The 57,671-nt window shown below is 71.8% G+C and carries 51 protein-coding genes (1 of these 51 running past the window's edge); 28 read left to right on the top strand and 23 right to left on the bottom strand.

Annotated elements, in window-relative coordinates:
• Positions 1-549 carry the 5' portion of an SDR family NAD(P)-dependent oxidoreductase gene (locus ACFZBU_RS07195; protein WP_391582499.1) on the bottom strand. It extends 342 nt beyond the left edge of the window, so only the first 549 of its 891 coding nucleotides appear in the window; it begins with the start codon at positions 547-549; the stop codon falls past the left edge of the window.
• A 99-nt stretch (positions 550-648) separates the two neighbouring features.
• Positions 649-1,443: an acetoacetate decarboxylase family protein gene (locus ACFZBU_RS07190; RefSeq protein ID WP_391582498.1), complete on the bottom strand. Its 795-nt coding sequence runs from the start codon at positions 1,441-1,443 to the stop codon at positions 649-651.
• Between the two features lie 176 nt (positions 1,444-1,619).
• Here ACFZBU_RS07190 and ACFZBU_RS07185 point away from each other — a divergent pair, with 176 nt between their 5' ends.
• The gene (locus tag ACFZBU_RS07185) at positions 1,620-2,225 is read left to right on the top strand and encodes a TetR/AcrR family transcriptional regulator (protein ID WP_391582497.1); all 606 of its coding nucleotides are present in this window, start codon (positions 1,620-1,622) and stop codon (positions 2,223-2,225) included.
• Positions 2,226-2,240: 15 nt separating this feature from the next.
• Here the strand turns inward: ACFZBU_RS07185 and ACFZBU_RS07180 are convergent, their stop codons facing one another.
• Positions 2,241-3,446, bottom strand: coding sequence for a hypothetical protein (locus ACFZBU_RS07180; protein ID WP_391582496.1), 1,206 nt, complete (start codon positions 3,444-3,446; stop codon positions 2,241-2,243).
• Between the two features lie 73 nt (positions 3,447-3,519).
• Between ACFZBU_RS07180 and ACFZBU_RS07175 the strand changes: the two genes are divergently transcribed.
• From ACFZBU_RS07175 to ACFZBU_RS07165, 3 genes are all read left to right on the top strand, one after another.
• A complete protein-coding gene (locus ACFZBU_RS07175; RefSeq protein WP_391582495.1) occupies positions 3,520-3,819 on the top strand; it encodes a DUF6412 domain-containing protein in 300 nt (99 codons plus the stop codon).
• Between the two features lie 265 nt (positions 3,820-4,084).
• Positions 4,085-4,768, top strand: coding sequence for a YidC/Oxa1 family membrane protein insertase (locus ACFZBU_RS07170; protein ID WP_391582494.1), 684 nt, complete (start codon positions 4,085-4,087; stop codon positions 4,766-4,768).
• Positions 4,769-4,834: 66 nt separating this feature from the next.
• Positions 4,835-5,839: an exonuclease domain-containing protein gene (locus tag ACFZBU_RS07165; protein ID WP_391582493.1), complete on the top strand. Its 1,005-nt coding sequence runs from the start codon at positions 4,835-4,837 to the stop codon at positions 5,837-5,839.
• Positions 5,840-6,068: 229 nt separating this feature from the next.
• On the opposite strand, the gene ACFZBU_RS07160 is transcribed toward ACFZBU_RS07165, so the two are convergent.
• Together ACFZBU_RS07160 and ACFZBU_RS07155 are read right to left on the bottom strand one after the other, a co-directional pair.
• Positions 6,069-6,764: an ABC transporter ATP-binding protein gene (locus tag ACFZBU_RS07160; RefSeq protein ID WP_391583057.1), complete on the bottom strand. Its 696-nt coding sequence runs from the start codon at positions 6,762-6,764 to the stop codon at positions 6,069-6,071.
• A gap of 149 nt (positions 6,765-6,913) precedes the next feature.
• Positions 6,914-7,990 (bottom strand): ABC transporter permease, encoded by a 1,077-nt coding sequence (locus ACFZBU_RS07155; protein WP_391582492.1) that lies wholly within the window; start codon positions 7,988-7,990, stop codon positions 6,914-6,916.
• A 194-nt stretch (positions 7,991-8,184) separates the two neighbouring features.
• Here ACFZBU_RS07155 and ACFZBU_RS07150 point away from each other — a divergent pair, with 194 nt between their 5' ends.
• The 3 genes from ACFZBU_RS07150 to ACFZBU_RS07140 all read left to right on the top strand — a co-directional run bounded on the left by ACFZBU_RS07150 (position 8,185) and on the right by ACFZBU_RS07140 (position 11,383).
• Complete coding sequence (locus ACFZBU_RS07150) at positions 8,185-9,483, top strand: sensor histidine kinase (RefSeq protein ID WP_391582491.1); 1,299 nt, start codon at positions 8,185-8,187, stop codon at positions 9,481-9,483.
• Positions 9,480-10,109 carry a response regulator gene (locus ACFZBU_RS07145; RefSeq protein WP_391582490.1) on the top strand — a complete coding sequence of 210 codons (630 nt, stop codon included), beginning with the start codon at positions 9,480-9,482 and terminating at the stop codon, positions 10,107-10,109. Before ACFZBU_RS07150 ends, ACFZBU_RS07145 begins: the two co-directional genes overlap by 4 nt.
• 188 nt (positions 10,110-10,297) lie before the next feature.
• Positions 10,298-11,383 (top strand): amidohydrolase family protein, encoded by a 1,086-nt coding sequence (locus ACFZBU_RS07140; RefSeq protein WP_391582489.1) that lies wholly within the window; start codon positions 10,298-10,300, stop codon positions 11,381-11,383.
• Between the two features lie 222 nt (positions 11,384-11,605).
• On the opposite strand, the gene ACFZBU_RS07135 is transcribed toward ACFZBU_RS07140, so the two are convergent.
• The 5 genes from ACFZBU_RS07135 to ACFZBU_RS07115 all read right to left on the bottom strand — a co-directional run bounded on the left by ACFZBU_RS07135 (position 11,606) and on the right by ACFZBU_RS07115 (position 16,449).
• Complete coding sequence (locus ACFZBU_RS07135) at positions 11,606-12,178, bottom strand: O-methyltransferase (RefSeq protein WP_391582488.1); 573 nt, start codon at positions 12,176-12,178, stop codon at positions 11,606-11,608.
• A gap of 221 nt (positions 12,179-12,399) precedes the next feature.
• A complete protein-coding gene (locus tag ACFZBU_RS07130) occupies positions 12,400-13,080 on the bottom strand; it encodes an ABC transporter ATP-binding protein (RefSeq protein WP_391582487.1) in 681 nt (226 codons plus the stop codon).
• Entirely contained in the window at positions 13,080-13,940 is an 861-nt protein-coding gene (locus ACFZBU_RS07125; RefSeq protein ID WP_391582486.1) for an ABC transporter ATP-binding protein, read from the bottom strand. Before ACFZBU_RS07125 ends, ACFZBU_RS07130 begins: the two co-directional genes overlap by 1 nt.
• On the bottom strand, positions 13,937-15,832 hold the full coding sequence (locus tag ACFZBU_RS07120; RefSeq protein WP_391582485.1) for an ABC transporter permease: 1,896 nt from the start codon (positions 15,830-15,832) through the stop codon (positions 13,937-13,939). The genes ACFZBU_RS07125 and ACFZBU_RS07120 overlap by 4 nt, the downstream gene beginning before the upstream one ends.
• 5 nt (positions 15,833-15,837) lie before the next feature.
• Positions 15,838-16,449: a hypothetical protein gene (locus ACFZBU_RS07115; RefSeq protein WP_391582484.1), complete on the bottom strand. Its 612-nt coding sequence runs from the start codon at positions 16,447-16,449 to the stop codon at positions 15,838-15,840.
• 284 nt (positions 16,450-16,733) lie between these two features.
• On the opposite strand from ACFZBU_RS07115, the gene ACFZBU_RS07110 reads away from it, so the two are divergent.
• Both ACFZBU_RS07110 and ACFZBU_RS07105 read left to right on the top strand, forming a co-directional pair.
• On the top strand, positions 16,734-17,366 hold the full coding sequence (locus ACFZBU_RS07110) for a hypothetical protein (RefSeq protein ID WP_391582483.1): 633 nt from the start codon (positions 16,734-16,736) through the stop codon (positions 17,364-17,366).
• A 55-nt stretch (positions 17,367-17,421) separates the two neighbouring features.
• Complete coding sequence (locus ACFZBU_RS07105; protein WP_391582482.1) at positions 17,422-18,798, top strand: ABC transporter substrate-binding protein; 1,377 nt, start codon at positions 17,422-17,424, stop codon at positions 18,796-18,798.
• A 420-nt stretch (positions 18,799-19,218) separates the two neighbouring features.
• Here the strand turns inward: ACFZBU_RS07105 and ACFZBU_RS07100 are convergent, their stop codons facing one another.
• A complete protein-coding gene (locus ACFZBU_RS07100; RefSeq protein ID WP_391582481.1) occupies positions 19,219-20,172 on the bottom strand; it encodes a D-alanyl-D-alanine carboxypeptidase family protein in 954 nt (317 codons plus the stop codon).
• 214 nt (positions 20,173-20,386) lie between these two features.
• On the opposite strand from ACFZBU_RS07100, the gene moaA reads away from it, so the two are divergent.
• Positions 20,387-21,394 carry a GTP 3',8-cyclase MoaA gene (gene moaA, locus ACFZBU_RS07095; RefSeq protein ID WP_391582480.1) on the top strand — a complete coding sequence of 336 codons (1,008 nt, stop codon included), beginning with the start codon at positions 20,387-20,389 and terminating at the stop codon, positions 21,392-21,394.
• A gap of 287 nt (positions 21,395-21,681) precedes the next feature.
• On the opposite strand, the gene ACFZBU_RS07090 is transcribed toward moaA, so the two are convergent.
• The 5 genes from ACFZBU_RS07090 to ACFZBU_RS07070 form a co-directional block, all read right to left on the bottom strand.
• Entirely contained in the window at positions 21,682-21,948 is a 267-nt protein-coding gene (locus ACFZBU_RS07090; RefSeq protein WP_391582479.1) for a hypothetical protein, read from the bottom strand.
• 297 nt (positions 21,949-22,245) lie between these two features.
• Positions 22,246-22,752 carry a DUF3099 domain-containing protein gene (locus ACFZBU_RS07085; protein ID WP_391582478.1) on the bottom strand — a complete coding sequence of 169 codons (507 nt, stop codon included), beginning with the start codon at positions 22,750-22,752 and terminating at the stop codon, positions 22,246-22,248.
• A gap of 133 nt (positions 22,753-22,885) precedes the next feature.
• Entirely contained in the window at positions 22,886-23,425 is a 540-nt protein-coding gene (locus tag ACFZBU_RS07080) for an RNA 2'-phosphotransferase (RefSeq protein ID WP_391582477.1), read from the bottom strand.
• A gap of 372 nt (positions 23,426-23,797) precedes the next feature.
• Positions 23,798-25,207: a metallopeptidase TldD-related protein gene (locus ACFZBU_RS07075; protein WP_391582476.1), complete on the bottom strand. Its 1,410-nt coding sequence runs from the start codon at positions 25,205-25,207 to the stop codon at positions 23,798-23,800.
• Positions 25,204-26,727 (bottom strand): TldD/PmbA family protein, encoded by a 1,524-nt coding sequence (locus ACFZBU_RS07070; protein WP_391582475.1) that lies wholly within the window; start codon positions 26,725-26,727, stop codon positions 25,204-25,206. Before ACFZBU_RS07070 ends, ACFZBU_RS07075 begins: the two co-directional genes overlap by 4 nt.
• A 358-nt stretch (positions 26,728-27,085) precedes the next feature.
• Here ACFZBU_RS07070 and fabG point away from each other — a divergent pair, with 358 nt between their 5' ends.
• Positions 27,086-27,790, top strand: a complete 705-nt coding sequence (gene fabG / locus ACFZBU_RS07065) for a 3-oxoacyl-[acyl-carrier-protein] reductase (RefSeq protein ID WP_020556165.1) — start codon at positions 27,086-27,088, stop codon at positions 27,788-27,790.
• Positions 27,791-27,794: 4 nt separating this feature from the next.
• Positions 27,795-28,574, top strand: coding sequence for an enoyl-ACP reductase FabI (fabI, locus tag ACFZBU_RS07060; RefSeq protein ID WP_391583056.1), 780 nt, complete (start codon positions 27,795-27,797; stop codon positions 28,572-28,574).
• Positions 28,575-28,784: 210 nt separating this feature from the next.
• Here the strand turns inward: fabI and ACFZBU_RS07055 are convergent, their stop codons facing one another.
• On the bottom strand, positions 28,785-29,081 hold the full coding sequence (locus ACFZBU_RS07055) for a hypothetical protein (RefSeq protein ID WP_391582474.1): 297 nt from the start codon (positions 29,079-29,081) through the stop codon (positions 28,785-28,787).
• 420 nt (positions 29,082-29,501) lie between these two features.
• Here ACFZBU_RS07055 and ACFZBU_RS07050 point away from each other — a divergent pair, with 420 nt between their 5' ends.
• Together ACFZBU_RS07050 and ACFZBU_RS07045 are read left to right on the top strand one after the other, a co-directional pair.
• Positions 29,502-31,853: an MMPL family transporter gene (locus tag ACFZBU_RS07050; RefSeq protein WP_391582473.1), complete on the top strand. Its 2,352-nt coding sequence runs from the start codon at positions 29,502-29,504 to the stop codon at positions 31,851-31,853.
• Positions 31,854-32,062: 209 nt separating this feature from the next.
• Entirely contained in the window at positions 32,063-32,578 is a 516-nt protein-coding gene (locus ACFZBU_RS07045) for a SixA phosphatase family protein (protein WP_391582472.1), read from the top strand.
• A gap of 113 nt (positions 32,579-32,691) precedes the next feature.
• On the opposite strand, the gene serB is transcribed toward ACFZBU_RS07045, so the two are convergent.
• The gene (gene serB / locus ACFZBU_RS07040; protein WP_391582471.1) at positions 32,692-33,945 is read right to left on the bottom strand and encodes a phosphoserine phosphatase SerB; all 1,254 of its coding nucleotides are present in this window, start codon (positions 33,943-33,945) and stop codon (positions 32,692-32,694) included.
• 86 nt (positions 33,946-34,031) lie between these two features.
• Positions 34,032-35,645 (bottom strand): streptophobe family protein, encoded by a 1,614-nt coding sequence (locus tag ACFZBU_RS07035; RefSeq protein WP_391582470.1) that lies wholly within the window; start codon positions 35,643-35,645, stop codon positions 34,032-34,034.
• Between the two features lie 286 nt (positions 35,646-35,931).
• Here ACFZBU_RS07035 and ACFZBU_RS07030 point away from each other — a divergent pair, with 286 nt between their 5' ends.
• The gene (locus ACFZBU_RS07030) at positions 35,932-38,460 is read left to right on the top strand and encodes an FHA domain-containing protein (RefSeq protein ID WP_391582469.1); all 2,529 of its coding nucleotides are present in this window, start codon (positions 35,932-35,934) and stop codon (positions 38,458-38,460) included.
• A 53-nt stretch (positions 38,461-38,513) separates the two neighbouring features.
• Here ACFZBU_RS07030 and ACFZBU_RS07025 read toward each other — a convergent pair whose 3' ends face one another.
• Positions 38,514-39,290 carry a hypothetical protein gene (locus ACFZBU_RS07025; RefSeq protein WP_391582468.1) on the bottom strand — a complete coding sequence of 259 codons (777 nt, stop codon included), beginning with the start codon at positions 39,288-39,290 and terminating at the stop codon, positions 38,514-38,516.
• A gap of 171 nt (positions 39,291-39,461) precedes the next feature.
• On the opposite strand from ACFZBU_RS07025, the gene ACFZBU_RS07020 reads away from it, so the two are divergent.
• From ACFZBU_RS07020 to ACFZBU_RS06975, 10 genes are all read left to right on the top strand, one after another.
• Positions 39,462-40,274: an ABC transporter ATP-binding protein gene (locus ACFZBU_RS07020; protein ID WP_391582467.1), complete on the top strand. Its 813-nt coding sequence runs from the start codon at positions 39,462-39,464 to the stop codon at positions 40,272-40,274.
• Positions 40,275-40,366: 92 nt separating this feature from the next.
• Positions 40,367-40,774: an NfeD family protein gene (locus tag ACFZBU_RS07015; RefSeq protein WP_391583055.1), complete on the top strand. Its 408-nt coding sequence runs from the start codon at positions 40,367-40,369 to the stop codon at positions 40,772-40,774.
• A 117-nt stretch (positions 40,775-40,891) separates the two neighbouring features.
• Positions 40,892-42,022, top strand: coding sequence for an SPFH domain-containing protein (locus ACFZBU_RS07010; protein ID WP_391582466.1), 1,131 nt, complete (start codon positions 40,892-40,894; stop codon positions 42,020-42,022).
• 115 nt (positions 42,023-42,137) lie between these two features.
• Positions 42,138-42,908 (top strand): sulfite exporter TauE/SafE family protein, encoded by a 771-nt coding sequence (locus ACFZBU_RS07005; protein ID WP_391582465.1) that lies wholly within the window; start codon positions 42,138-42,140, stop codon positions 42,906-42,908.
• A 55-nt stretch (positions 42,909-42,963) separates the two neighbouring features.
• The gene (locus ACFZBU_RS07000; protein WP_391582464.1) at positions 42,964-43,143 is read left to right on the top strand and encodes a DUF1272 domain-containing protein; all 180 of its coding nucleotides are present in this window, start codon (positions 42,964-42,966) and stop codon (positions 43,141-43,143) included.
• A 201-nt stretch (positions 43,144-43,344) separates the two neighbouring features.
• On the top strand, positions 43,345-44,319 hold the full coding sequence (locus tag ACFZBU_RS06995; protein WP_391582463.1) for a cobalamin biosynthesis protein: 975 nt from the start codon (positions 43,345-43,347) through the stop codon (positions 44,317-44,319).
• Positions 44,316-45,827: a cobyric acid synthase gene (locus ACFZBU_RS06990; protein WP_391582462.1), complete on the top strand. Its 1,512-nt coding sequence runs from the start codon at positions 44,316-44,318 to the stop codon at positions 45,825-45,827. The genes ACFZBU_RS06995 and ACFZBU_RS06990 overlap by 4 nt, the downstream gene beginning before the upstream one ends.
• Positions 45,828-45,897: 70 nt before the next feature.
• Positions 45,898-46,833, top strand: coding sequence for a metallophosphoesterase (locus ACFZBU_RS06985; protein ID WP_391582461.1), 936 nt, complete (start codon positions 45,898-45,900; stop codon positions 46,831-46,833).
• 1,055 nt (positions 46,834-47,888) lie between these two features.
• Positions 47,889-49,214 (top strand): hypothetical protein, encoded by a 1,326-nt coding sequence (locus ACFZBU_RS06980; RefSeq protein ID WP_391582460.1) that lies wholly within the window; start codon positions 47,889-47,891, stop codon positions 49,212-49,214.
• Positions 49,215-50,696, top strand: a complete 1,482-nt coding sequence (locus tag ACFZBU_RS06975) for a peptidase MA family metallohydrolase (RefSeq protein ID WP_391582459.1) — start codon at positions 49,215-49,217, stop codon at positions 50,694-50,696.
• Positions 50,697-50,824: 128 nt separating this feature from the next.
• Here ACFZBU_RS06975 and ACFZBU_RS06970 read toward each other — a convergent pair whose 3' ends face one another.
• Both ACFZBU_RS06970 and ACFZBU_RS06965 read right to left on the bottom strand, forming a co-directional pair.
• Positions 50,825-51,352, bottom strand: coding sequence for an HNH endonuclease (locus ACFZBU_RS06970; protein WP_020556146.1), 528 nt, complete (start codon positions 51,350-51,352; stop codon positions 50,825-50,827).
• Between the two features lie 254 nt (positions 51,353-51,606).
• A complete protein-coding gene (locus ACFZBU_RS06965) occupies positions 51,607-52,149 on the bottom strand; it encodes a YbhB/YbcL family Raf kinase inhibitor-like protein (protein ID WP_391582458.1) in 543 nt (180 codons plus the stop codon).
• Positions 52,150-52,284: 135 nt separating this feature from the next.
• Between ACFZBU_RS06965 and ACFZBU_RS06960 the strand changes: the two genes are divergently transcribed.
• Positions 52,285-53,799, top strand: a complete 1,515-nt coding sequence (locus tag ACFZBU_RS06960) for a hypothetical protein (RefSeq protein ID WP_391582457.1) — start codon at positions 52,285-52,287, stop codon at positions 53,797-53,799.
• 75 nt (positions 53,800-53,874) lie between these two features.
• Here ACFZBU_RS06960 and ACFZBU_RS06955 read toward each other — a convergent pair whose 3' ends face one another.
• Positions 53,875-54,660 carry a sporulation protein gene (locus ACFZBU_RS06955; protein WP_391582456.1) on the bottom strand — a complete coding sequence of 262 codons (786 nt, stop codon included), beginning with the start codon at positions 54,658-54,660 and terminating at the stop codon, positions 53,875-53,877.
• A gap of 71 nt (positions 54,661-54,731) precedes the next feature.
• On the opposite strand from ACFZBU_RS06955, the gene ACFZBU_RS06950 reads away from it, so the two are divergent.
• Positions 54,732-55,418, top strand: coding sequence for a DNA-3-methyladenine glycosylase (locus tag ACFZBU_RS06950; RefSeq protein ID WP_391582455.1), 687 nt, complete (start codon positions 54,732-54,734; stop codon positions 55,416-55,418).
• Positions 55,419-55,566: 148 nt separating this feature from the next.
• Positions 55,567-56,844 (top strand): tyrosine--tRNA ligase, encoded by a 1,278-nt coding sequence (tyrS, locus tag ACFZBU_RS06945; RefSeq protein ID WP_391582454.1) that lies wholly within the window; start codon positions 55,567-55,569, stop codon positions 56,842-56,844.
• The last annotated feature ends 827 nt before the right edge of the window (positions 56,845-57,671 follow it).

Genomic DNA, 57,671 nt, shown 5'->3' with positions numbered 1-57,671 from the left:
GGCGTGCACCTGGCCCAGTTGCGCGTACAGCGCCTCGGTCATCGTCACGACCGCGGCCTTGGTGGTGGCGTACACCGACGCGTTCGGCAGCGGCGCGATTCCGCCGTCGCCGGAGGAGGTGTTCACGATGTGCCCGGGCGTGTTCTGCGCGAGCATCCGCGGTACAAATGCCTGGATGCCGTTGAAGACGCCGAACACGTTGACGGCGAAGCACCAGTCCCAGTCCTTGGGATCGTGCTCCCACATCTTGCCCTCGGAGCCCGAGCCGATCCCGGCGTTGTTGCACAACACGTCCACCGCGCCGAAGTGCTCGAACGCGGCGTCGGCCAGCCCGAACACCGATTCGCGCACCGACACGTCCACGACGTGCCCGATCGCGTCGCCGCCCGCGTCGGTGATCCGCGCGACGGCCTTGTCCAGCGCGCCCTGCTCGATGTCGCCGAGCACGACCTTCATGCCCTCGGCGCTGAACCGCTCGGCCATCGCGAGCCCGATACCGCTCGCGGCACCGGTGACGACGGCGACTCTGCCGTCGAATTCCTGGAGCATGTGTCCCGATCCCTTGCTGTCGTCGCTGCCGTGCCTGTCCTGCGTGGTGTGCCTGGTGTGCTCGGCGGGCGTGGCGTCCTTGCCCTGCCTGCCGGCGAGCTACTTCGCGGGCGGCGGGTCGTCGGTGATCTGCTGCACGTCGTCGTAGCGCTGGTGGATGTACGGCAACACCAGATCGGCCTTGACGTGCTCGGCGACGAAGCCCTGCTGGTCCGAGGTGCGCTCGCTGAGCGTGATCGAGATCAGCTTGCGCACCGGCAGGTCGGCGACCGGGTCGAAGTCCGAGTCGCGCAGGATCACCTCGCCGTCCAGGCGGTGTGCGCTGCGGGTGCGCTCGTTGCGGGTGACGTGCACCAGCATCGGGTCGGCGTCGAAGCCGTCGCCGTCCACGGCGGGCAGGAACTTGTAGTAGAAGCTCAGCGTCTGTCGCGGTTCCGGCGTGGCCAGTTCCTCGACCACCGTGCCGCGCACCTCGACGTAGGTGACGCCCATCCGGTTCACGGTGGCCACGATCCGGTCGCCGTCCCGCTCGACCTTGACGTCGGCCAGCTTCTTCGGCTCACCGAACACCTCGCGACCGCCGATCACCGCGCGCTCGGTGGTCATCGGCATGGTGAGCGTGTAGTCGCCCTCGATGTCGCCGTGCTTGCAGCGGACCGCTACCGCGCCCGCGCCGAGCGGGTGGCCGTTGATGTCGCAGGCGGAGATGTTCACCCGGACCAGCGGTCGGTCCGCGGGGACCAGCGGCGGCGGCAGGATCGCCGCGATCACCTCGGGGTCGGTCTCCCAGATCGCCATCACGCCGGTGGACCAGATCTCCGGGAGGCTGGACCGTTCCCGGGAGGACTTCCTCAGCGTCTCCGCCGGTCGGGCTCCGTACCGAATGCGTGCCACGTACCTCACCTCTTCCGCTCGTGCGAGGGCTGCGCGCGGACCGATTCCCCGGTCCCGTGCGCGGTGGTGCCGGTTGCTCTGTAACACTGTTACACCGGTGGGTCGGCGAGGTAAAGACCTGCGGCGCGGTTGCCCGTGTATCGGGCGGACCCGTTCGGACGCGAGAATGGGACGTGATGGACAGGATCACGCGAGACACCGTGCTCGACACCGCCATGCGTCTCGTCATGGAATCCGGTATCGAGAACCTCAGCATGCGCAAACTGGCCGCCGAGTTGGGCGTCGCCGTCACCTCGATCTACTGGCACGTGGGCAACCGCGACGTGCTGGTGGACCAGCTGGTGGACCGGGTGATCGCGGACATGGGCGCGATCTCGGTGGACGGGAGCACGCCGGTCGAGCGGGTGGTGTCGATCGCTCGATCGTGTCGGCGGATGATCCTGGACCGACCGCACCTGGTCGGCCTGGTCCGCGAACGCGGCCTGGAATCGCTGATGATGTTGCCCGCCCGCAAGGCGCTGGTGCGCGAGATGACGGCGGCCGGCCTGCGCGGCGCCCGGGCGGGCGAGGCGGTCCAGGCGGTGCAGTACCAGATCGCCGGCTTCGTGATGCTCGAACGCGCCCTGGAGAACAGCGCGGCCGAACCGCCGGCGGTGGATCACTGGCGCGGCGAATTGGCGCTGGAGGATCCGGAACTGGCGGCGAGCCTGAGCAACGTTACCGACGGTGATCGGCTGTTCGTGCTGTCGGTGCGGGCGTTGGTGGAATCCCTGCTGGGCTGAAGTCTCGGCGTTCGATCAGGGCACGCGTGGTGGTGCGCCGGCGAGGATGCGGCGCCAGGCGGCGGGGGACAGGGCGTCCCGGGCCTGTCGCGCGTCGATCCGGGCCAGGACGCGGGCGGGGGCGGCCAGCAGGGCGGTGGTCCGCAGCAGCGAGCCGCCGATCCGGCGCGGTTCGCGGCGCAGGCTCAGGGTCTCCTCGACCGCGTCCCGGTACGGACTCCGGCGCAGCACGATCCGGAGCAGTTCGCGCCCGGCCCGGCGCCGGCCCGACCGCGCGGCGCTCGCCAGCGCGCCGGGGGCCTGCCGGGTGCGCACGTCCGGGCGGCCCCACGGCAGCGAGGCCGGCGCCTCGCCTCGGGAGACCGCGATCAGCGCCGCGACCAGGTCGGTGCCGCTGGCCGCGGCATTGCCCGGCTCGGTCAGATGGGGGCGTACATCGAGCCAGGCCGGTCCGTGCGCGGTCCGCACCGCGTCCAGCGACAGGGCGCCGTGCCAGCCGAGATGGCCGCCGAGCATCGCGACCTGCTCGCGCACCTCGGGAAGCACCAGGCTGCGCTTGACCGCGGTCCCGTGCAGATGTTCGTACGCGTGCACCACGACCAGTCGACCGTGCTCGAAGACCGCCTGGGCGGACAGGACCGGGCCCTCGGCGGGCTCCTGGACCAGCACGCCCGCGCCGTCCAGGAACGCCCCGTCCTGCTCCAACGTGTCGGCCAGCCGCAGCAGTTGCTCGCGCCGCTCGACCCGGTACACCGCCGGCAGCGTTTTCACGTACAGCGGCGGATCGGCGACCTGGCGCAACTCCTCGGCGGTGTGCACCACCACCGTCCCGGCCGGCTGCGGCATCCCGATCTCGGTCAGTGTGCTCGCCGCCGAGGCCCGATCCGCTACCCGGCGCAGCGCCGCGAACGGCGGTACGGCCAGGGCCACACCGTGCGCGGTGATGCGGTCCGGTTCGCGGGCGAGCACCGCGACGTGCGCGTTGGTGGCCAGCAGCACCTCGTGCGGCTCGGCGCGCAGCACCGCCTCGGTCCGGGCCAGCCACGCCCACGGATCCGCGCCGAAGGCGGGCACCTCGTGCACCGCGACCACCGATCGCGGGCGGCCGAAAGCCGGCCGACCGGGCGGCGCGAGCACCGCCACGTCCTGCCCTGATCGCCCGATCGCCATCGCGATCTGACGTGACGTCACCCCGAAGCCGTCCCCTAGCAGCACGCGCACGGGGGTCATCCTGGCACGAACGTGTGTCCGTGCTCACCTCGCGCCCGATGCCGGTTCGATTAGAATCGCGCCCATGCACCGCCCGGAACCCGCCACCGCGTCGACGTCGCTGTTCGCGACGTTGCTCGCGCTGGTCGGCTTCGGGCTGTTCGTGGACGGGGCACTGCCCGGACTGGTCGCCGTCGCGGTGACCGTGGTGCTCGCGCTGGCCTGCGGCGCCGTTTCGTGGGCGCCGTCCGGCGAGCGGGCGCGGGTGCGTGGTGCGGTGCTGCGCGATCAGGCCGATCGGCTGGCCTTCCTGCCTTCCCGTGATCCCGACGGGCCGGGGCGATCGCGGCCGAGAGCACCGGGAACGGGCCCGGCGGCCTGCTGACTTCGCCGTTGCTCCGACGGGTCGGCACGATTCTTGCTCCGACGGTTCGATGCGACTGTTGTGCCGATGGTTCGGGACGACTGTTCTGTCGAAGGTTCGGCGCACTACTTGTGCCGATGGTGCGATGCGATTTCCTGCCGACGGTTCCGACGGTCCGGTCCGACTTCGTGCCGATGGTTCCGACGGTTCGGTGCGACTCGTGTTCCGAAGGTTCGGCACGCCGCCTGACGCAGCCCTGATTCCCGCGTCACGGAAGGCCTTTCCCATGTTCGGCATCCCCGTTCTCGGCGTCGCGCACGACGTCCTGCTCACCCTCGCGGACGCGCTCGCGCCGCTGCTCGGAACCGGTTCGGTGGCCGGCGCCGTGGTCGTGTTCACCGCGTGCGTGCGACTGGTCATCGTCCCGCTCGGCTACGCCCAGGCCCGGGCCGAGGTGGCCCGCGCCCGGCTCGCCCCGCAGGTCCGCCGCTTGCGCGCCAAGCACGCCGAGGATCCGCAGCGGCTCGCGCGGGAACTGGCCGCGCTGCACCGGCAGTCCGGCACCTCGATGTTCGCCGGCATCCTGCCGGCGCTGGCCGGTCTGCCGTTCCTGTTCCTGACGTACCGTCTGTTCAGCGGTGACCGGGCCCTGTTGGAGCACACGCTGGCCGGCGCGCCGCTGGGCCTGCACCCGGTGGCCGGGCTCGGTGGACCGCACACGCTCGTGCTCGTCGGCCTGTCGGCACTGCTCGCGGGTGTGGCGTACGTGCAGCACCGCGCCGCCGCGGCCGTCCCGGACGCCCCCGCCCTGGTGCGGTGGATGCCGTTCGGGACGGTGCTCACCGCGGCCTTCGTGCCGCTCGCGGCCGGCCTGTACCTGCTCACGAGCACCGCGTGGACCACCGTCGAACGCCCGTTGCTGCGCGGGTTGGCCACCCGACGGGCGGATCGCGTCGTACCCGGGCACTAGCGTTTCGCGCAGTCGTTTCGCGCAGTGACGACGTGAATCTGATCCGAGATCGGAAAAGAGCACCCCATGGCTACGAACAAGTTCGGCGCGACCTGTGCCACGTGCACGACCTACGTCAAGGCCGGCGACGGCCTGTTGGTGCGCAACGACGGCAAGTGGGTGACCTATTGCGCGACGTGCGGCGAGCCCAAGCCCGCCGCGCCACCCCGGGGCAACCACGACGGCTGGCATCGCGGGCCGATGGCCGCCTTCGACGTGGAGACGTCCGGCGTGGACCCGCGCACGGACTTCATCGTCACCGCCGCCCTCGTGGACTCGGCCGGCAACCGGCGGTCCTGGCTGCTCGACCCGGGCGAGCGGGAGATCCCGGCCGAGGCGACCGCGATCCACGGGATCGGCACCGAGCGGGCCCGGGCCGAAGGACGCCAACCGGCCCTGTGCCTGGCCGAGATCGGCACCGCGATGGCCGAATACCTCGCGGCGGGCACGCCGATCGCGATCTACAACGCACCGTTCGACCTGACCATGCTGCAAACCGAGCTGCATCGGCACAACCTGCCGCAACTCCCGTACACCGCACCGATCATCGACCCGCTGGTGATCGACAAGCAACTGGACCGCTACCGCCGGGGCAAGCGCACGCTGGCCGCCACCAGCGCGTTCTACGAGGTGGTGCTGACCGACGCGCACACCGCCGACGGCGATGCGCTCGCATGTCTGCTGCTCGCCCAGGATCTGGGCGCGCGATTCCCGGAGCTGGCCGCCGACTCGCTGCATGTGCTGCACGAGAAGCAGGCCCGCTGGTACGCGGAGCAGGCGGCTTCGCTCCAGCAGTACTTCGACCGCCGGAACCCGGACGGCGGCGCGGTGGTCGACCCGAACTGGCCGGTGATTCCCGGCGGTCCGGACGGTCCGGGCTCGCCGAGCCTGCCCGGCACCTCGACCGGGTCGAGCGCGTGGCGACCGGACGCGGAGCAGGGCGGGGCGCGGGAACGATCCGGGTCGAGCGCGTGGCAGCAGCAGGACGAGCGGGAGCGGTCGGGGTCGAGCGCGTGGCGGCCGGAGGCGTAGGAGTGGGCCGTGGGGCGTAGACGGTTTCGGTCGCGGTGTCGGCGGGTTCGTGGCGAGGGCGGTGCGGCCGTCTTCGGGTGCGGCCTCGGGGCGCGCGGTTTCGGTGGTTCGTGGCCTCGGTGGCGCGCGCGGACGTGGAGGCACGCGGCCTTGGCGGTAGCCGGCCTCAGTGGCTCACGGCTTCAATGGCTCACGCTTCAGTGGCTGACGGCTTCAGTGGCTCACGGCCTCAGCGGTTCGCGGCAAGGGTGGCCAGGCGGCCGTCGATCAGCTCCAACGCCCGGTCCGCGTGCGGGAGATGGCTGTGATCGTGGGTGACCAGGACGGTGGCCGTGCCGTCGGCCCTGGTCAGCTCGGCGAGCAACGCCACGATCGCGGCGCCGCGTTCGTGGTCGAGGGCGCTGGTGGGCTCGTCGACCAGGAGCACGCTCGGCTCGTTCATCAGGGCCCGGGCGATGTTCACGCGTTGCCGCTGGCCGCCGGAGAGCCGCTGCGGGCGGTGCTCGGCGTGCTCCGCGAGGCCGACCCGGTCGAGCAGGTCCAGCGCCCGGCCGCGGGCTCGGCGGGGACTGCGCCCGGCCAGGTGCGCCATCACCTGGAGCTGCTCGACGCAGGTCAACGACGCGAGCAGGTTCGGCTGTTGGAACACGATCCCGATCGTGGTCCGGCGCAATCGGGCGCGCTCGGCGGCGGACAGCGCCGCGGCGTCCCGACCGGCGATCGCCACCCTGCCGGAGTCCGGCCGGGTCAGCGTCGCGGCGACGGCCAGCAGACTGGACTTGCCGGACCCGGACGGCCCGACCACGGCGGTCAGCGTGCCGGGCGGCACGAACAGCGAGACCCGATCCAGGGCGATCACCCGGGAGTCGCCGTCGGGATAGGTGAGGGTGACGTCGGCCAGTTCCAGACCGGGGGACGGGCGCATCGGGTGCCTCTCGGGTTCGCCGGTGCCGGCTGTGGAGACGGATGGGGTGCCGTGGGTCGGGTGGGTCGGCGGCTCGGACGCGGCGGTGTGGCGCGGTGCGGGCCGGCCGTGCGTGGTGGGCCGCCCGGCTCCGGACCGGGTCGTACGGCTCATCGGGTGCCGCTCAGCGCGGTGTGCGGGTCGACGGCGGTCACCCGACGGATGGCGAGCGCGGCACCGACCATGCCGAGCAGGATCAGTACGGCCGCCGGGAGCAGCGTGGTCGACGTGTCCACCACGAACGGCACGCCCGCCGGCGCGACGGCGCCGAACAGCGCGGCCGCCCCGGTACCCAGGGCGGTTCCCACCAGCAGCACCACGAACGCCTGGCCGAGTGCGTCCCGGAGCAGATAGCCGGTGGGCGCGCCGAGCGCCTTGAGTACCGCGACGTCGCCGGCCCGCTGGATGGTCCACACCGTGAAGAACGCGCCGACCACGAGCGCCGAGATCGCGAACAGAAACCCGCGCATCAGTTGCAGCGACCCGTTCTCGGCGGTGAACGAGCCGATCGCGCGCCGGGCGTCGCCGATCGAGGTGGTGCGGGTGCCGATCGCGCGGTCGGCCGCCGCAGTGTGCGCTCCGGCCGGGTCGAGCGCGATCACCGTCGCGTGCGGCCCACCGCGCTGCGGTCCCGGGCGCAGTGGTTGCCAGTCGGCCAGGGTGGTCCAGGCGACCGGCGCGTGGCTGTACGAGGACCCGGACACCACGGCCGCCACGGTCAGCGACGTGTCGGCGCCGACGCTCAGCCGGGCGCCGACCCCGACGTGCAGATCCTCGGCCAGCGGTCGGGACAGTACGACGGTGCCCGGTGCCAGCGCGCGCGGCGCGAGCGGCCCGCCGGGCTCGACGCCGAACGCGGCGGCGGCAGCCGTCCGCTCGCCGACGCCGAGCCGGGTCATCGCGATGCCCAGTGGCGCCGCCGAGCGCACTCCCGGTTGCTCGGCCCAGCGCCGCCACTGGCTCTCGTCCACGGCCGAGTCCGCGAACGAGACGCCCTGCCCGGGCGCGGGCGCGGCGAACGCGAGCCGATCGGCGGGCAGCGCGTCGACGGCCGATGTGTTGGCCCGCCCGAGCCCGACGGTCAGTCCGGACACCAGGCCGACGAGGGCGGTGATCAACACCACGGTGACGATCATCAGGGCGAACCGCCCTCGGGCGAACACGAGGTCTCGCAGCGCGACGAACACGGTGGGTCGGGGTCTCCTCGACGGAAGATCTGAGTACCGAAGGTCCGGGAACTGAAAAGCCGGCCCGTCCGGCGTTTGCGGACAACCGAACTCTCGTCCTCGACAACCGCAACGTCATCGATCGAGCTGTCCGCCCCCGGATCAACCTTTCGATCGATGCCGGCTACACCCGCCCCGCTTACCCTTGACCCGATATGTACCCCACGATCACGCCCACCCCGGTCCCCCGCGCGCTCCGTACCTGCATGCATGCGCTCGTGCTGCTGCTCCTCGCCGTCGCGGCGCTGCGCGCACTGATCGGCGCGGACGCGTCCGGCGGGCGGACGGCGCTGATCGTGCTCGGCGCGGTGGCCACGGCGGGGGTGTACGCGGCGGGCAACCTGCTGCCGTCGGTGGGGCCTTCGCGGCGCGCCTCGATGGTGTGGCTGGGGTGCCTGACGCTGGCCTGGGGCGGGTTCTATGCGTTGACGGCGGAGGGGATCTGGTTCGCGTTCCCGCTGTTCTTCCTGGTCCCGCACCTGCTGCCGGTACGGCTCGCGGTGCCGGCGGTGGCCGGGCTGACGGTGCTCGCGATCGTGGGCTACGCGGTGCATCGCGGCGGGTTGGCGGTGGGCATGGTGCTCGGCCCGGTGCTGGGCGCGGCGGTGGCGATGGCGACCGTACTGGGCTACCAGGCGCTGCACCGGGAGAGCGAGGAGCGCCGCCGGCTGGTGGAGGACGTGGTCGCCGCGCGCGCCTCGCTGGCCGCGGCCGAGCGGCATGCCGGGGTGCTCGCGGAGCGTGAGCGGTTGGCCCGGGAGATCCACGACACGCTCGCACAGGGCTTCAGCAGCATCCAGCTGTTGCTGCGCGCGGCGGAGCGGGCGCTGCCGGGCGATCCGCTCGCCGCGGACCGGCACGTACGGCTCGCCCGGATCACCGCGACCGACAGTCTGGCCGAGGCGCGCCGGTTCGTCCGGGCACTGGCTCCGCCGGAGTTGGACGGGTCCTCGCTGCCGGCGGCGCTGGAGCGGTTGTGCGCGCGGACCGCGGCCGAGGCGGAGTTGGACGTGCGTTTCCACAGCACGGGCGATGCGGTGGGACTGCCGACGGCCGTCGAGGTGGCGCTGCTGCGGATCGCCCAGTCGGCGCTGGGCAACACCGTGCGGCATGCGGGGGCGTCCCGGGTCGAGGTGACGCTGAGCCACATGGATGCCTCGGTGACGCTGGACGTGGTGGACGACGGGCGGGGCTTCGATCCGGCCGGGCGAGTCGGGCGAGCCGGGCGAGCCGGGCAGGATGGCGGGATCGGGCCGGCCGGTACCGGGTTCGGGCTGGCTGCGATGCGGACTCGGGCGGCGGAGTTGGGCGGGGTGCTGACGGTGGAGTCGGGGCCGGCGCAAGGGGCGGCGATCGCGGTCACGTTTCCGGTGCCGGTGCCGGTGCCTGGGTCGGGGTCGGCGCCAGGGTCGGTGTCGGTGTCGCTCCCGGTGCAGGGTGGGTCGGCGCGGTGATTCGGCTGTTGCTGGCCGACGACCATCCGATCGTGCGGGCGGGGCTGCGGGCGGTATTGGCGGCGGAGCCGGACTTCGCGGTGGTGGGGGAGGCGGACACGGCCGAGCGGGCGATCGAGTTGGCCCGGTCGCTGGCGCCCGACGTGGTGCTGATGGACCTGCGGTTCCGTCCGGGCGGGATGCACGGGAACGCGGCCACGGCGGCGATCACGGCCCTGCCGGACGCGCCGCACGTCCTGGTGCTGACCACGTACGACACCGATGCGGACATCCTGGCGGCGGTCGAGTCGGGCGCGTTGGGCTACCTGCTCAAGGACGCCCCGCCCGAGGAACTGGCCGCCGCGGTACGTACCGCCGCGGCCGGCGAATCGGCGCTCGCGCCGCGGATCGCCGGTCGCCTGCTGAGCCGGCTGCGCGATCCGCTCCCGACGCTGACCACCCGCGAGACCGAGGTGCTGGCGCTGGTCGCGGACGGGCTGTCCAACCTGGCGATCAGCAAGGCGCTCTTCCTGAGCCAGGCCACCGTCAAGTCCCACCTGGTGCACATCTACGCCAAGCTCGGCGTCGACTCGCGCACGGCAGCGGTGGCCGCGGCGGTGCAACGCGGAGTCCTGGGCCGACGGTGAACTCGCCGCGGGGCGGGACGGAGGGACGGACGGTGGGTCGCGCGTCCGCTTCGCGGTCGGGGTTGGTTCCGGTGCTCCGCAGCCGGGTTGCTCGCCCGCTGCTCGGCCGGTCCCGCGTACGTCGGGTGGGGTGCCTGTTTTGGTTGGTGGGTGGGTCGATCTCGTCGGGCTGCCCGTAGGGTCTCGGCATGACCGTGTTGCACGTGAAGGGTCGCGTTCTGGTCGGCCCGGACGAGGTTCGTGACGAGATGTGGATCGTCGGCGGCCGGATCACCTTCGATCGGCCGACGTCGCTCGCCGTCGACGCGACGCTGGAGGGCTGGGTACTGCCCGGCCTGGTCGACGCGCACTGCCACGTCGGGATCGACGAGCACGGCGCCGTCGACGCCGCCACCTCCGAACGCCAGGCGCAGACCGACCGGGACGCCGGTGCGCTGCTGTTGCGGGACGCCGGTTCGGCCGCCGACACACGGTGGATCGACGGCCGGGAGGACCTGCCCCGACTCATCCGCGCGGGTCGCCATCTGGCCCGGCCCAAGCGCTACATCCGCAATTACGCGCACGAGATCGAGCCCGGCGACCTGACCGCGTTCGTGATCCAGGAGGCCCGCCGCGGCGACGGCTGGGTCAAGCTGGTCGGCGACTGGATCGACCGGGACACCGGCGACCTGTCCCCGCTGTGGCCACTGGACGCGCTCAAGGAGGCGATCGCCGCGGCGCACGCCGAGGGCGCCCGGGTCACCGCGCACTGCTTCGCCGAGAACTCGCTCCCGGACCTGATCGAGGCGGGCATCGACTGCATCGAGCACGCCACGGGCCTGACCGAGGACCTGATCCCGCTGTTCGCCGAGCGCGGCGTGGCGATCGTGCCGACGCTGGTCAACATCGCCACCTTCCCCGGCATCGCCGACCGTGCGGCCGGCAAGTTCCCGACCTACGCCGCGCACATGCGCGCGCTGCACGCGAACCGCTACGCCACGGTCCGGGCGGCCCACGACGCCGGCATCCCGATCTTCGTCGGCACCGACGCGGGCGGCTCGCTGCCGCACGGCCTGGTCGCCGACGAGGTGGCCGAACTGGTCGCGGCCGGCATCCCCGCGACCGACGCGCTTTCCGCCGCGTGCTGGTCCGCCCGCACCTGGCTCGGCCGCGACGCGATCGCCGAGGGCGCCTCCGCCGACGTGGTCGTCTACGCGGCCGACCCCCGCGCGGACGTCGCCGTCCTGGCCGACCCCCGCGCGGTGGTGCTGCGCGGGAAGGTGATGCCACGCTGAGCCGTCGACGCCCGCGAGCCGGGCCGACGCCCACCGGAAGCAGCCCCAGGCAACCCGCAAGACGCCCTCGGGGCCGGCACGGGCCGGGCTCGCGATGCCGGGAACTGTGGGGAGGCGGCTCTCCGGGGATGCCCGACGTGTTCGTGGTGATCACGAGGGTGTGCGTTGGGGGAGGGAGGCCCGCTCTCGGGGCGCGGTCGAGGGTTTCCGTGGCCTTGCCGGTCAGGGACGGCGGGCCGCAACAACCGTCGAGATGAACGGTGTTGTGAGTACTTCGGTGGCGTTCAGGGCTGGATGGGTGAGGTAGAACAGGCGGAGTTCGTCCACTTCGCCGTCGAATTGGGGTGGCCAGTGAGGCGAGGGGGTGAAGTCGTCCAGGATGAGAAGGCCACCGGGAGCAAGCAGTTCGACGACCCTTTCGGGGTCGTCACGCTTGCCGCCGCCGTCGCAGAAGAAGACGTCGAAGGGGGCGTGTTGCTCGAGCAGCCGCCAGTCCCCGGTCAGCACGGCGACACGGTCGTCGTCCGCGAAGACACCGGCCGCTCGACGGGCCAGTTCCGCGTCGCGCTCCACCGTCACCAGGCGGGCCTCGGCGCCGAGGCCGCTGTGCAGCCAGGCCGTGCCCACTCCGGAGCCGGTGCCGCTCTCCGCGATGACCCCGTGCGGCTTCGTGGTGGCGGCCAAGCCGAGCAGCCTGCCCACTTCCGGGACGCAACTCTGCTTGAATCCCGCCTCGGCGGCGACCCGTTCCGCCGCTGCCACGCGGGGCGGAACCGCACGTTCCGTCGTGGGCACGAATCCCCCTTCACCGTGAACACCGTCGACGCTATCCGCCGGCAGTGGCGTCCGCACGGAGTTCCGCCCGCCCGGCCCCGGCGAATCTTTCCGACGGCAGCGCCGGATCCCGGTCGGCGAGGAGGTGCGGGCCGGATGGTGGAGTACGCGGTGCGCAACGGCCCTCGTACGCGCGCCGCGTCCCGCGCGCACGGGCGCCATGTGCCGGGTCTCCCGACCTTCTAGGTGCGGTGTGGGGTGTTCGGGCGGTTGCGGTATTCGGTCGGGTCGCCGCGGAAGGTGATGGTGCCCCGACTGAGGGCGTAGACGACTTCGGCGCGGTCCAGGGCCTCGCCGGTGTGTTGTTCGACCAGGATCACCGTGCGGTCGGCGTCGGCCAGGGTGGTGACCACCTCGTAGAGCCGGGCGGCGACGCGCGGGGCCAGGCCCTGGCTGAGTTCGTCCAGGAGGAGGAGCTTGGCGGGGGTGAGCAGGGCGCGGCCGACCGCGAGCATCTGCTGTTCGCCGCCGGAGAGGGTGCCGGCCTTCTGGGTCAGTCGGTCGGCCAGGATCGGGAACGCGGTCAGGGCGGGCCCGATGTCGCCGCCGTCGGCGAACAGTCTCAGGTTGTCGGCCACGGTCAGGCCGGCGAACACGCCGCCGCGTTCGGGGATCAGGGTCAGCCCCGCGCGGGCCCGCCGGTCGGCGGGCCACCCGGTGATGTCCGCCCCGTTCCAGAGCACCTTGCCGGCGCTCGGGCGGACCAGCCCGGCCAGGGTGTTCAGCAGCGTGCTGCGGCCCGAGCCGTTGCGGCCGACCAGGGCCGTCACCGCGCCCGCGGGAAATTCCAGGTCGACGCCGTGCAGCGCCTCGATCGGGCCGTAGCGAACCCGAAGTCCGGTTACGGACAGGGCGATCGGCATCAGAGGTACACCTCCCGCGCGCGCTCGTCGGCGCGGATCTCGTCCGGCGTGCCGGCCGCCACGATCCGGCCCGCGGCCATCACGTGCACGGTGTCGGCGACGCCGAAGACCAGGTCCATGTCGTGTTCGACCAGCAGGATGGCCAGGCCGTCGGCGGCCAGCGCGCGCAGTTCGTGCCGCAGCCGGTCGGTCTGTGCGTCGTCCAAGCCACTGGCCGGCTCGTCCAGGAGCAGCACCGACGGGGACGACGCGAGCGCGCGGGCCAGTTCGACCATGCGCAGAATCCCGACCGGGAGTTCGCCCGCCGGGGTGTGCGCGTGCTCGGTCAGCGCGAGGCGGCGCAGCGCCGCCTCGACCGCGACTCGGGTCCGCCCCCGGGCCGGGTCGGGCAGGCCCAGCAGTCGGGCCGCGGCCGAGGACCCGTTCCGGTTCTCCGCCGCCACCCGCAGGTTGTCCACCACCGACAGACTCGGGAACACCGACACCACCTGGAACGTACGGGCCAACCCGAGCCGGGCCCGCCGATGCGCCGGCAGCCGGGTGACGTCCCGCCCGTCCAGGTACACCCGACCGGCATCGACCCGACCACCCGCGAGGCAGTCGAACAGGGTGCTCTTGCCCGCCCCGTTCGGCCCGATCACCGCCGTCACCGCGCCCGCCGGCACGACCAGATCCACCCCGTCCACGGCCCGCAACCCGCCGAACCGCCGCACGATGCCCTCGGCCCGCAGCCCACCCGCCGGCCCACCGCCGTGGGGATCGGAACGCGTCGCTCCCGAGGCCGCGTTCACGGCCTCGTTCGCCCTGGTCGGCCCATCGCCGTCCGGGTTCGGGCGCGTCGGTTCCGTGCCCCCGTTCACGGGCGCACCCGGGCGCGCAGGGTCCGGCCGAGTGGGGTGAGGCGGACCGGGATCGGCTCCGTCGGCGCGGGCGGGTGGCCCGCGGCCAGGCGCAGGACCGTGGCGGGGACACCGCCCGGCATCCGGGACAGGAGCACGGCCAGGGCGCCGATCACGATGGTGGACATGCCGGCCGTGGTGGCCGCGTCCAGGGCCACCACCAGGCCGGCGGCCAGTACCGCGCCCGCCGCGCTGTCCACGCCGAAGACGACCACGGCCGCGAACCAGACCAGGCCCAGGACCGGGTCGAAGGCCGCCGCGTCGAAGGCCCGGCCGCCCATCCCGAGCAGCGCGCCGCCCAGCCCGGCCACGCCGGCGCCGACCGCGAAGACGAAGACCTTGGCGGAGGAGACGTCCACGCCGGCCGCCGCCGCGCCGCTCTCGTGGTCGCGGACCGCGACCAGCATGCGGCCGAGTCGGCTCACGTGCAGCCGGCGGATCACCAGCAGGACCAGTCCCAGGCAGACCAACTCAAGTGCGTAGAAGGCACGTTCGCCCTCGAAGGGCGATGGGTGATCGAGCACCGCGTCGGTGGTGAAGCGCGGCTGGGCGAAGACGAACCGGCTGACCACCGCGGCCACCGCGAACGTGGTCAGCGCCAGGGTCAACCCGCGTCGCCGAATCGCCGGCCACCCGGTCAACAGGCCGACCGGCACCACCAGCAGCGCGGCCAGGAACAGCGCTACCAGGCCCGGGACTTCCCGGCCCATCAGCTGCCCGGCGAACAGCGCGCCCAGACCCGCGAAGCCGGCCTGGCCGAGCGAGATCTGGCCCGCGTACCCGGTGAGCATCACCAGCGACACGAACACGATCGCCAGCGCCGGCACCTGCTGGGCGATCCGCAGGTGCTCCGCGCTCAGGGCCAGTGGCGCCGCGGCGACCGCGACGAACGGCACCCACCAGCCCGCCGGCGCGCTCTCCCCGTGCCCGGTCCCTATCCGGGTCGCCGCCCGCGTGGCGTCCGGGCCGCCCACCTCGATCATCCGCGGCAGCACCAGCAGCGCGACCAGCATCACGACCACGAACAGATTCGCCTGGAGCGCCTGGACCAGCCCCCAGGAGTCGAGTTCCAGCCGGGACAGTTCGCTCTGCCCCACCCCGATCGCCAGCGCCGCCAGAATCGCCACCGGCAGACTGGCCAGCCGGGCCACCACGGCGACGCCGATCGTCTCCAGCACGAGCAGGGTCAGTCCGTACGGGTCCAGCCGCAGGTGCGGTGCCAGCAGCACCCCGGTCAACCCCGCCAGCATCGACCCGAAGGCCCAGCCCGCCGCGGCCACTCGGTCGGCCGGCACACCCGCCAGCTCGGCCAGTGCGCGCCGGTCCACCACCGCGCGCAGCCGCACGCCGAACCGGGTGTACCGGGTCACGCCGGCCACCAGCGCGGCGACCGCGATCACCACGCCCAGTTCGACGAGCGTGCCGGTGGGCACGGACGTGTCGCCGGGCAGCGCGACCGACCCGGTCGGCACGATCGACGGCGGGTCCAGTCGGGCCTGGGTGCCCCAGGTCAGCGTCGCGACGCCGACCAGGAGCACGAACACGCCCAGCGAGGCGACGAGCATCCGGGCCGGGCCCGCCCCCTCGCGGTGCAGCCCGCGAAAGACGAAGCGCTCCAGGACCAGGCCGAGCGCCGGCGCCACCACGCCCACGTCGAGCAGCACGGCCGCCCACAGCGGCCAGCCCCACACCCGGACCTGCTGCCAGACCAGGTAGGCGACGATCATCGCGAGCGCGCCGAAGGACAGGTTGAACACGCCGGTCGCCCGGTAGGAGGTGATCATCCCGACCGCCGCGAGCGCCGCGATCGCGCCCACGCCCAGTCCGGCCAGGGCCAGTTCCAGAGTGAGCACGACGCTCAGCCGCCGGTCGCGGGCACGATCGGCCCGTCGGGACCGCTCTCGCCGGTGTCCCCGGGATCGCGCCGCTCCGCCGACCCGTCGGCCGCGCCGGGCACCGACCCCGACTGCGACCGGGCGAGCCCCGACCCGGACTGCGCCGAACCCGGCCCCGGGTCGCACAGCCGGCACGGCCGCAGGTCCTTGTCCCGCGCCGTCGTCTCGTCCACGGCGGACACCCCGTTCTTGCCCCGGACCAGCGAGCACTCGGGCCGGTGGTACCGCGCGCCACCCGGCACCGTGACCCACGCCGCCGCGGTGGGCGGCTCCCGCACCGGGTCGGCGGGCACCGGCTCGACCAGCAGTTCGTACAGCCGGCCCACCATCGACCGCAGTTCCGCGTCCACCGCGCCCGACTCGCCCGCCGCGCCGCGCCGGGTGCCCACCACGAGCACCGCGCCCGCGACGATCAGGGCCGCACCCGGAATGGTCGCCGAGGCCAGATAGGGCAACTGGCGTGCCTCGTACCGTTCACCCGATACGCCATACCAGCCCAGCGCGCACAGCAGCGCGCCGCACAGCCCGACCAGCCAGCCGCCGTGCGTGCGCAACAACCGCCGCAAACCCTCCATGGTCGCCGCCGCGTCGGTCGTACGCTGTCGTTCGATAAGGGAGTTCGCCTTTCCCGTGGAACCTGCCGAGTCCGTCGAACCTGCCATAGGGTCCACCCGTCGAGTCCGCCCGATCGCGTATCCGTGCCTCAGCGTAGTTCGCCGGGATCTGGTCATACGGGCCGGAACACGATTGGATACCGAGTCGCACGTGGCAACATGACTTGCCGGTAACCCAGGTACTACCTGGCTACATCAACAGCAACACGACGCCGGGCGACCGGCGGAACGGGTGGTGAATGCACGTGAGCGTGGACATGATCAACGAGCGGGCGACAACGGGCACCGGCGTCGGTCGTCGCAAGGGGGCGCGTCGGGCATGGCTGGCCCTGCCGGTGGCGGCGGTGCTGGTGATGTCCGGGTGCAGCGACGACGACGACAAGAAGGACGACAAGGCCAAGTCGACGCCGTCGGCGTCCGCGCCGGTCGCCCCCGCGGCGACGACGCCCGCGACCACCGCGAGCACGCCGGCCGCACCCGGTGGCGCATCCAGCGCTCCGCCGGCCGGTGGCACCACGCTGACCGGCGAGGAGAAGAAGGTCGCCGACAACTGGGACAAGCTGTTCGACAACGCCACGCCGCTCGCGGACCGCAAGGCGGTCCTGGAGAACTCGGCGCAGGTGGGCACGCTCGTCGAGACGCTCGCGAACGACCCGCTGGCCAAGCAGGTCACGTCCAAGACCACCGCGGTCAAGATCAACGGTGAGAAGGCGGCCGTGTCGTTCGACATCCTGCTCGCCGGCACCCCGGCGCTGCCCGGCCAGACCGGTCAGGCCGTCAAGCAGGACGGCACCTGGAAGGTCAGCCTGAGCACCGTCTGCACGCTGGTCTCCGCGCTCAAGCCGGGCACCGTGGTCGAGGGTTGCCCCAAGGCCTGACCGCAGACTCCGAACGGGCGGACATTCGCCACACCCGGGCCACCGAGGAGCACGCATGCATCGTCGTTTCCGTCGACGGGGCGTGCCGTGCGCCTCGGTGGCCCTGTTCGCGGCCCTGCTGCTGTGCGTACCGACCGCGTGCGGGTCGCGGTTGCCCGAACGCGACTTCCACGACCGCGAGCCGGCCCCGGTGGGCACCGGCGCGTCCGCGCCGAACGCCAACACCGCATCCGACGTGGGCGTGACCCCCACCCGGATCACCGTCGGGATGATCGACACCGTGCAGGGCATCCTGGGCAACGAGACCTTCTCCGGGCCGATGTACGGCGCCCAGGCCTGGTTCAAGGCGCTCAACGACCGCGGCGGCGTGAACGGGCGCAGGGTCGAGGTGTCCGCGTGCGACGACACCGGATACGGCGTGGCCAACCAGCGCTGCGCCCGCAAACTCGTCGAGGACGACAAGGTGTTCGCCTTCGCGGGCAACAGCATCTACAGCTACAACGCCGCCGGATACGTCAGCGGCAAGGGCGTTCCGGACGTCGGCGGTCAGCCGATCGGGACCGCGTACGAGACCTACCCGCACCTGTACTCGATCTACGGATCGCGGGCCCCGCGCGAGGGCAGGGTCGGCTGGAACGGCGACCTGTACGCGAGCACCGAGGTCTACCGCTACTTCAAGGACAAGCTCGGCGCGCGCACCGCCGCCGTGGTGTCGTACAACCAGGCCGACTCCGCGCGCTACGCGCAGACCGTCGCCGACGGCCTGCGTGCCGAGGGTTACACCGTGCTCGACAAGCAGGTCGACTTCGCACTGCCGAACTTCGCCGCCGCGGTGGTGGACATGCGCAGCAAGGGCGTCGACATCGTCTTCGACGCGGTGGACACCCGCGGCAACGTCGAACTGTGCAAGGCGATGGACGGCGCAGGTCTGCGGGTGACCGCGAAGGTGACCAACGTGCAGAACTGGAACGCGCGCGTCGGCGAGGACTTCAAGGCGTCCCCGACGTGCCGCAACAGCATCTACGCGACGGGCAACAGCCGCAGCTACACGGACACCGCGCACCCCGCGGTGGCCGAGTTCCGGGCCGCGATGAAGAAGTACTTTCCCGACCGCGAGGACAAGCTCTCCCAGTGGGAACTGGAGGGCTGGGCCTCGGCGATGTGGCTCACCGACGCGATCGCCTCGTGCGGCGCGAACGTCACCCGGGCGTGCGTGGAAGGCTTCGTCAACCGCCCCGAGGGCTACGACGCGCACGGACTGCTGATCCCGGTCGACTTCAAGGCCGAACCGGTCGACAAGGTCGCCGCGCCCACCCGCACCTGCTTCGACGTGGCCCGTTGGCAGGACGCCGCGCCGGGCGGCTGGGTCGGCCAGGTACCGGACATGACCACGAACTGCTACGACGTTCCCTCGCTGCCGTACAAGCCCTGACCGGCCGCTCGGGAGCTTCAGCGCCAATCCGCCCGGTACCAGGCCTGCGGCCGGGCCGGGAGCGGTCGCCGTGCGGGCGGAAGGGCGACGGGGGCGGGCCGCGCCGCCTCGGCCACCGGATAGGGCAGCCGCACCATGCCGAACGGACGGCGGTGATGGGGATCGGGGCTGGGGGCGATCAGGGCCGAACCTCGCACGGGAGAGCCTCTCCGCTACGACGGCCCCGAGATCCCACGCCCCGACGCCGCGCCCACCGAGACTCGTCGGCGGACACGGCGTACAACGATCGGACCGGGGCCGAGTGTCGCCGGGTCACTCCCATGGCCCCCTGCGCACGTGCCCGGCGGATCCCGGCGGGGCCACGCCGCCCGACACCGCGTCCGCGACCCGATCCACCGGGTTCCGCCGGACACGGCCCGGTCAGCCGTCCGTGGCGCTGGGGAGGCGTTTGGGGCAGCCGGAGGTGTAGGAGGCGTTGTACTCGAAGTGCCATTCCTCGTTGTCGTACATCCGGCACCAGCCGTACTTGCTGCCCTTGGCCTGGAGCCAGGCCTGGGCGTTGGCCGGGTAGATGTCCACCGCGACGCCCTGGACGTGCATCGACTTGTCCGGCGGCAGCACCCAGCGCAGGGCCTCCTCGCGCGAGCCGACGGCGGCGATCTTCTCGTCGAGCAGCCTCTGCTGGTGGGCCCAGCCGCGTTTGCCGGAGTTCAGGTTGAGGGTGATGCCCTCCGCGGCCATCGCGGCGTCGATTTTCTTCCACGCGGCGTAGGCGGCCGGCTTGAGCGCCTTGGGGTCCTTGGGCGCGTCCACGTCGTTGGCCGGCGGCTTCGCGGTCGAGGACGAGCTCGGCGGCTTGCTCGACGACGACGGCGGCCGGGTCGACGACGGCGCCTGCGTGGTGGGGGCGGTCGTGGGGGCCGTGCCGGTGGGCGCCATGGCCGTCTGGGCGGGGGGCAATGGAGCACCCACCGAGTTCGCCCGATCCTTCTTGTCGTCACCACCTCCGAGGAACAGCACCGCCCCGACGCCGGCCCCGCCGAGCACCAGGGCGCCCGCGAGACCCCACACGACCAGTCCGCGTCGGCCGCGTCGCGGCGGCTCCGGGTCGTCGCCGCGGGCGGGCCGCGCCGGCCCGGCCGGGGTCGGTGCGGGAGCGGCGGCCGGCTGCTCGCGCTGGTACCAGTCGGCCGGGACCGGCGTGGTCGGCACGTCGAACGCGCTGGGAGCGCCCGGTGTGCCCGATGTGCCGGATGCGCCCGATGTGCCGGTCGGGCCCATGCTGTGCTGTTGCCACGAGGTGTCCAGGAAGTGCGCTCCGTCGGGTGTGCCCCCTTCGTCGGGCTGTGGACCGCTGCCCGCTGCGTGTCTCACCGGTGAAGCCTCCTCGTAGTGAGCCTGGATCCTCTCGTGGATCACGTCCGGTATTCGACTCACGGTTGTCGATGCCTGTGTGGGATACGCCACTGCAACCGATCGGGCGCCCCGTTCGTAACCTGGTGGACCTGCCGACCGGAGCAACCCGCGTAACCTGGGAAACTTGCCGGAACGCCGAGGGTGTGCCGAAACCAGCAGAAGGGGGTCGAAGGTGAACACGAACCACCGCACCGGAGGACTCGTCGACGGTTTCGGCCGGGTGGCGACCGACCTGCGGGTGTCCCTGACCGACCGCTGCAACCTGCGGTGCACCTACTGCATGCCGGAAGAGGGACTGGACTGGCTGGCCAAGCCCGAGCTGCTGACCGGCGAGGAGATCTCCCGCCTGGTCCGGATCGCGGTGACCCTGCTGGGTGTGCGCGAGGTGCGATTCACCGGGGGCGAGCCGCTGCTGCGCCGCGAACTGGTGGAGATCATCCGGGCCGCCGCGGCCCTGGAGCCGCGGCCCACGCTCTCCGTCACCACCAACGGGATCGGTCTGGCCCGGCTGGCGGGGACGCTCCGGGAAGTCGGCCTGGACCGGGTCAACGTCTCGCTGGACACCCTCGACCCGGTGCGGTTCAAGGCGATGACCCGCCGGGACCGACACGCGGACGTGCTCGCCGGGCTCGCCGCGGCGGTGGACGCGGGCCTGGGGCCGGTCAAGGTCAACACTGTGCTGATGCGCGGGGTCAACGACGACGAGGCCCCCGCGCTGCTCGCGTGGTGCCTCGAACGCGGCTACGAGCTGCGTTTCATCGAGCAGATGCCGTTGGATGCGCAGCACGGGTGGAAGCGCACCGAGATGATCACCGCCGGCGAGATCCTGGCCGCGCTGCGTGGCGCGTTCCGGCTCGACCCGGAGGACGCGCGGGGCAGCAACCCGGCCGAGCGCTGGCTCGTGGACGGCGGTCCGGGCACAGTGGGCGTGATCGGGTCGGTGACCCGCCCGTTCTGCGGCGCGTGCGACCGGACCCGGCTGACCGCCGACGGGCAGATCCGCAACTGCCTCTTCGCCCGTGAGGAGTCCGACCTGCGGGCCGCGCTGCGCGGCGGCGCGGACGACGAGGAGATCGCCGACCGCTGGCGGGCCGCGATGTGGACGAAGAAGGCCGGTGCGGGCATCGACGACCCGCAGTTCCTCCAGCCGGACCGGCCGATGTCGGCCATCGGCGGCTGAGCAGGCGGCCTGACGCCGGTCTGCGCGCCCGCGCCGCGGGATCGCGAACTCGCGTGCCGGACGCGCTCTTCGGGCTGTCACGCGGCGATGTGCGGGATCCGCCGAGTGCCTCCGCCGATGCGGATTCGGTCGACCCGGTCCGCCCCGGAAGGTCGGCGCGTGCCGGTACCGGGTCGCGCCCGCCCGACTCGATCAACCCGCCGAGTCGGCAAGGGAGTTGGACCCGGCAATCCGGCGATCACCGTGGATCGCTCGGATCGGACGGCTCGGCGACCGGCGCGGGTCGCTCAGGAGCCGTCGCCGGTCGAATCGGCCGATCCGGCCGGGGGCTGTGGGTCGTGCCAATCGGCGAACGCCACGGTGTCCTTGAGGAATCCGCGGATCGCCAGGAACTGGGACAGATGCTCACGGTGCTCGTCGCACGCGAGCCATGTCTTGCGCCGTTCCGGGGTGTGCAGCTTGGGGTTGTTCCACGCCAGGACCCACACGGCGTCGGCGCGACAACCCTTCGCCGAACAGATCGCACGGCCGGGGTCGCTGGGGGTGGGGAACATGTCGACCAGTGTCGCAGACGGGGTCGGCCGCCCGGATGCGGTGCATCGAACGGGCAGCTGACCCTGCGTCAGGCACCAACCGGAGCGCTGCGCTCAGTAAGCAACAGGCTGGTGCGGTAACCGTGTACGCGTCGACTTGCCTGACAGTCAAACGACCCGGACACGGGCGATGCCGGGCAGCCACGGGGGGAGCCGCCCGGCATCGCGTCGGTCGCTCCGACGGGGGATACGGAGCACGTTTCGAAGTATGGCACGTCCTGCATGCGGTTGAAGCACCAACCCGCGTAGCGCTTCCCGCTAATTTTTTGCGGACTGCGAAGGGGCGCCCGCCGGGTCGCCCACGCGGCCTCGGTCGGCACCCCCGACGTCACCGTGCGTATCCGAATTCGTGTGCGAGGAGCGGTCGGTGGACTCCGGGCCGGCGGCCGAGGGCGAGCCGACGGGCATCGTCCAGGAGTCTTCGGAATGGGTGTGCACGGTCTCCCGTTCGGCGCTGGTGAGCACCGCTCCGGGCGGGGGCTCCAGCGCCTTGGGCGGGAGCGGCGGCACGAATTGGGCCTGCACCGGCGCGTTCGACGTGGGCTCGCGACCGGCGTTGGCCAGCACCACCGCGATGTAGGGCAGGAAGAGCGCGCCCGCGACCAATATCCACCGCCACGGCGACGGGGTGAACACCGCCGCGACGAAGCACACGGTACGAATGGACATCGAGATGACGTAGCGGCGTTGGCGCCCGGCCACGTCCTCGGTCAGCCCCTTGCGCGCACCACTGATCTGGTACACCGAGCCCTTGGCGTTCTTCACGACTCCACCGTCTCCGACCATGTGCCCACACACTCGTCCCGGCCTTTCACGGTACGCCCGCAGGTGGGCCGCACGGAGACCGGGGGCAGGACCTTTGCCGCAAACCGACCCGCATGGCGGACGGTGGAGCGGGTCAGTCGAGCCGTTCCAGAAACTCCGGCGGCACCGCCGGGACCAGCCACACGCCGTTGTCCGAGCGGCGGAACACATGCCCGGCCGCGACCATGCGCTCGGCCCGCACCACGAACAGCACCGGTCGGCCGCGCCGCGCACCCACCCGGCGCGCCGTCTCGGTGTCGGCGGACAGATGTACGTCGTGCCGGTCCATCGGCCGCAGGCCCTCGACCAGGATCGCGGGCACGCTCTTGGGGTTGGTGCCGTGGTAGAGCACGGCGGGCGGCACGGTCTCGACCAGACCCAGGTCCACCGCGACGGTGTGCCCCTGGCTGGCCCGGATCCGGGTGCCGTCCGCGGAGAAGGCGAACCGTCGCTTGTCGTTCTCCTCGACGACCTGTGCCAACTGTGTCCGGGTCAGCGCCATCCCGCGGGCATTGCACGCCGCGAGCAGCACGTCCACGTCGACCCAGCCGGCCTCGTCCAGCGTGATCCCGAGCCGCTCCGGCTGATGCCGCAGGTGTCGGGACAGATACTTCGAAATCTTGACGATGTTCATGATGAACCCCAACGAAAGCACGGAGCCCCGCACAGGGACAGCGATTTTCCGCTGCGACGGCACGCGAAGGCATGCGACGGCATGCCGGGCGGACTCGACCACTCCACCCGGCACACCGCAACCAGAAACCGAGCCGCAACCCACCCGGCACACCGCGGATCGAGCCGTAACCTCAGCCGACGTCCCGCGGACCGTGCCGAAACCCGAGCCCGGTGTACCCGGACCGCCGCGACCCCGCCGACCGAGCCGAAACCTCGGCCGGCGTCCCGCGGACCGCCGCTACCGCGGACCGAGCCGAATTCCGGCCCGTCCGGCGTTCGAGGACAACCGGCCGCAGGCCGTCCTGCCCAAACCGCCGAGCCGATCGCAGGCCTATTGCGCCTGACTCGGCGAGGACATATTGAAATCGCGGACCCGCAAAGGCGGCATCGCCGCACGGGTGAACCAGTCGCCCCACTCCCGCGGATACGTCCGCTCGGTACGCCCCACCTCGACCGCCCGCCCGAGCACGTCCACCGGCGACTCGTTGAAGCGGTAGTTGTTCACCGCGCCGACCACCTCGCCGCCCTCGACCAGGTACACCCCGTCCCGGGTGAGCCCGGTCAGCAGCAGCGTCTGCGGATCCACCTCGCGGATGTACCACAGGCAGGTCAGCAGCAGCCCGCGCTCGGTCGAGGCGACCATGTCCGCCAGGCTCGGGCCGTCGGCCGGCCCGTCCAGGATCAGGTTGTCGATCTCCGGCGCGACCGGCAGCCCGGTCAGCTCGGCGGTGTGCCGGTTGGTCAGCAGCGACGTGAGCACGCCGTCGGTGACCCAGTTCGTCCGGGTCAGCGCGAGTCCGTTGTCGAACACCGACGACGCGTCCCCGGAGGCGTGCGCGATGGTGAACGGCGCGCTCTCCAACCCCGGGTAGCCCGGGTCGCTGTACAGCGTCAGCGGCAGTTCGCTGAGCCGGTCGCCGATCCGGGTGCCGCCACCGGGCCTGCTGAAGACCGTGCGGCCCTCGTGCGCGTCCCGGGCGCTGCCCTGCCAGTACATGTAGACCATCAGGTCCGCGACCGCCGTGGGCGGCAGCAGCGTCTCGTAACGGCCCGCCGGCAGGTCGATCGTGCGGTTCGCCCAGGACAACCGCTGCGCCAGGTCCGTGTCGATCGCGGCCAGGTCCACGTCACGGAAGTCGCGGGTGGGCACGCCGGCCCACGCCGAGCGGGTCAGGTCGCCCGACTTCGCGTTCAACTCGACGTGCCCGGTGGGCTGGTCGTGCCGCAGCCGCAGCCCGGCCGAGGTGCCCACGTAGGTCGAGGTCAGCTGATGCGACGCGAACCCGTACAGCAGCCGGTCGCTCTCCCGGGCCCGCCCGAACGCGGCGCCCAACTCGGGCGCGAAGTCCGCGAACACGCCGATCGAGGTCTGCGCCGGTGCCTCGGTGAAGCCGCCGTCCGGGCCGCCGCCGGCGCCGAGCAGCGGACGCGCGTCCTCGGCCGGACCGGCGTCCCGCGCGGCCGCCTCCGCGGCCCGGACCAGGCCCTCCAGCCGATCCACCGTCACGCCGCTGCGCGAGACGATCCCGGACGCGGTGCCCTGGGTGCCCGCGACGGTGGCCACCACGGTGACCCGCCGGCCGCGGGTCTCGCCGTTGGTGGTCAGCGCATTGCCCGCCCAGCGCAGGTTGGCCGCCGAGGTCTCCTCGGCGATCACCACGCAGCCGTCCGCCTCGGACAGTGCCAGCGCGCGCTCGACCGTCTCGTTCGGCCGCGTCACCACGGTCTGCCCGCTGCTCATCGACCCGCCTCCTGAACCGTGTTGAGGACCTTCACACCGCGGAACAGTGCCGACGGGCAGCCGTGGCTGACCGCGGCGACCTGCCCGGGCTGCGCCTTGCCGCAGTTGAAGGCACCGCCGAGGACGTAGGTGCCCGGGCCGCCGACGGCCTCCATCGAGCCCCAGAAGTCGGTCGTGGTCGCCTGGTAGGCGAAGTCCTTGACCTGCCCGACGATCCGGCCGTCCTCGATCAGATACGCGCGCTGGCCGGTGAACTGGAAGTTGTACCGCTGCATGTCGATCGACCACGACTTGTCGCCGACGATGTACAGACCCCGGTGCACCCGGCCGATCAGCTCGGCGGTGGACAGGTCGTCATGGCCCGGTCGCAGCGAGACGTTGGCCATCCGCTGCACCGGCACGTGGCCGGGGGAGTCCGCGTAGGCGCACCCGTTGGACCGGCCCAGGCCCTGCATCAGCGCCATCCGTCGGTCCAGCTGGTAACCGGTCAGGATGCCGTCGGTGACCAGGTCCCAGCTCTGCGTCGCGACGCCCTCGTCGTCGAAGCCGATGGTGGCCAGACCGTGCTGCACGGTGCGGTCGCCGGTGACGTGCATGACCGGCGAGCCGTACTGCAGCTTGTTCAGCTTGTCGAAGGTGGCGAACGAGGTGCCCGCGTAGGCGGCCTCGTAGCCCAGCGCCCGGTCCAGCTCGGTGGCGTGCCCGATCGACTCGTGGATGGTCAGCCACAGGTTGCTCGGGTCGATCACCAGGTCGTACTCGCCCGCCTCGACACTGGGCGCCGCGACCCGCTCGGCGAGCAGCTCCGGCAACGACGCCAGCTCCTCGTCCCAGTCCCAGCCCTCGCCCTTGACGTACTCCCAGCCGCGGCCGACCGGCGGCGCGATGGTGCGCATCGTCTCGTACGCGCCGGATTCGCGGTCCACCGCGATCACGGTCAGCTGGGGGTGGATCCGGACCCGCTGCTGCGTGGTCGAGGTGCCGGCCGAGTCGGCGTAGAACTTGTTCTCCTGGACCACCATGCAGGAGGCGTCCACGTGGTCCACGCCGTCGGCGGCGAGCAGTTCCCGACTCCAGCGGGCGAACAGGGCTATCCGCTCGGCCTCGGGTACGTCGAACGGGTTGATCTTGTACGCCGAGATCCACGTCTCGTCGGCGTGCACCGGCTCCTCCGCCAGCGCCACCGTCTCACCCGCGCCGGCCGCCTCGCTCACCGAGCGGGACACCCGGGCGACCGCCACGGCCTGCTCCGCGACGTGCGCCGCGGCCTCCGGGGTCAGGTCGACGCCCGCCGCGAAGCCCCACGCCCCGTCGTGCACGACGCGGACCGCGAAGCCCACGTCGGTGGTGTCCACGGACGAGTCGGTCCGCCCGTCGCGCAACCGGAAGGACGCGTCTCGCACCCGCTCGAAGCGGAAGTCCGCGTGTTCGGCGCCCAGTTCCCCGGCTCGGGACAGGGCCGCGGCGGCCAGCTCCCGAAGGGGATAGGCGAGGAACGTCGGATCGATCTCGTTGGGCACCCATTCCTCCATACGTTCGGCCTGTCGGCTCGCATCGTTCAGTCAACCAGACACGATGTCGCCGACATTCCGGCCGGCCCGGTCGGCCGGTCCTGCGCTCGGACGGGTCTTGCGCCCCGACAAGCGGAACGAAACCTGCCGGGCACAGGCCGGCCGGATTCGGTCGGTGGAACCGGCCGTTCCGGTTGTCGTGCGCTCTTGTCGGGTTCCCACAACGATCGATCGGCGGACGCTGTCCCGGACCGGATTCCCCTTACCCCGGGGTAGCCCGATAGCGTCATCGTGACGTAAGCCGACGGCCCGCGCGCCGGCGCGGCCGAGGACGTTCGAGGACGACAGACGACAGAGGAGTGATCCGTTGAGCCGGTCCGTACTGGTCACGGGAGGAAACCGGGGCATCGGCCTGGCCATCGCCCGGGCCTTCGCCGCCGACGGCGACAAGGTCGCGATCACGTATCGCTCCGGCGAGCCCCCGGAGGGCCTGCTCGGTGTGCGCTGCGACATCACCGACGGCGAGCAGGTCGAGCAGGCGTTCAAGGAGATCGAGGCCGCCCACGGCCCGGTCGAGGTGCTGATCGCCAACGCCGGCATCACCCGCGACACGCTGCTGCTGCGGATGAGCGAAGAGGACTTCACCAGCGTCGTCGACACCAACCTCACCGGCACGTTCCGGGTGGTCAAGCGGGCGAGCAAGGGCATGTTGCGGGCCCGCAAGGGTCGCATCGTGCTGATCTCGTCGGTGGTGGGGCTGCTCGGTTCGGCGGGGCAGGCCAACTACGCGGCCTCCAAGGCCGGCCTGGTCGGCTTCGCCCGCTCGATCGCGCGGGAACTGGGATCGCGCAACATCACCACGAACGTGGTGGCGCCGGGCTTCGTCGACACCGCGATGACCGAGGTGCTCGGCGAGGAGCGCAAGGCGCAGATCCTCAAGGAGATCCCGCTCGCGCGCTACGCCGACGTGGACGAGGTCGCCGGCGTGGTCAAGTTCCTCACCTCGGACGCCGCGTCGTACATCACCGGAGCCGTCATCCCTGTGGACGGCGGACTTGGAATGGGGCACTGAACTCATGGGCGACCTGCTTGCGGGCAAGCGCATTCTCGTCACCGGCGTCATCACCGACGCCTCGATCGGCTTCCACGTCGCGAAGCGGGCCCAGGAGGAGGGCGCCGAGGTCGTACTGACCGGATTCGGCCGGCTCTCGCTGGTCAACCGGATCGCGAACCGGCTGCCGAAGCCGGCCCCGGTGATCGAGCTCGACGCGACGAACCCCGAACACCTCGCGGCGCTCGCGGACAACGTGCGCGCGCACGTGCCCTCGCTCGACGGTGTGGTGCACTCGATCGCGTTCGGTCCCAAGGACGCGCTCGGCGGCAACTTCCTCAACACCGAGTGGGCCGACGTGGCCACGGCCGTGCAGGTCTCGGCGTACTCGCTGAAGTCGCTGACGATGGCGTGCCTGCCGCTGATCGAGGCGAACGAGGGCGCCGGGGGCTCGGTCGTCGGCCTCGACTTCGACGCGCAGGTGGCGTGGCCGGGCTACGACTGGATGGGCGTCGCCAAGGCCGCGCTCGAATCGACCTCGCGCTACCTGGCCAAGTACCTGGGCGAGAAGAACATCCGGGTCAACCTGATCTCCTCGGGCCCGGTCAAGACGATGGCCGCGAACAGCATCCCCGGCTTCGAGAAGTTCGAGGGTGTCTGGAACGAGAAGGCCCCGCTCGGGTGGGACCTGCGCGACGCGGACCCGGCCGCCCGGGGCGTGTGCGCACTACTGTCCGACTGGTTCCCCAAGACCACCGGCGAGGTCATCCACGTCGACGGCGGCCTGCACGCCATCGGCGCCTGACCTCTTCATCCGCGCTGCGCGCGCCGGCGGCTGCGCGACCGCCCCTTTGCACAGCCCGATCACCCGGCCACCAGGTCGCGGTGGTCGGGCTGTGTCGTTGTGGAGCGCGGGCCGCGAGGCCGAGGCAGGTGCGCCGCCGGTGAAACCGCAGCCTGGGTCGCGAACGGCACGGGTGGCCGGGTGGCCGGGCGGGCGGGTGGGCGAAAACCCTCAGCCCGTCGCGGCAGCGATCGTCGCGGCGATGCCGATCAGCACGGTGATCAGCAGCATGATGCCCAGGATGCCGCCGAGTTGCCTGGCGGAGGACTTGTTCGGGTCCGGCGGCGCCAGCACCGTCTGGCGGATCTCGTCGGTCGCGCCGGATTCGGCGGCCTTGCGGGCGAGGATCTCGTTGCGCGCGTTCGACCGCGCGACTTCCTCCGCGTGGGCGCGCTCCTCGCGGGCCTTGCGAGCGGCCATGGCCCGCTCGTACCGCTCCTTGGAGGATTCGCCAGATGTAGCAGCCATGGGGACGAGTTTCGCAGACCCGCCCCGCCGTACCGACCGGTGGGGCGGCTCGCGCCGGGCCGCGGTCGGCCGCGCGGTGTCGGGCGGGGGTGGGGCAGGCGGGAACTCCGCATCGACCGCCGTGCGTTGTGCACACGTGTGGTCCCTCGCCGACTGGATCTTTCCCCCGAGTGCTCCATACGGCGTTTGCGCAGGTCAGCGAGATGGGTGCGGAAGATTCCCCTTACACGCATCCTGTTGTGCCCCGACTGATCACCGGCGCGCTCCTTCTCAGGGGTGGGGCCAGCCCTACTACGCAGGGGTGCCTGCCCCCCGATCAAGACACCTGTCCGCAGGATGTGACCCCCGGTCGCCCGCCAATACCTTCGTGTGTGTCGAGGAAGACCCTCGGCGAAGCGGAGAACACAGGAGCGGGGACCAATGGCATCCAGGCGCAATTTCGCTGCCTCGATCGGTGGCTGGAGTGCACAGCATCGCAAGACGGCGGTATTCGGGTGGCTGCTGTTCGTGGTCCTCGCCGTCGTCATCGGCAACATGAGCGGATCGCGGGAGATCACCGACGCCGAGCGCGGTGTGGGGGAGTCCGGGCGGGCCGCGCGCATCATCGACGACGCGGGGATCAAGGAGCCCGCGGGCGAGATGGTCCTGGTCAGCAGCGACAAGCTCGTGGCGCAGGACGCGAAGTTCCGCGCCGCCGTCGACGATGTGATCAACCGGGTCAACGCCACGCAGGTCAAGGGCGACAAGGGCCCCGCCACCCAGCACATGCGTTCTCCGTACGCCGGTGAGGGCGGCATCTCCTCGGACAAGCACTCGGTGCTGATCCAGTTCGACATGGTGGGCGAGGACGACAAGGCCGTCGACAACATCCAGCCCGTCCTGGACGCGGTGGCCGAGGCCCGCAAGGCGCACCCGGACGTCACGGTCGAGCAGTTCGGCGACGCGAGCGGCGACAAGTGGTTCCAGGACACCATCGCCAAGGACTTCACCCGGGCCGAATGGACCGCCGTCCCGCTCGCCCTGGGCATCCTGCTCGTCGCGTTCGGCGCCGTGGTCGCCGCGCTGCTGCCGGTGGCCCTGGCCCTGACCGCATTCGTGGCCGCGGGCGGTCTGCTCGCACTGAGCAGCCACCTGATGCCGGTCGGCGACAACGCGCAGTCGGTGATGCTGCTGATCGGCCTGGCCGTCGGCGTCGACTACTGCATGTTCTACCTGCGCCGCGAGCGTGAGGAGCGGGCCAAGGGCCGCGACGCGGAGACCGCGCTGCGGATCGCCGCCGCCACCTCCGGACGCTCCGTACTGATCTCCGGCATCACCGTCATCGTCGCGATGGCCGGCATGCTCCTGTCCGGGCTCAGCGAGTTCGAGTCGATGGCCTCCGCGACCATCCTGGTCGTGCTGACCGCGGTGCTCGGTTCGCTCACCGTGCTGCCCGCGATCCTGTCGATGCTGGGCGACCGGGTGGACCTGGGCAAGATCCCCGGTCTGGCCAAGATGCGCCGCCCCACCGAGGGCAGCAAGGCGTGGGGCAAGATCCTGGGCGTCGTACTCAGCCGCCCCAAGGGCACCGCGGTGCTCGCCGGCGGTCTGCTGATCGCGCTGACCGTCCCGGCCATCGGCATGAAGACCTCCGAGCTGCCGATCGACAAGGAACTGCCGACCTCGCTGTCCATCGTGCAGACCTACCAGCACATCGAGAAGGCGTTCCCCGGCGGTCCGGCACCCGCCCAGATCGTGGTCAAGGCGAACAACCCCGACGACCCCAAGCTCGCGGCGGCCTTCGACGACCTGCGCCGTGAGGCGGTCGCCACCGGGCTGATGCACGAGCCGATCGAGGTCGAGCGGCAGGGCACCACGAACGTCTTCAAGATCTCGGTTCCGCTCGCCGGCAGCGGCAACGACTCGGCCAGCGACAAGGCGCTGTCCACGCTGCGCGGCAAGGTCATCCCGAACACGCTGGGCAAGCTGGACGGCGTGGACGCCCCGGTGACCGGCAACACCGCGGGCTCCAAGGACTTCAACGACAAGCTCGACGACGCGCGGCTGCCGATCTTCGCCTTCGTGCTCGGCTTCGCCTTCCTGCTGATGCTGGTCTCGTTCCGCTCGATCGCCATCGCGGTCACCGCGATCGTGCTCAACCTGCTGTCGGTGGGCGCCGCCTACGGTGTGATGACCCTGGTCTTCCAGCACGGCTACGGCGACGCGCTGGTGGGCACGGACGCACCCGGCGCGGTCGTCTCCTGGATCCCGATGTTCCTGTTCGTGATCCTGTTCGGCCTGTCGATGGACTACCACGTGTTCGTGGTCTCGCGAATCCGCGAGGCGTACGACAAGGGCATGGACACCAAGTCGGCCGTGTCGCACGGTATCCGCACCACCGCCGGTGTGGTGACCAGCGCGGCGACGATCATGGTCGCGGTGTTCGCGGTCTTCGGCACCCTGTCGATGCAGTCGATGAAGCAGTTCGGTGTCGGCCTGGCGGTCGCGGTCCTGCTGGACGCCACGATCATCCGCGGTCTGCTGCTGCCGGCCGTGATGACCCTGCTCGGCGACCACAACTGGTACCTGCCCCGCTGGCTCGGGTGGCTGCCGCAGATGGACCACGGCGACGAGGCGGTCGAGCTGCCGGCTCCGGCCGGCGAGCCGGTCCCCGCGTACGCCTCGGCGAACGGCTACGCCACGCCGGTGTACGAGCCGGTCCACCAGGGCGGCGCCCGGTACGACGAGAACGTGTCCGGCTCGCGCCGGATCCCGCGCCCGCCGGTCGGCTGAGCGGAGAGCGCACGGTCGCCGGCGGGATCCCGACGACGACCGTGACCACGACAACCCTGTAGATCCGAGGAAAGCGCGGGTCGGGACCGGATACTCGGTCCCGACCCGTCGTGCGTGTCCGGTCCGGTCGGCACGCCCGGTTCCCGTCCATCGAGTCCTGCGGTGCCGACCCGCAGTGCACAACGGCCGATGTCTGAGAGGCTGAACCCATGGCATCCCACCGACAGCGCAATCTTGTGGTGATGAGGCACGCGAAGGCCGAGTGGCCCGACGGGCCGGACCACGAGCGACCCCTCGCCGAACGCGGCCGCAAGGACGCCGCCGAGACCGGGCACCGGCTGCTCGACCAGGGCATCACCCCCGATCTGGTGGTGTGCTCGCCGGCTGTACGCACCCGGGAGACCTGGCGTCTCGTGGGCAAGGTCTACGACCACAAGCCGCACACCATCTACGACGAGCGGGTGTACGAGGCGAGCCCGCAGGCCCTGTTGTACCTCGTCCAGGAAACCCCCGACGAGGTCGACACGCTGCTGCTGATCGGGCACAACCCGGGCGTTGCCACGCTGGTCAACGCGTTGGCGGGCAGCGGCGAGGACGACACGCTCGTGCGCCTGCGGGAGAAGTATCCGACCTCGGCGGTCGCCGTGCTGAGCCTGCACACCGCCTGGGCCGACCTGCGCGAACGCTCGGCCCACCTGACCCGCTTCAGCACGCCGGAGTCCTGATCGATCGCGGGCGAAGACAGAGCACGGCTCAAGCGCCGATCCGGGCGATCGACGGCCCGGTCGGCGCTTGAGGACCGGCCCTTCGGCCCGTCCGGCGGGTCAGGACAGGACGTTCAAGCCCGTCCGGCGTTCGGGGACTCCTGCCCCGATGTGGGCCCGGCCGACGCATCCGGTCGGCCGTACGGCACATCCGCGGCGTCCGCCGCCTCGATCTCGTCGCGGGTGACGCCGAGCAGGAACAGCACGGTGTCCAGGAACGGCACGTTGACCGCGGTGTCGGCGGCCTCGCGGACCACCGGCTTGGCGTTGAAGGCCACGCCCAGACCCGCCGCGTTGAGCATGTCCAGGTCGTTCGCGCCGTCGCCGATGGCGACCGTGGCGGTCAACGGCACGCCCGCCTCGGCCGCGAAGCGGCGCAGCAGCCGGGCCTTGCCCGCCCGGTCGACGATCTCGCCGACCACCCGCCCGGTGAGTTTGCCGTCCACCACCTCGAGGGTGTTGGCCGCGCTGTAGTCGAGCCCGAGCTGCTCCACGAGCGCGTCGGTGACCTGGGTGAATCCGCCCGAGACGATGCCCACCTTGTAGCCGAGCCGCTTGAGCGTGCGGACCAGGGTGCGCGCGCCGCGGGTGAGCACGACCTGCTCGCGGACCTTGCCTATGGCGTCCTCGTCCAGCCCGGCGAGCAGCGCCACGCGGGCCCGCAGCGATTCGGCGAAGTCCAATTCGCCGCGCATCGCGGCGGCGGTCACCTCGGCCACCTCGTCCAGGCAGCCGGCGTGCTCGGCCAGCAGCTCGATCACCTCGCCCTGGATCAGGGTCGAGTCCACGTCCATCACGATCAGCCGCTTGGCCCGGCGCCGCAGGCCGGAGGGCTGGACCGCGACGTCCACCCGGCGCTCGGCGGCCTCGGTGGCCAACTCCAGGCGCAGCTTGTCCGTCTCGACGCCGGAGACCTGGAGCTCGATCGCGGTCACCGGGTATTTGGCGAGGCGGAAGATCCGGTCGATGTTGGCGCCGGTGGCCGCGATCCGGTGCGCTATCCCGGCGAACGCGGCCGCCTCCAGCGGGTGGCCCAGGACGGTCACGTGCGAGCGGCCCTCGCCGCGCGGGCGGTTGTCGCCGACGCCGGAGAGGATCTCCGCCTCCAGCCGCTCACCGTCCGCCCAGCGGTGCACCCCGGCCCGCAGTCGGCCCTCGTCGGTCGGCGTGGTGATCAGGACGCACAGCGTGAGCCGGCCCCGGGTGACGGTCTGCTCGACGTCGACGACCTCGACGGAGTGGCCGGCCAGGATCTCGAAGAGGCTCGACGTCACCCCCGGCCGGTCCTTGCCGAAGATCTTGACGAGAAGAGTGCGCGGCGCATTCATGATGCTTCACGGTACCGGCCGTTCGAGGGCGCGCGCCTCACCGGTCCACGGTACGAACACCGGGCCGATCCGCGCGCGGGCGCGATCTACCCAGGCCAGGGGCCGTCCCGGGTCGGCGCCTGCGGATCGGGCGGGGGCGGCGGGCGGTAGGCCGGGGTGGGCCTGTTCGAATACGGCTGACCCGGCGGCGCGGGTGCCCCGGGCCCGCTCGGCGCCCCGGGGTGCGCCGGTCGGTCCTGCGGATACGGCGCGCTCTGCGGGTACCCCTGCGGCGGCGCGGCGCGGGTGGGTCGCGGCGGCCCCGAGGCCGCCGGGGCTGTGGTGCCTGCCTGGCGGTAGCGCACCCAGTCCGCGACCGCGCCGCCGATGAAGCCGGCGCACGCGCCCCACAGCAGGCCGAGCAGCACGGTCCACAGATAGTCCGCGTGCAGCGACACCGACGCGCCCGGGGACACCACCCCGCCCAGGACGCTCACCGCGACCTTGAGCTGGAGCTGCATCAGGTAGGCGACCACCAGCAGCCCGCCCGCGAGGGTGACCGCGAACCGCCACGCGTGCTGATGGGGGCGCACCGACGCGGGCGCGCGCATCGCCATCACGGTCGCGCCGAGCAACAGGAGCAGCGCGGAGAACAGCGGTACGAACCAGGCCCGCGAGTCCAGCTCGGCCAGCCGGTCGATCCGGATCGGCAGGCCGTCCCCGGAGGAGGCCTTGACCAGCTTGCCCAGCGGGCCGGGCAGACCGAAGGAGAAGCCGCCGACCTCGGTGGGCGCGCTGGTCGTGGTCTTCCACGGGATGCCCAGGCCGAGCGAGGCCAACAGCCAGACCGCGTTGGGCAGCGCGAACAACATGCCGCCGATCATCCGCTTCGGCGCGGGCGCGGCGGCGGCCACGAACGGGGTGCCCACGATCCCGGTGACCACCGCGGTGATCAGTACCGCGAGCAGACCGGCGACCGGGGCCCGCAGCACCGCGCGGTGCCGCAGCCACTTGACCGGGAGCGGCCCGCGCGCGGACACCGCGACGGTGGCCACCAGGGTGATCAGCAGCCACAACGCGCCGAAGACGAGCGTGCCGCTCACATCGGTCTCGAACCTGGCCGCCGCGCCGAGGTCGAAGATGCCGATCAGGTCCTGCGCCCGGGCGTCGCCGACCCGGGAGACGAATTGATCGATCGGCAGCGCGTGTTTGCCCGTCGACACCACCACGCCGAGCGCGGCCATGGTGAACACCAGGACTCGCACGCCGTGCACGATCAGATCCAGCGCGCCGATCACCAGTCGGTGGCGCAGCGGGCGCAGGAACAACCAGCCCAGCACGAGCGCGCCGATCAGGCCGATGCCCAGCAGCATGATGTCGACCTTGCCGCTGCCCTGCGCGAGCGAGACGTCGCCGGTGAGTTGGCTGAGGATGTCGTCGCCCCGGCCGGTTTGTTCGGCCCCCTCGAGATCGACCGTGCCACCCACGGCCAGCGCGATCACCGCCGCGATCAGCGCGGGCATCGTGCCCGATCCGAGGTCGTCCGCGCCCAGCAGCCACAGCGCCGCCCACGCCGCGACGGCCATCGCCGCGAACGCGGCGAGCACCGCGCCGAGCGCGTGCAGCCACGGTGTCACGCCGCCCCAGGATGCGGGGCCGGCCGGTGGCCGGTCCGGAGGCGGAGCGTGCTGTGGTGCGTTGTGCTGCTGGTTCCAGGACACGACCGCTCCTGTCACGTGCGACCCGGCTGCCGGATGAGCGGGACAAACTCGACTATCGAGCGCCCCGACCCGCGCGTCAACGGATTCGGCCGGACTGCCCCCCGGCGAGCGGCACGACGGCCGGACAACCGGCTGGACGAAGGAGCACGCGAACGGAGAAGTTGATGTTGTAATCGCCCTTCGGAGTGGTTCCGTACGCTTCCGCACCGGAAAGGCTGCCCGCGAGGCCCGTGCGTCCCTACACTCTCGAAGGGTGGGGGACAGCTATACGCCAGAGGGACCGGCAGTGCCGCACCTGACCGTCGGCACCAGCGCCGGAGCGCCCGTGATCCTGGATCCCGGGCGCGAACACATCGTCGGTCGCGACCCGTCCTGTGCGATCGTGCTCGACGACCGCCGTGTGTCGCGCCAACACGCGGTCCTGCGGGTGGGCTCCGACGGCTGGGAGTTCGTCGACACCAACAGCGTCAACGGCTCGTGGATGCGCGGCAATCGGGTGCACCGCGTGGTCGTGGGCCGAGGCTGCGAGGTGTTGCTCGGCGACCCGGACGACGGCGACCCGCTGCGGCTCGCGCCGGAGGCGAACGTCACCGAGGTGGTGCCGCCGCGCGTGGCACACCACGACCACGTGCAGATTCCCGAGCCGCCGCGCCGCGCCGAACCACCACCCTCGGGCGAGCCGCCGTACACCCCCGAGCCGCCCTACGTGCCCGAGCCGCCTCGGCAAGTGCCGGACCGGGCCCGCCCGTTGGGCCGCGCACACATCGGAGCCGGGCCGCATGCGGATCCGCGCCCCAGCGTGGACCGGGCGCCGAGCATGGTCATCCCGCTGCCGGTGCGCACCCTGCGGATCGGCCGCGCACTGGACAACGACCTGGTGCTCACCGACCTGATGGTCTCCCGGCACCACGCGGAGTTGCGCACCACACCGGGCGGCCGGCGCGAGATCGTCGACCTGGGCAGCCACAACGGCACCTTCCTCAACGGGCAGCCGATCGAGCGCGCGCTGCTCGGCGAAGCCGACCTGGTCGGCATCGGGCACGCCACCTTCCGGCTCGACGGCCAGGAGTTGCGCGAGTTCATCGACACCGGCGAGGTGTCGCTGGAGGTGCAGAACCTCACCGTCACGGCCGGCAAACGGGTCCTGCTCGACAACGTCTCCTTCCCGCTCGCCGAACGCAACCTGCTGGCCATCGTCGGCGGTTCGGGCGCGGGCAAGTCCACCCTGCTGGGCGCGCTCACCGGCAGCCGCCGCGCCGCCAGCGGCAAGATCCTCTACGACGGCCGCGACCTGTACGCGAACAACGCCGAACTGCGCCAGCGGATCGGCCTGGTGCCGCAGGACGACATCCTGCACGCCCAGCTCACCGCCCGTACCGCGCTGCGCTACGCGGCGCAGTTGCGCTTCCCCGAGGACACCGAGGCGGCCGAACGGGAGCGACGGGTCGAGGAGGTGATCGGCGAGCTGAGCCTGGACAAGATGCCGCGCGGCGCGACGTCGCCGTACGCCGACACCAAGGTCAGCAGTCTCTCCGGCGGCCAGCGCAAGCGGGTGAGCGTGGCCGTCGAGCTGCTCACCAAGCCGTCCGTGCTGTTCCTGGACGAGCCGACGTCCGGCCTGGACGAGGGCCTGGAACGCTCGGTGATGGAAAAGCTGCGCGAACTCGCCGACGACGGCCGCACGGTGATCGTGGTCACCCACAGCACCCGCAGCCTGAACGTCTGCGACCGGGTGCTCGTGCTCGCCCCGGGCGGTCGGATCGCCTTCTTCGGACCGCCGGACGAGGCACTGCCGTTCTTCGGCAAGGGCGACTGGCCCGAGGTCTTCAAGATGTTCGACGACGAGCCGGACCGCGACTACGAGGGTCCGTTCCGCCGCTCGGAGCTGTACGGCCGGTACATAGAGGTCGGTCGCGACCGCGCGCACGCCGAACAGGGCGAGCGACCGCAGGCCAAGCCGCCCAAGCCGCAGGGCTGGTTCTCCCAACTGACCACGCTCTCCCGGCGCTACCTCGCGGTGATCTCCTCGGACCGCAAGTACCTGGCGCTGCTGGCGATAGCGCCGTTGTTCCTGGGCATGTTGTGCCGGGTGATCCCCGGGAAGCTGGTCAGCCCGGAAGGGGCGCCGCCGGGCTCGAACCAGGAGGCGACCACCAAGCTGCTCGTGCTGTTCGTGATCAGCGGACTGATGGGCACCGCGACGGCGGTCAACGAACTGATCAAGGAGCGCGCCATCTATCGGCGCGAGCGCAGCGCCGGGCTCTCGGTGTCCGCCTACCTCGGCTCGAAGATAATCGTGCTCGGGTTGATCTCCGCGATCCAGGGCGTGGTGCTGACCGCGGTCGCACTGGTCGGGCAGAAGTTGCCCGCCAAGGGCGTGGTGATCAGCCCCCCGATCATCGAGATCGGCATCGCGGTGGTGCTGTCCGCGATAGCGGCGATGGCGGTGGGCCTGGTGGTCTCCGCGTCGATCGGCAGCGCGGAGTTGGCGATGCCGCTGCTCGTGGTGATCGCGATCGTGCAAGTGGTGCTGTGCGGCGGCCTGTTCCCGCTCAACGGCAAGGCCGGCATCGAGCAGATCTCCTGGCTGGCCCCGGCCCGCTGGGCCTTCGCCGCGGCCGGCAGCACGATAGATCTGGCCACCCAACTGCCGCGCAAACCCGGCGAGTCGCCGGATCCGCTGTGGAAGCACGACCCGAAGGTCTGGTACCGCAACATCGGCATCCTGGCCGGCCAGATCGCGGTCTACGGCCTGATCGCGCTGCTCATGCTCCGGCGCCTGGACCCCAAGACCAAGCGCAAGCGCGGCAGCTAGCGTTGCTCCCGCTCCTGCTCCTGCTCGTGGTCCTGCTCTTGTTCGTGCTCGGCTCAGGCCCGGTCCGGCTCCAAGGCCGCGCCGTAGGCCGCCACCATCGCCCGGCGGCAGGCCCGCTCCAGCGGGGCGAGCGCGCCGAGCCGGGCGGCCATCTCGGCGGCGCTGACCGCGGCGCCGTCCTCGCGGCCGGCCACGCTCAGCACCGCGTGGATCCGGCGCGCCTGGTCGAGCACCCGGCCGGCCCGACCCGGATGGCCGGGCGCCACCCGGGTGTCCGAGTCCTTGCGGTACAGCGCGGCGAGGGCACGCTGCGCCGCCGGACCGCTGCCCGCCACGTCCAGCCGGGTCAGGTCCTGGACCGCGTCGCGCATCGCCTCGGCCAGTTCGCGCTCCGCCTCGGCCAGGAACGGTCCCGGGGCGGGCCGGTCGGTCACCTCGACCATGCGCCAGGCCACCCGTACGGTCGCGTCGCCGATCGAGCCGTGGTGGGTCACCTCGGGCACCAGGCCGTAGGCGATGCCCGGCGCGCCGACCGTGATCGCCGCCTCGCCCGCGTCCAGCGCCAGGTCGTTGAAGGCGGGCGGACCGGGCAGCGCCAGCGGATCGCCGGACACCGGCAGGGCCAGTCGCAGACCGGTCACGCCCAGCGCCCGCAACCGGCCCAGGGCCAGCGACAGGCCGACCGGCACAGCTTCGCCCGGCACGCCCGTCACCCGATGCGGTTCGTCCGTTCCGACGATCTCGGACACCGCGTCGTCCGGCGGAACGTGCCCGGTCAGCAGGGCATTGCCCCATGCGACGAGAAGTCCGGAGCGAGGTTCGGCAAGCATGCGGACAAGCGTAAGGGGCGTCACAACGCTCCCGGACACGACCTGAGGTCGCTCGGTGTCATAGGTTTCTCCCGGACCGGGTGCAACAACGCGGACCACGGAGCGAGGCGGTGATCCCACACAACGGGATGCCGTCCGGCGGCGTAGCGCACGATGGGGAGCTGGCAGGCGATGAGCGACGTTCTCGAACTGGTTGACGTATCGGTGGTGCGCGACGGTCGCCCTCTGGTGGACCAGGTCACCTGGTCGGTCGCGGAAGGCGAACGCTGGATCGTCGTCGGCCCCAACGGCGCCGGCAAGACGACACTGCTGCAACTGGCGTCCACCTATCTGTTCCCCACCACCGGCACGGTCGCCGTGCTGGGCGAGAAGCTCGGCACGGTCGACGTGTTCGAGCTGCGCCCGCGCGTCGGGATGGCCTCGGCCGCGCTCACCGACAAGTTGCCCCGCCGCGAGCGCGTCCTGGACATCGTGCTGACCTCGGCCTACGGGATGACCGCCAAGTGGCACGAGCGCTACGACGCCGAGGACGAGCAGCGCGCCCGCCGACTGCTCGACCAGCTGGGCATGGCCGAATACATCGAGCGCCGGTTCGGCACGCTCTCCGAGGGCGAGCGCAAGCGGGTACAGATCGCCCGCGCGCTGATGACCGACCCCGAGCTGCTGCTGCTCGACGAGCCGGCCGCCGGGCTCGACCTGGGCGGGCGCGAGGATCTGGTCCGCCGGCTCGGCACGCTGGCCGCCGACCCGTACGCGCCGTCGATGATCCTGGTCAGCCACCACGTCGAGGAGATCCCGCCCGGCTTCACGCACATCCTGATGATCCGTCAGGGACGGGTGCTCGCGGCCGGTCCGATCGCCGACACGCTCAACTCGCGCAACCTCTCGCACTGCTTCGGTCTGCCGCTGATCGTCGAGCAGCAGTACGGGCGTTGGTCCGCCCGCGGGCTGCCGATGCCGGAGGCGCCGGACGCGCAGGGCTGACCTTCGCGGGCCGTTCCCGGGCTGATCATTCGTCCGAGAACCCCCTCCTGCCCACGGCGTCCACGATCTACGATGAACCCGTGGACGCATGGATGTGGTGGCTCATCGCGGTCGGGGCATTCGGCATCTTCGGCGTGCTCACCTCCTTCGTGGAGATGGGCATGTTCGCGATCGGGGCCGCCGCGGCCGCCGTGGCCGGCGGAGCCGGCGGCAACTTCCTGATCCAGAGCATCGTGTTCGCGGTCGTGTCGATCGCGCTGCTCGTGTTCGTACGACCCGTCGTGGTCCGGCACAACAACACGCCCGGATCGCGCACCGGCATCGAGGCGCTCAAGGGCACCAGTGCCGTGGTCCTGGAGCGCGTCGACGAGAACGGCGGCCGGATCAAGCTGGCCGGCGAGGTCTGGTCGGCCCGCAGTCTGGACGCCACCGCCGTGTTCGAACCCGGCACCCGGGTGGACGTAGCGGACATCGTGGGCGCGACCGCCGTGGTGATGTGACGCCCGATCGGTTGCGCCGATCGTGTTGACGTCCCACGTCGGCCCGCGAACCCCTAGGCTCGATACAGCCTTGGTTTTCAAAGGCAGCCGCAGGCAAGCAGGACCTCGGGAGAGATCGTGAAGGCCACCGCCGTCATCGTCCTGGTCGTACTCGTACTGCTGGTGGTCGTCGCCCTGGTCAAGACGGTCAAGGTGATCCCCCAGGCGAGTGCCGCCATCGTCGAGCGTTTCGGGCGTTACACCCGCACGCTGCACGCCGGACTCAACATCCTCGTGCCGTTCATCGACCGGATCCGGCAGATGATCGACCTGCGTGAACAGGTCGTTCCCTTCCCGCCGCAACCGGTGATCACCGAGGACAACCTCGTGGTCCAGATCGACACCGTCATCTATTTCCAGGTCACCGACCCGCGCGCGGCCACCTACGAGATCGCCAACTACATCCAGGCGATCGAGCAGCTGACCATCACCACGCTGCGCAACATCATCGGTGGCATGGACCTCGAACAGACGCTCACCTCGCGCGAGGAGATCAACGCGGGGCTGCGCGGCGTGCTCGACGAGGCGACCGGGCGCTGGGGTATCCGGGTCAACCGGGTCGAGCTCAAGGCGATCGAGCCGCCGCCCTCCATCCAGGACTCGATGGAGAAGCAGATGCGCGCCGAGCGGGACAAGCGCGCGGCGATCCTGACCGCCGAGGGGCACCAGCGTTCGCAGGTGCTCACCGCCGAAGGTGACAAGGAAGCCGCCGTGCTGCGCGCCGAGGGTGAGCGCCAGGCCGCGGTGATCCGGGCCGAGGGTGAGGCACGCGCGATCGAGACCGTTTTCGAGGCGATCCACGCGGGCGAGGTGGACAACAAGCTGCTCGCCTACCAATACCTCCAGATGTTGCCGAAGATCGCCGAGGGCAGCTCGAACAAGCTGTGGATCCTGCCCAGCGAGGTCACCCGCGCCCTGGAGGGCATCGGCGACGCGGTCGGCAACCTGTCCTCGAACGGCTCCGGCCCGGCACACCGCGTACCGCAGGTGCCGGTCGAGGAGGAGCCGGCCTGGCCCGGCTCGGGCACCCCCGCCGCGCCCGTACGCAAGCCGCCGGCCGGAAACGGCGCCTCGTCGGCACCGCGCCCGCCCGCCGAGCCGCCGGCCGTGCCCGCGCAGGCACCGAGCGAGCCGCCGCGCCGCGGTGGTCCGTCGGCCGCCGACGTCGAACCCCCGCACATCGAGCGGGGCCACCGCCCGCCGCGCTGAGGTGGGGCCCGCGGCTGCGATGATCACCTGCGTGCCGCGATGATCTCTGGTGTTGCGGCCACGGGGGAGTGACGTCCCCCCGGGTGCCAGGATCATTGCGGCGAAGCGGGTGGACATGAGCTGGTTGGAAGCTTTGGCGATCTTCGCCGCGGGCATCGCGGCCGGCGGGATCAACACCGTGGTCGGCTCCGGCACGCTGATCACCTTCCCCGTGTTGCTCGCCTTCGGGTACTCGCCGGTCACCGCCAACGTGTCGAACACGATCGGCCTGGTGCCGGGCTCGGTCAGCGGGGCGATCGGATACCGACGCGAACTCGTGGGCCAAAAGCCCCGGTTGATCCGCCTCGGACTCGCCTCCCTGCTCGGCGGTCTGACCGGCGCGATCCTGCTGCTGACGCTGCCCGACGACGCCTTCAAGGCGATCGTGCCGGTGCTGATCGTGCTCGCGCTGGTGCTCGTGGTGCTGCAACCGCGCCTGGCCAAGCGGCTCGCGGCCCGGCGGGCCGAGAACGGCTCGGCCGGCGAGGGGCCGCGGCACGGCGGCCCGTTGTTGTGGGTGGCCGTCTTCGGGACCGGCATCTATGGCGGCTACTTCGGCGCCGCCCAGGGCGTCCTGTTGCTCGCGCTGTTCGGCGTGTTCATCGCGGAGAACCTGCAACGCATGAACGCGGTGAAGAACGTGCTCGCCGGCATCGTCAACGGCGTCGCGGCGATCGTGTTCATGCTCGTCGCCGACGTCGCGTGGTGGGTGGTTCTGTTGATCGCGATCGGCTCGGTGATCGGCGGCCAGATCGGCGCCAAGGTCGGCCGCCGGCTGCCGCCCACGGCACTGCGTGCGGTGATCGTCGTGGTGGGCCTGATCGCGGTCGTTCGACTGCTGCTGTGACGCCGGCTCCGGCTGGCCTGACCTCCTCGAACAGCCCTACCGGGGAGGTGGCCGGATGGCCCTGGGGATGCGCGAACGCTGCGACGTGGCACTCGGGGCCGACGGCCCGGCCCGGATCTGCTCGTACGAGTGCACCTTCTGCGAACCGTGCAGCGCCGCGATGGACGACACGTGCCCCGACTGCGGCGGCGAACTCGTCCCGAGACCACGCCGGGCGGAACCGGCGGTCGGGTAGCGCCCGGGCCGGGCAGGGCAGGGCAGGCGGGCGGATCGGGTGGTCGGGTAGCGCCGGGTGAGCCGGGCGAGCGAGCCGGTGCAATGGGCCGCGGTCGGCGAGGCCTCGGGTCGTGGGCCCGGGGCAAGGCCGGCGTGCCGGCCGGGAGCAAGTCCCGAGCCGCCCGCGGGGGATCCGCGGCCTCGTGAAACGATGCCCGGCATGCCAGTCACGTCCCGCGCCGTAGGCCTCGCCGCAGGTGTCCTCCTGGACGCCGCCTTCGGAGACCCCCGTCGCGGCCACCCCGTGGCCGGCTTCGGGAGTGTGGCCGGTCGGCTGGAACGGGCCCTGTACCGCGACGACCGCGCCCGCGGCGTCGCGTACACGGCGCTGTGCGTCGCCGGCACCGTCGGCCTCGGCCTCGGGCTGCGCCGCGCGGTCGCCGGCCGCCCGCTCGCCGGCGCCGTGGTCACCGCCGGATGCACATGGGCCGTCCTCGGCGGCACCACCCTGCGCCGCGAGGCCCGGCTGATCGCCGCGCCGCTGGTGGCCGGCGACCTGCCCGCCGCCCGGGCCGCGTTGCCTCGCCTGGTCGGTCGCGACCCGGCCCGTCTGGACGACAAGGGCATCGCCCGCGCCGTGGTCGAATCGGTCGCCGAGAACACCTCCGACGCCGTGGTCGCCCCGCTGTTCTGGGGCGCCGTCGCGGGCGTCCCGGGCCTGCTGGGCTACCGCGCGATCAACACCCTCGACGCGATGGTCGGCCACCACAGCGCACGGTACGAGAACTTCGGCCGGGCCTCGGCCCGCCTCGACGACGCGGCCAACTGGCTGCCCGCCCGCCTCACCGGCCTGCTCACCGTCGCCGCCGCCCCGGTGGTCGGCGGCGACCCGGCCCGTGCGTGGGCCGTCCTGCGTCGGGACGGCGGCAGCCATCCCAGCCCCAACGCGGGCCGCTGCGAGGCATCCGCCGCCGGCGCGCTGGACGTACGTCTGGGCGGCCGCAACGTCTACGCCGGCCGCACCGAGGACCGCCCCACGCTCGGCGACGGCCCACCGCCGGGCCCCACCGACATCGACCGCGCGAACCGGCTCTCCGCGACCGTCGGCCTGGCCGCGGCGGCCCTGGCCGTCGCCGTCGCCGCCGCGCGCACCGCGTCGCGTCCCCGAACGGTCCGTCGAAAGGCACATCGATGAACGGCGCCCTCCTGGTGGCCGGCACCACCTCCGACGCGGGCAAGAGTGTCGTGGTCGCCGGGCTGTGTCGACGGCTCGTTCGGGAGGGCGTCAAGGTCGCGCCGTTCAAGGCGCAGAACATGTCGCTCAACTCGATGGTCACCGCCGACGGTGCGGAGATCGGTCGTGCCCAGGCGATGCAGGCCGCCGCCGCGCGGATCGAGCCGGAGGCGGTGATGAACCCGGTGCTGCTCAAGCCCGGTGGGCTGATGAGCAGTCAGGTCGTGCTGCTGGGCAAGCCGATCGCAGAGGTCGGCGCGCTGAACTACCGCGACCTGAAGCCGCGTCTGTTCGAGGCCGTGCTCGAATCGCTGGCCGATCTGCGGGCGCGCTACGACGTGGTGGTGTGCGAGGGCGCGGGCAGCCCGACCGAGATCAACCTGCGTGACCGGGACATCACCAACATGGGCCTGGCCCGGGCCGCGAACCTGCCGGTGCTCGTGGTCGGCGACATCGACCGGGGCGGCATCTTCGCGTCCTTCTTCGGCACCCTCGCGCTGCTCTCCCCCGAGGACCAGGCGCTGGTCTGCGGCTTCGTGATCAACAAGTTCCGCGGCGACGCGCGCCTGCTCGACCCGGCGCTGACCCGGATGCGCGAACTCACCGGACGTCCGGTCCTGGGCGTGCTGCCGTTCCTGGGCGGCCTGTGGCTGGACGTGGAGGACTCGCTCGCGCTCGACGCCGACCGGGGCACGCCACAACCGCCGCTCGGTGCTGATGTCCTGCGGGTCGCGGTGCTCCGACTGCCGCGGATCAGCAACTTCACCGACATCGACGCGCTTTCGGTCGAACCCGGCGTGGTGGTCCGCTTCGTGAGCACACCGGGCGAGATCGCCGACGCCGACCTGGTGGTGCTGCCCGGCACCCGCGCCACCGTCGCCGACCTGGCGTGGCTGCGCGAACGCGGCCTGGACACCGCGCTGGCCCACCGCGCCGCCGAGGGCCGACCCGTACTCGGGATCTGCGGCGGCTATCAGATGCTCGGCCACGAGATCCACGACGACGTGGAGAGCCGCGCGGGTACCGTGCCGGGCCTGGGCCTGCTCCCGGTCCGGATACGCTTCGCCGCCGGCAAGACCCTGGCCCGCCCCCGCGGATTCGCCGCCGGCGAGCCGGTGACCGGGTACGAGATCCATCACGGCATCGTCGACGTCGAGGCGGGCGAGCCGCTGTTCACCGCCGCCGACGGCACCGCGCTGGACGGTTGTCGGGTCGGCGCGGTGACCGGCACGCTGTGGCACGGCGCCCTGGAGAACGACGGCTTTCGCCGGGCGTTCCTGACCCGGACCGCCGAACTGGCCGGCCGGCGGTTCCTCGCCTCGCCCGACACCTCCTTCGAGGCGGCCCGGCAGAACCGGCTGGACGCCCTGGGCGATCTGATCGCCGACCACCTGGACAACGCGGCGGTGGACCGGCTGATCACCGCGGGCGCGCCTCCCGGCCTGCCCTTCGTGCCACCGGGGGCGTAGGCCTCGCCAAGTCCTGGGGAAATACCCCGGACGAGCCGCCGCCCGATCGCCGATGATGGATTTCGGGGGCGTGGACGCACGCGAAATCGGGGTGGAAGGGCGGGGGCTCACGATGCGGATCCTGCTGGCCGGAGACACGCACGGCAACACCGGACACGTGCGGCGGCTGCTCGACGCCGCCGCGGAACTCGACGTCGATCTGATCTTCCAACTCGGCGACTTCGGCTTCTGGGAGCACGAGGCATCCGGCGTCCGCTACCTGGACGCGGTCAACCGCTCCGCCCGCTCGCGCGGCGTCGACGTGTACTTCCTGGACGGGAACCACGACAAGACCTCGCTGCTGATGGAGTCCTACGGCGACCGACGGGACGAACACGGCTTTGCGATCGTGCGCCCCCGGGTGCGCTACGCGCCGCGCGGACACCGTTGGTCCTGGCGCGGGACGAACTTCCTCGCCTTCGGCGGTGCCCTCTCGCTGGACCGCGAGCAGCGGCTCGCCGAGGAGCGCCGACGCCACGAGAAGGCGCAGCGCAAGGAGGGCTTCCGGCGCGGCGCGGGTCGGCCGCCCGGCGACGTACCCGACTTCGCGGGCACCCTGTGGTTCCCCGAGGAGCAGGCCACCGACGCGGACGTCGACGCGATCCTGACCGACCCGGCGCCGGTCGACATCCTGCTCACCCACGACAAGCCGCTGCGCACCGCGCCGGAGTTCAACCGCAAGGACGACCCGCGCTGCCTGCCCAACCAGCAACGCGTCCAGCGCCTCGTGGACGCCTACCGGCCCACCCTGGCCGCGCACGGCCACCTGCACTTCCGGTACACCGAGGAACTCGCCCACCCGGACGGCTCGTCCACTCGCGTCGAGGGCCTGGCCGCCGACCCGATGGCCTCCTACGACGTGCCCGGCTACCGCATCCCCGACTCCTGGCACGTCCTCGACCTCACCGACCCGACCCCCACGGCAGGCCCCGACCCGGACACCGTCGGAGCGGGCAGCACCTCCTGACCGAAGGTCGGAACGTACGGGCCGAGACAAATGGTTGATCGATTGCGGGTGTGGCATGTGACCGTTCCCGGGCCCCCCTTGCCGGGGACGGCCCGGGCGTGGATAACCTCGGCGAACACATGATCGGATCGCCGACCGGGGCCGGGGGCGGAATCATCGGGCCGGCGGTCCAGGGGAGGACTGGCATGTCCGACATGCCCACCGCCGCCGACGGCGCACATCCGCCGCGCGGCGCATCGACCGGCGGACCCACCGAATCCGAGGCCGAGCACGAACCGCGGCCCGAGGTCCGGGACATCGGAACGGCCGAGGCCCGCCCGGAGGCGATACCCGGCCGGGACGCCATCGGCGACGGCCGCGCCCCGACGCCCGACGCCCCGACGCCCGACGCGGCGGAGCCCGTCGCGGCGGAGCCGAACTCACCCCGCGTGTCCACCGCACCGACGACCCCCGCCGAAACCCCGGAAGCAGCCGAGGCGTCCACCGCCCCTGCGGCACTCCGGACCCCCCGGGCTCCCGCAGCGCCGCAGACGCCCGAGGAGCCCGCCGCGCCTGCGACGCCCCAGGCACCCCCGATACCCCGGGCACCCGCGGCACGGCAGACGCCCGAAGAGTCCGCCGCGCCTGCGACGCCCCAGGTACCCCCGATACCCCGGGCACCCGCGGCACGGCAGACGCCCGAGGAGCCCGCCGCGCCTGCGACGCCCCAGGTACCCCCGATACCCCGGGCACCCGCGGCACGGCAGACGCCCGAAGAGTCCGCCGCGCCTGCGACGCCCCCGATACCCCGGGCACCCGCAGCGCCGCAATCGCCCGAGGGGCCCGCCGCGCCCCGGAGGTCGGACGCACCCGCGGCTTCCGCGGCTTCCGCGGCGCCCGCGGCTTCCGCGTCGTCCGCGCCGCCCCCGATACCCCCCACACCTGCGCCGGCGCCGAACCCCGAAACGCCCGAATTCCCCTCCCGGGTCGGCTTCTACGGGCCCCTCCCCTTCATTCCGCCGCCCGACCGGCAGCGCCGCAACGCCCGCCGGCATCTGCTCGCCGCGGCCGGTGGCGTGCTCGCGATCCTCGCGCTGCTCGCATCCCTCGCCATCGGCGGCGTCTTCGACACACCGTCCTCCCCGGCCGCCGCGCCGATCGCCGAGCAGGACGGCGGCGAGACCTCCGCGAAGACCGAGGAGAAGGCTCCGGTCACCCGGATCGCGACCTCCGACGTGGCCTTCCTGACCGACAACCGCACCCGGGCCCTCAAGTCCGGCGACGCCGACGCGTTCGTGGCCGGCATCGACCCCGCCGCCACCGAACTGATCGCCGCACAGCGCCGGGTGTTCGCCAATCTTCGGCTGTTCCCGTTCACGAGCGTCGAATTCCGGCCACCCACGACGTACATCGACGCCGGTGCCGACGCCGGCCCGCTCACCCGGGACGTGCACGTCGTATTCGCCCACCAGGTGACCGGCGTGGACAGCGAGCCGATCGCCGAGCGCTACATCTGGACGGTCTTTCGCGCCTCGGTCGGCGCCCCGCTGGTGATCACCAAGATCAGCGGCGCCTCGACCCGCGGCGGCGGCAATGCCTACCCCGCGCCCTGGGACGAGGGCGAACTCGCGCTGATCGAACGCCCGCACGTGCTCCTTGCCGTGCCTGTCAAGAACAAGGCCAAGGCCGCGGCCTGGGCCGATCGTGCGGAGAGCGCGCTCAAGAAGAACCTCGCGGCGTGGAAGGGTCCGGCCATCACGCCGCAGCGCTACGTCGTCTACGTCACGCCCGACCACGACACCTTCACCCGCGCGCTGTCCGGCAACGACCTGCCCAACGTCACCGGCGTGTGCCGCACGATGCCGCCGGCCCGCCCGGTCGGCCGCGACCAGCCGATGGCCGGCAGCCGGATCACCCTGGACGGCTCGGACGGCATGTTCACCAAGGGCGACGGCGAACAGCAGACGCACCTGATGCGGCACGAGCTCGGTCACGCCATGGTGGCCGAGTTCGAGCGAGGCGGCGACGGGCCGCCGCTGTGGGTCTCCGAGGGCTTCGCCGAGTACCTCGCCTGGACCGACCTCTCGCTCGCCGAGTGGTTCCAGCCGGACGCCCGCGATCAGGTCCGGGCGGGCAGGTTCAGCGGCAGGTTGCCCACCGACACCGAGGTCAACTCGCCGGACGCCAAGACCTCGACCGTCGGCTACCACTACAGCATGCTCGCCATCCGCTACATCGCGGAGAAGTACGGCGCAGCCAAGGCCGACGTGTTCGTGGTCGCGGTGTACAAGGACTCCACCCCGGCCGCCCTGGACGCCGCGCTCAAGGAGGCGACCGGCCTGGACCGGGACACCTTCGAAAGCAACTGGGCCAAGTACGTCAAGACCAAGGTGGGCAACTGAATGCCGTACGACCCGTACGGCCTGTGGCCGGACGCCGTCGAACCACGGCGTTCCCGACCGTGGGCGATCTGCGTCGCACTGCTCGGCGGCCTGCTCTCGCTCTCCTTCGTGTTCGGTGCGGTATCGGCCGGCGGCCGGCTCGTCGGGCTCGACACCGCCGAACGGCTGCTCGGTCACGTCCGATCGGCGTCGGCTCCGTCCATCGACCGCTCCGCGTCCGGCAGCACCGAACCGGGGGCACCCGCCGCCGACGCGAGCGGGTACTCGAACCGGATCGGCACCCGCGTGTACGCCCGGGTGGCAGCCCTGGTCACGACCCGATCGGCGGCCTTCGAGCGCGGTGACGAAACCGCCTTCCTGGCCCGTGTCGACCGGCAGGACACCACCCTGCTCGACGGTCAGCGCCGGTTGTTCGCCAACCTGCGCAAGGTTCCGTTCGACACCGCCCGCTGGCGGCCGCTCGGCGCCGGCACGACGGTCACCGCCGACGGCTCCAGTGCGGAGCAGGCTGGCACCGCCGCCGCATGGCCGGTGACGGTGAGCCTGAACGTCGCCTTCGAACACGCCATCAGCGGTGTCGACCTGGGCCCCGTTCCGGAGACCTACGTCTGGAAGGCCCGCTGCGCCGGCCCCGACGACCCGTGCACCCTCATCGGCCTGGACGGCGCCGCCGACGACGACACCACGTCGGGCTTCGCCGGCTACCCGGCCGCGTGGGATCTGTGGGACATGCGCGTCGAACGGCGCCCGCACGTGGTGCTGATGGGCCCCGGGCAGGACGCGGCCGCCCTGCGCCGCAACGCGGATCTGGCCGAACAGGCCGCCGTGTACACGCTCGGCGCCTGGAAGGGCGGCTCCGGCACCTCGCCCGGCTTCGCCCTCGTGCTGACCTCCTCCCGGGCGTCCTTCGGCAAGCTGTACAGCAGTGGCGACGTGCAGGAGTGGGCGGCGGGCTACGCACTGGCCATGCCCGGGACCGACCGGTCCATCGGCGGCGTGCGCATGGTCGTGGACGACGACCAACTCCGCGGCGATGCGGCGTTCGCGCCGATACTGCTCCGGCACGAGATGACGCACGCCCTGGTCGCCCCGCTGGCCCGGCCCGGCCGCGGTGCCGAACTGCCGACGTGGCTGGCCGAAGGGTTCGCCGACTGGCAGGCGGAGGCCGACCGGCCGCTCGCGCCCGTGGTCACCCGCAACATCCGCGCGCTGATCGACCGGGGGAGGTTCACCGGCGAACCGCCCGCCGAGGGCGACTTCGAGACCAGCGACGAGGACCGGGTCGAGAACGCCTACAACCTGGCCCACCTGATGCTGCGTTACCTGGCCAAGACCTTCGGCGCGGAGCGGGTGTGCGCCTTCTACACGGACAGCGTCACCGGCCGATACGGCTCCACGGACGAGGCGCTGACCGCGTCCTTCGGCATCGCGCCGGACCGACTCCGCAACGATTGGGCGGCCTGGGTCCGCAAAACCGTCTGACCGCCGAAGGACCCGAAAAGCCGAAGGACCCGAAGGACCGGAGCGAGCCGAAGGACCCGAAAGACCCGAAGCCGCCGGGGGATTCGCAACCCCCGGCGGCTTCGGTCGGACCTCGCCGGATACCCGCGTCAGGCGCCCATCGCGAGCACCGGCGGCCGTACCGGCTCGGCGAGCCACTGCGCGCCCTCGACGTCCGCCACGCCGAACGCGAGCACCAGCGCCCGGGTCGCCGACGGCTCGTACGGCTGGAACAACAGCCGCATCCCGGCCTCGGCCGGCGTCCGGGCCGCCTTGCGCTGATTGTCGCTCCCGCACGCGGCGACCGTATTCAGCCACGAGTCCGCGCCACCACGCGAACGCGGCAGCACGTGGTCCACCGTGGTCGCCCGCCCACCGCAGTACGCGCAGCGCCGGTTGTCCCGGAGCAGCACACCCCGACGCGACCACGAGGCCTGTTGTCGGAACGGCACCCGGACGAACTTGAGCAACCGGATCACCCGCGGCAACGGGAACTCGGCAGTCGCGGCCCGCACCACCCGGCCGGGATCCACGTGCTCGACGACGGCCTTCTCCTGCAGTACCAACACGAGCGCGCGCTTGAACGACACCGTCGCCAGCGGCTGGTACGTCGCGTTCAGCACCAACGTCTCCCGCATGCGACCTCCCCTCACCTGGTCGACGAGGGGACGAGCGAGCACACCCGGACGCGCACCGAACCGGCCGGGCGCGACCACGCGCTCAGCTTTGGGGCGGTGCTGCGACGCTCATGCGCACCCTTCGACTCGACGAACCGTCAGTACGGACAACTCGACCACTGTGCCTTTTGAACGATCACCGGGACAACGCAATTACCGGACGGGAATCCGCGCCGGGCCGGCCGATTGTGATCAGCCCGCGCCCGGCGCCACGATCACTGCGCGTAGGTGTTCACCAGGACCGCGCGCGCGAGCGTGTGCGAGAACAGGTTGAAGCCCACGAACGCCGGCGTCGCGCTCTCGTCCACGCCGAGCTTGTCCACGTCCAGCGCGTGCACGGTGAAGACGTACCGGTGCGGGTAGTGCCCGGGCGGCGGGGCGGCACCGACATAGCCCGGGCCGCCGGTGTCGTTGCGCACGTGGAAGGCACCCGAGGGGAGCGCCTTGCCGTCGGGTGCGCCCGCACCGGTCGCCAACTCGGCGACACCCGCCGGGATGTCCACCACGACCCAGTGCCAGAAACCGCTGTGCGTCGGCGCGTCCGGGTCGAAGCAGGTCACCGCGAAGCTCTTGGTGTCGGCCGGGAAGCCGGACCAGGACAACTGCGGCGACACGTCCTCGCCGCCCGCCCCCATCACACCGCTGACCTGAGCGGTCGGCAGGGTCAGACCGTCCGACAGATCCCGGCTGGTGACCGCGAAGAAGGGCCGCTCCGGCAGGTAGTCGTAGGGCATCGAGGGCTTGTTGGGCTCGGTCACGCGAGGCTCCGATCGTGCTCGGTGGCACCCGGCCGCCTGCCGGGCGCCTCGTCCGAACGAGCCTATTCTCACCGTCGGCCGAACCGGCGAAGATCGCATAGGTATCCTCGCGCCAACAGGGGGGAGGCATCCGGGGTGACCCAGCCGACGCACGACACCGGCGATGCCGCCGACGACGCCCCGTCCGGCATATCCGCAGCGGCCGTCGACCGAGTCGACAGCACGGACAAGGCGATACCCGAGGCCGCACCGGCCCGGCCGCGATCCGTCGCGCGCCGACTCGCCGCACCGCTGATCGCCCTGCTGCTCGCGCTCACCGCACTGATCGTGTTCGGCGTCACGCTCAGCGGGCCGGGCAGCGCGAAGCCGCGCAACACCGACAGCGCGTTCGGCCCACGCCCGGGCACCGCGACACCGGTGGCCCCCGCCCATGGCCCGGCGATCGCCACCGCCGACATCCAGACCCTGGCCGACCGCCGCACCAAGGCCCTGATCGGCCGGGACGAGCAGGCCTTCACCGCGGACCTCGACCCGGACATCCCCGACCTGGTCGCCGGCCAACTGCGGCTGTTCGCCAACCTCGGCCGGGTGTCCTTCGACCAGGTCGGCTACCGCGTCGAGACGGTGCAGACCATGCCCGCCACCGACGAGCGGATCACCGCCTACGTGGACATCTCCTTCGACCACCGGATCTCGACCGCCGACACCGCGACCGTCGGCGAGGGCTACCGCTGGACCGTGGTCCGGGCCGGCCCCGGCGCCCCGCTGCTCATCTCCGCCGTCGACGGCACCCCCTACGACGGGGCCGGCTACGCATACGCCCGGGACTACCCCGCCCCCTGGGACCACGCCGACCTGACCGTGGTCCGCCGCGCCCACGTGGTCGTCCTCGCCGACCCGGCCACCGCCGCCGGCGCCGACCGACTCGCCGACGACGCCGAGGAGGCCGCGCGCGCCGACATCGAGACCTGGGCCGACGGCGGACCGCCCGGCACCGCACCCGGCTTCGTGATCGTCCCGGTCGCCGACCGCGACACCTTCTACCGGCTGTACGGCGGACGCACCGGCGAACACGGCGAGGAATCCGGCCTCACCTACGCGCTGCGCACCATCGACCCGGCCGGCAAGGGGCGCTTCGGCGGCTCCCGGATCGTCCTGGACACCACCTCGGGCTGGTTCACCTCGCCCAACCCGCAGCGGCTCGGCGAACTGCTGCGCCACGAAATGGCCCACGCGTTGGTCACCCCGCTGCGCAACGAGGTGCCCAACCAGGACCAACCCGTCTGGGTCGTCGAGGGCTTCGCCGACTGGCTCGCGCTGCGCAGCCGAACCCTGCTCGGCACCGACGAGCTGTACGAGGCCAGGACCTACCTCGCCGCGAACCGCTTCACCGGCAAACTGCCCACGGACAACGAGCTCTACCAGGCCGACACGGTCGGCAACGCCGCCGCGTACGAGCTCGCCCACCTGGCGATCCGCCGCATCGAGGAGATCGGCGGCACCCTGGCCGTGTACGGCTTCGTCACCGCCGTCTACGCCGACCCGGCCCCGGCCGCCGTGGACGCGGCGATCGGCAAGGCGACCGGCATGCCGCGGGCGAGATTCGAGGCGGACTGGGCGGCCCGGGTCCACGCCCTCCTGGACGCGTGACGCACCGGGCCGCCGCCCCTGCCGGACGAACCCGCTCCGACAGGGGGCACCTTCGTGCCAGTACCGGGCGCGGCGCTAGAACCAGCCGCGGCGCTGCCCCAGTTCCTGGAACCAGCCGTGCAGATAGGCGTTCCAGTCGGTCTGCTGCGCGGTGCCGTGGTTCACGGTGAACCGCCGGATCGCGTCGCTCCCGCCGGAGAGCGCGCCGCCCTTCTTGTCGATCTCCAGGATCACCTCGGTCGCGTGCTCGGCCGACACGAAGGTCAACTCGACCTCGTTGATGCCGCGCGCATACGCCTGCGGCGGAGCGAACTCGATCTCCTGGTAGAACGGCAACCGCTGGTCGACCCCGCGGATGTGCCCCTGCTCCAGGTCGGCGGCCTTGAAGTGGAAGCCCAGATTCCCGAAGGCGTCGAGGATCAACGCCTGCGCCGGAAACGCGCCCACCGCGATCGGGTCGAGGTCGCCCTTGTCGATCGCCCGATCGATGGCCAGCTCGGTCCGCACGCCGATCGTGGTCCCGCGCAGCTGCACCCCGCGGAACGTGGTCAGCGGCGTCTCCCACGGCACCGGCAGCCGGAACTGCAGATCGTGCGTCGCACCCTCGCGCAGGTCGAACTCGCCGCCCACCTGATGCCGGCCGAACTCGACGTTCCGCCGCTGCTCGCCGTCCTGGGTCTCCACCTCGACGACGGCCTGGAAGCCGACGAACAAGCCCTCGATCCGCTGGTCGACCTTGCCGCCCTGGACCCGGATCCGCCCCTCGACCACACCGCCCGGCATGGTCTCGGTGGAGTGCAGCTCGGTCTCCACCGAGGCGCTGCCCGCACCCATACTCGCCATCAACTTCTTGAAAACCACATGTCCTCCCCGATGATCGTCTCGACGGCCCATTCCATCACGCGTGCCCGGCCGCTCTAAGCTGGCTCGTCATGCGTGCCTCCACCGCCGATCCCGTCGATCCCACCGAACCGCTGCCGCGCTCGTTCTTCGACCGCCCGGTCCTGGCCGTCGCCGCCGATCTGCTCGGCCGAACCGTCGTACACGAGACCGAGGCCGGCCCGGTCGAGCTGCGGCTGACCGAGGTCGAGGCCTACGACGGCGCCAACGACCCCGGCTCGCATGCCTTCCGGGGCAGGACCGCCCGCAACGCGACGATGTTCGGCCCACCCGGACACCTGTACGTCTACTTCACGTACGGCATGTACTACTGCGCCAACCTGGTCTGCGGTCCACCCGGCCGCGCATCGGGGGTGCTGCTGCGCGGGGGCGAGATCACCGCCGGCACCGCCCTGGCCCGCGCCCGCCGCCCCACCACCCGCAAGGACACCGACCTCGCGAGCGGCCCCGCCCGCCTGGCCATGGCGCTGGCGCTGGATCGCACCCAGGACGGCACCGACGTCTGCGACCCCACCGGCCCGGTGCGCGTTCTGTACGGCACACCACCGGCCCGCACCGCCGTCCGAACCGGCCCACGCACCGGCGTCGGCGGCGGCGGCGCCAACCAACCGTGGCGCTTCCACATCGACGGCGACCCGACGGTCAGCCCGTACCGGGCCCACCAACCCCGCAAGCGCATTGCCAAGCCGTCCGCCGAAGCCGGCAGTCAAAGCGGTTAGCGCACAGGGCGGCGCGTCGGGCACCCTGTAACCGCTGTACCGGCCGAATGCGCCGCACCCGCTGCACCTGCCACATGCGGCCGCGCCGTCCGTACCCGCGTATCCGTATCCGCTGTATCCGCTGTATCGACCGAGGAGACCGAGCACTGTGACGGACATCGTCGACGAGTTGCGGTGGCGGGGCCTGCTGGCCCAGACCACCGACGAGGACGCGCTCAAGAAGGCGTTCGCGGACGGTCCCGTCACGGCCTATTGCGGGTTCGACCCGACCGCGGCCAGCCTGCACGTCGGCCACCTCACCCAGGTACTGACCCTGCGCCGGCTGCAGCTCTTCGGCCACCGCCCGATCGCCCTGGTCGGCGGCGCCACCGGTCTCATCGGCGACCCCAAGCCGTCGGCCGAGCGCGCGATGAACGAGGTCGCCACCGTCGAGACCTGGACCGACCGGATCCGGGGCCAACTCTCCGCGTTCCTCGACTTCGACGGCTCCGAGCCGAACACCGCCGTGATGGCGAACAACCACGACTGGATCTCGCAGCTGAGCATCGTCGAGTACCTGCGCGACGTGGGCAAGCACTTCAGCGTCAACCAGATGCTCGCGCGCGAGACGGTGAAGTCCCGGCTCGCCGGCGAGGGCATGAGCTACACCGAGTTCAGCTACGTGCTGCTCCAGTCCTACGACTTCGTCGAGCTCTACCGGCGGCACGGCTGCACGCTCCAGATCGGCGGCAGCGACCAATGGGGCAACATCACCGCCGGCCTCGACCTGATCCGCCGCATCACCGGCAACGAGCCGCACGGTCAGGCACACGCGCTGACCACCAACCTGCTCACCAAGGCGGACGGCAGCAAGTTCGGCAAGACCGAGGGCGGCACGGTCTGGCTCGACCCCGAGCTGACCACGCCGTACGCCTTCTACCAGTTCTGGCTGGGCGCCGACGACCGTGACGTGTCGCGCTACCTGCGCACCTTCAGCTTCCGCTCGCGCGAGGAGATCGAGACCCTCGAACGAGACAGCGCGGAGCGCCCCGCCGCCCGCATCGGACAGCGCGCCCTCGCCGAGGAACTGACCACGCTGGTACACGGCGCCGACCAGTGCACCGCGGTGGTCGAGGCCAGCAAGGCACTGTTCGGCCAGGGCGACCTGACCGCGCTGGACGAGGCGACGCTCCACTCGGCGGTCGCGGAACTCCCGGGCGCACAACTGACGGAGACCCCGACGGTGGTCGACGCCCTGGTGGCCACCGGCCTCGCCCCGAGCAAGGGCGGTGCCCGGCGCACCATCAAGGAGGGCGGCGCCTACCTCAACAACGCCAAGGTGACCGACGAGGACGCGGTGATCGCCGCGACCGACCTGCTGCACGGCCGCTGGGCCCTGCTGCGCCGCGGCAAGCGCAACCTCGCCGCAGCGGAGATCACCGCCTGACACAAGGCAGTTGATGGTCCGTCAGGCACACCGTCGGATCACTCGTCGAGCCGGTTCCCGACCCGTTCCACTGGGTATAGGGGACCGGCTTGACCCGTCCAAGAGGGTGGTTTAAGCTCGTACGAGTCGCAACTTCGGGAGATCCGGACAGGCGCGCCCTCAACACCGGCGCGATGGCCGATCCCACCGCGACTCACACCCCAACGATCCATCCGGAAACGGACGGCCTTCGGCCGTTCCGTCCCTGTGGTGTCTCCGTGGCGGGCGTGAACCAGTGGAACCAGTGATACACACAAGGCCCTTTGTGAAGCGCGCGGAATTTGATCATCCAAATTCCGGGGGTTTTATTTGTGCTGCCATTTATTACTGGGAATCACATTCTTGGAATGAGATTCGGCATTATCGCGGAAACCTGCTAAGGTTGAAGCATCGAGTACCGGAGAGATCCGGAGCACGACGCGCGGCTCGCAGGCGCCGGCGCCGCAGGATTGATCATGCGGAGTCGGTGGAGGCGGGAAAACGGGTCTGCTAGGCTCGGCGGGCCGGAAGCGGAAGAAACGCAAGTTTCGAAAGCGGAAGGCACGAGAAACCGGACGAAAAGCGGGTCGCAAGATCTGCTAGAGTCCGGGAGGCGGAAAACGCGGAAACGCGGTGGACGCCGAAAGCGAGGAAAGCGAAGCCGCCGAAACGGTGTGCTAAGCTGGAAACGCGAAAGTGAAACAAAAGAAACACCTGAACGTTAAACGCCCGGAGGGCGCGGTTGACTCCGCACCGAAGGAAGCGTCCGTTCCTTGAGAACTCAACAGCGTGCCAAAAGTCAACGCCAA

This window comes from Embleya sp. NPDC008237, from assembly GCF_042956465.1.
In the GTDB taxonomy this organism is placed as follows: domain Bacteria; phylum Actinomycetota; class Actinomycetes; order Streptomycetales; family Streptomycetaceae; genus Embleya.
Note: the sequence above shows the minus strand (reverse complement) of the source record. Positions and strands in the feature narration are given on the sequence as shown.

Bases quoted from the DNA above. Each gene is read 5' to 3' on its own strand.
- ACFZBU_RS07130 (WP_391582487.1), bottom strand. From the start codon at position 13,080: ATGCCGATCGCCCTGTCCGTAACCGGACTTCGGGTTCGCTACGGCCCG.
- ACFZBU_RS06990 (WP_391582462.1), top strand. From the start codon at position 44,316: ATGAACGGCGCCCTCCTGGTGGCCGGCACCACCTCCGACGCGGGCAAG.
- ACFZBU_RS07045 (WP_391582472.1), top strand. From the start codon at position 32,063: ATGGCATCCCACCGACAGCGCAATCTTGTGGTGATGAGGCACGCGAAG.
- serB (WP_391582471.1), bottom strand. From the start codon at position 33,945: ATGAATGCGCCGCGCACTCTTCTCGTCAAGATCTTCGGCAAGGACCGG.
- ACFZBU_RS07050 (WP_391582473.1), top strand. From the start codon at position 29,502: ATGGCATCCAGGCGCAATTTCGCTGCCTCGATCGGTGGCTGGAGTGCA.
- ACFZBU_RS07055 (WP_391582474.1), bottom strand. From the start codon at position 29,081: ATGGCTGCTACATCTGGCGAATCCTCCAAGGAGCGGTACGAGCGGGCC.
- ACFZBU_RS07075 (WP_391582476.1), bottom strand. From the start codon at position 25,207: ATGAGCAGCGGGCAGACCGTGGTGACGCGGCCGAACGAGACGGTCGAG.
- ACFZBU_RS07160 (WP_391583057.1), bottom strand. From the start codon at position 6,764: ATGCGCCCGTCCCCCGGTCTGGAACTGGCCGACGTCACCCTCACCTAT.
- ACFZBU_RS07000 (WP_391582464.1), top strand. From the start codon at position 42,964: ATGGCCCTGGGGATGCGCGAACGCTGCGACGTGGCACTCGGGGCCGAC.
- ACFZBU_RS07025 (WP_391582468.1), bottom strand. From the start codon at position 39,290: ATGCTTGCCGAACCTCGCTCCGGACTTCTCGTCGCATGGGGCAATGCC.
- ACFZBU_RS06995 (WP_391582463.1), top strand. From the start codon at position 43,345: ATGCCAGTCACGTCCCGCGCCGTAGGCCTCGCCGCAGGTGTCCTCCTG.
- ACFZBU_RS07150 (WP_391582491.1), top strand. From the start codon at position 8,185: ATGTACCCCACGATCACGCCCACCCCGGTCCCCCGCGCGCTCCGTACC.
- ACFZBU_RS07080 (WP_391582477.1), bottom strand. From the start codon at position 23,425: ATGAACATCGTCAAGATTTCGAAGTATCTGTCCCGACACCTGCGGCAT.
- ACFZBU_RS07140 (WP_391582489.1), top strand. From the start codon at position 10,298: ATGACCGTGTTGCACGTGAAGGGTCGCGTTCTGGTCGGCCCGGACGAG.
- ACFZBU_RS07020 (WP_391582467.1), top strand. From the start codon at position 39,462: ATGAGCGACGTTCTCGAACTGGTTGACGTATCGGTGGTGCGCGACGGT.
- ACFZBU_RS07170 (WP_391582494.1), top strand. From the start codon at position 4,085: ATGTTCGGCATCCCCGTTCTCGGCGTCGCGCACGACGTCCTGCTCACC.
- ACFZBU_RS07005 (WP_391582465.1), top strand. From the start codon at position 42,138: ATGAGCTGGTTGGAAGCTTTGGCGATCTTCGCCGCGGGCATCGCGGCC.
- ACFZBU_RS06975 (WP_391582459.1), top strand. From the start codon at position 49,215: ATGCCGTACGACCCGTACGGCCTGTGGCCGGACGCCGTCGAACCACGG.
- ACFZBU_RS07015 (WP_391583055.1), top strand. From the start codon at position 40,367: ATGTGGTGGCTCATCGCGGTCGGGGCATTCGGCATCTTCGGCGTGCTC.
- fabI (WP_391583056.1), top strand. From the start codon at position 27,795: ATGGGCGACCTGCTTGCGGGCAAGCGCATTCTCGTCACCGGCGTCATC.
- ACFZBU_RS06970 (WP_020556146.1), bottom strand. From the start codon at position 51,352: ATGCGGGAGACGTTGGTGCTGAACGCGACGTACCAGCCGCTGGCGACG.
- ACFZBU_RS07105 (WP_391582482.1), top strand. From the start codon at position 17,422: ATGCATCGTCGTTTCCGTCGACGGGGCGTGCCGTGCGCCTCGGTGGCC.
- ACFZBU_RS07185 (WP_391582497.1), top strand. From the start codon at position 1,620: ATGGACAGGATCACGCGAGACACCGTGCTCGACACCGCCATGCGTCTC.
- ACFZBU_RS07090 (WP_391582479.1), bottom strand. From the start codon at position 21,948: ATGTTCCCCACCCCCAGCGACCCCGGCCGTGCGATCTGTTCGGCGAAG.
- ACFZBU_RS07115 (WP_391582484.1), bottom strand. From the start codon at position 16,449: ATGGAGGGTTTGCGGCGGTTGTTGCGCACGCACGGCGGCTGGCTGGTC.
- ACFZBU_RS07175 (WP_391582495.1), top strand. From the start codon at position 3,520: ATGCACCGCCCGGAACCCGCCACCGCGTCGACGTCGCTGTTCGCGACG.
- ACFZBU_RS06950 (WP_391582455.1), top strand. From the start codon at position 54,732: ATGCGTGCCTCCACCGCCGATCCCGTCGATCCCACCGAACCGCTGCCG.
- ACFZBU_RS07165 (WP_391582493.1), top strand. From the start codon at position 4,835: ATGGCTACGAACAAGTTCGGCGCGACCTGTGCCACGTGCACGACCTAC.